Here is a 40399-nt window from a genome sequence, read left to right as displayed (position 1 = left end):
GATTCGGCCTGAGGACGAGGCTTTGCACATGGCGTTTTTGCAGCAACTGGACCCGGAAGACGTTCGTATGCGGGTTTTTTACACCCGGCGCAACATCGAACGCTCCGAGCTCGCGCGTCTGGTGCAAATCGACTATGCGCGTGAAATGGCCTTTGTGGCGCAAGCCACCGGGCCGGATGGTCAGTTGCAGACCCTGGGCGTGGCGCGCGCCATGGCCGACCCCGACAACGTGGACGCCGAGTTTGGTGTGATCGTGCGTTCAGACCTCAAAGGCACGGGTCTGGGGCGCTTGCTGATGGAAAAGCTGGTTGCCTACCTGCGTGCCCAGGGCACCCAGCGGCTGGTGGCCACCGTGCTGGATTACAACGAGCGCATGCTGAAATTGGCCAGGGACATGGGTTTCCAGGAAGACCCGACGAGCAAAAATGGCGAAGGCACGAAAGACATTTTTCTGTCGCTCACTTGATACCGATCGCCCACTGGATCAAGTACTTCGCCACAAAACCGGTCATGCCGAAGGCCAGACCCAGAAATATGACAAAAGTACCAAATTTGCCCGCTTTGGATTCCCAGGCCAGATGGCCGATGATGAACAACATGTAGAGCATGAAGCCGCCCACGCCAAAGCTCAAGCCGAAAGCAGCGATTTGTTCTTCCGAATAGCCGAACATCAACTGGCCTCCTGGTCCGGTACGTCGCGCGGCGGCAGGCCGGAGGCGTCCACCAGATCGCGGTAAGCGTGCCAACTCGCATGACCCAGCAGCGGCATCACCAGCACCAGCCCCATCAGAGCAGTCGCCATGCCCAGCAGGGTCAAAGCCATGATCAGCGCGGCCCAGAAAGCCATCGGCAAGGGATTAGCCAGCACGGCTCGCCAACTGGTCAGCACCGCCTGCAGCAGGCCAAGCCGCCGATCCAGCAGCAGGGGGATGGTAATGACTGTCGAGGCAAAAATAGGTCCTGCCAGCACGCCGCCCAGCACCAGCCACAACTCAAACAGAAAACCACTGTCGGCCAACATCACATGCTGGACAAAGTCGACCGGGTTATTGATGGGCAGCGGCGCCAACAAGGTGATGAGAGCCGCCGAGGTCAGCACCCAGCCGGTGCCCGCCAAGGCCAGCAGGGCGCCGAACTGCACCAGGCACCAGTAGTCGTTGCCCCATTTGTTGAAATGGTTGTTTTGCCAGTTCAGCCAGGTTTTTAACACCACGCGGGCATCGGCTATTTCGCCGCGCTCCAGCGCGCGGCTCAAGGCGTACAGGCTGGTCGCCAGCACCGGTGCCACCACCAGGAAACCCGAGATCGCCCCGGCCAGCAGCCAAAAACGGTTGTACGTGATGGCCACGATGACAGCCCCCGCCAAGGCCAGCGCCAGACCGTGGGCCAAGCTGATCCAGCCACAGCGGACCAGGTCGCGCCAGCCGAGCCGCAGCCAGTGCAGGGGCCGGGTCAGGGGTATGCTGCGCACGGCGGGCATTGCAAAGGCGGGGGCAGCCGCTGGTGAAGTTGATAGGTGCATGAGTTCTGGCGGTTTGTTGCGTGCGCGCGGTCGGTGCCGACGGTGGAGATGGGCCAAGCATAATGCCAGTTTTGCTGCTCCAGGAGATTGCCATGCCGCGCCCGATACTTGCCGAATCCAACATTCACCCCGCCATTCGGGACAAGATTGCCACGCACGAACAAGGCATTGTGCGTGAGGTGCAGGCGGCGGTGGCCAAGCACGCCGTTGTGGTGGTGGGCATGGGCCTGAACCCGTTTCCCAAAAAGGCGCGCAAGGCACTGGACGCCGCCGGTGTCGCGCATCACTACCTTGAATACGGCAATTATTTCAGCAACTGGCGCCAACGCAACGCGCTCAAGCTGTGGACGGGTTGGCCTACCCTGCCGATGGTGTTCGTCAAGGGGATGCTGGTCGGCGGCGCCAGTGATCTGCAAAAACTAATTGACAGTGGCGAGCTGAAAAAGCTGTTGGGCTGACGCAAAAAAAAGGGGCCGGCGTCCGCTGCACGCGAATATCGGCCCGGGCTTACTGCGCCAGGGTATTGGCGGCCTTATTGCTTGGGTGCAACCGCGCCCATTTGGCCCATGTGACCCCCCTTGCGACCGACCGCGCCAAAGTGTCGCATGGTGCTGGCGTCAAACACTTTTTGCTGCTCGGGCGTCAGCACAGCATAGAAGGCTTTGGTGGCGTCCCCACGCTGGGCCATGGCGGCAGTCATGTCGGCCATGCGCTGAGTGTGCAAGGCCGTCATTTTGTCGATGCGCTCAGGGGTAGGCAGCTTGACGAGTTCGGCGTGATCCGGGCGATTCGCCAGCATGGCAGCCGGTGGCTTCATGGCAGCGGTAAAGCTTGTCCACGCAGCCTCCTGCGCCGGAGTGAGCTTGAGTTGTGCCTTGAGGGCGGCACTGCGCTGGTCCATCCTGGCCTGCATTTTGGCGGGGTCAAATTTACCCATGCGCTCGTGGTGCATGCCGCCATACATGGCGCCTTGGCCCATCATGCAGTCCTGGCCGGCGCCCGGAACTTGTGAGAAAGCGGCAAATCCAGCCGTGGCCAACAGGCTGGCGATCAGAACAGGTTTGAAAAATGATTTCATGGTGTTTCCTTAAAGGTAAGTCTGACAGGCAGAACTTGCACATCAGCTTGGACCAAGTTTCTACCCCCGGTGTGTCGGCTGCATGAGGCCGGACAGAGGTTTTGTAAAGTTAAGTTACACAGTTGATACGTCATTTGATGGGATGATCAACGCCTTAGGAACTGAATTTTTTTGAAAGAGTGCAAGTGTTCAAGAACATCATCGTGTATCGAATTGGGGCCGGTTGGTCGGCAACCGTGGCGCAAATGGAGGAGGGTCTTGAAGCCGACCGTTTTGTCGAATGTGGCGCGTCCCAGGAAAAATCCGTCGGATGGATCGAGCCCCGCGGCGAGGCGCATGGTCCGCTGGTGGAGGCTGTGGGCGGTCAATTGATCCTCAAACTGATGGTGGAGACCCGCGCCCTGCCGGGCTCGGTGGTCGCGCGCAAGGTCAAGGAACGGGTGGCGCAGATCGAGGCCAGCACCGGGCGCAAACCGGGCAAGAAGGAAACCCGCGACCTCAAGGATGACGTCCGGCTGGAACTCTTGCCGATGGCATTTACCAAGCAGGGCACGGTTCTCATCTGGCTTGATCCGCAGGCGCGCTGGCTGGTGATTGACGCGTCCAGCCAGGCACGGGCCGATGAAGTGGTGACGCTACTGGTTAAGTCACTCACCGGGCTGGCGGTGACGCTGCTCAACACGCAGGTCTCGCCCACGGCCGCCATGTCCGAGTGGTTGGTCAGCCAGGAGCCGCCTGCGGGCTTCACGGTGGACCGCGAATGCGAGCTCAAGGCCGCGGATGAATCCAAATCGGTGGTGCGCTATGCGCGCCACCCGCTGGACAATGAAGAAGTCAAGCAGCACGTCGTGGGCGGCAAACTGCCGACCCGCTTGGCGCTGACCTGGGACAGCCGCGTGTCGTTTGTCTTGACCGAGGGCTTGCAGCTCAAGAAGCTGACGTTTCTGGAGGTTGTGTTTGAAGGCGCCGCGGCTGGCAAGGACGATGGCTTTGACGCCGACACGGCCATCGCCACCGGTGAACTGCGCAGACTCCTGCCCGATCTGCTGCAGGCGCTGGGCGGCGAGGTGGCGCTGGCCTGACCCGGCGCTGAGAAAGACCGCTCCCAGTGAACGCCGGTGAAAACCCGGCGTTCACTGGGGATGTTTGGGCTGAAACGGGCAGTACGCTAGACGACCGGTCTACTTGTGACATAATCACGCCATGCTTATTGATCAATCCGGCGCCAAACACCACATCCTCGATTGCGGCGAGCGCCTGATCGCGAGCAAAGGGTTTGTCGGCGTCGGGCTGGCCGAGATCCTGAGCGTCGCCGGTGTACCCAAGGGTTCTTTTTATCATTATTTCGGTTCGAAAGAGCGCTTTGGCGAAGAGTTGCTGGCTCGCTACCTGGACCAGTACCTGAGCCGCCTCGACGCCTTGCTCAAGGCAGATGGAACACCGGCGCGGGCACGTCTGATGCGTTATTGGTCTTACTGGAACGTCACGCAATGCGGTATCGCAGCGGACGGCTGCAGCGAGCCCCAAGCGGGCGCCAAGTGCCTGATCGTCAAGCTCAGCGCCGAGGTGGCCGACATCTCGGAGACCATGCGCCTGACCTTGCGCGACGGCACCGACCGGGTCGTGCAGCGCATTGCCCAGTGCCTGGAAGAAGCCCGCTTTGATGGCTCCGTGCCGCCCACCCTGGTGGCCGACGCGACCGCCCTGACGTTGTACGAGCTTTGGCTCGGTGCCAGCCTGCTGGCCAAGCTGCGCCGCGATGGCAGCCCGTTTGAGCACGCCCTGCGCAGCACCGAATTGCTGCTCGGTTCACCCCGCATTTGAGGACACAGTTAAACCGGATTTTTTTCTTTCAATTTACTAGCCGACCGGTCTACTTCAACTGCTTGTTGACCTCAAGCCCACAGCCCCACGACAAGGATTGCCATGCTGAATTTTGATTTCTATAACCCGACCCAGATTGTTTTCGGCAAAGACCGAATCGCCGATCTCGCCAAACTGGTGCCCGCCGAAGCCAGGGTCCTGATTCTGGTGGGAGGCGCCAGCGCCGAAAAAACAGGGACACTGGCCGAGGTGCGTCAGGCCCTGGGCACACGCCAGCACGAAACCTTCAGTGGCATTGAGCCCAATCCCGGCTTTGACACCTCGATGCAGGCCGTGCAAAAAGTGCGGGAGGGTGGCTTTGACTTTTTGCTGGCCGTGGGCGGCGGCTCGGTGATCGATGCCGCCAAATTCATCGCAGCGGCCGTGCCGTTTGAGGGCGATGCGTGGGACATCCTGCTTCAGGGCGGGCGCAACATCAAGACCGCCCTGCCGTTTGGCGCGGTGCTGACCCTGCCCGCCACCGGCTCGGAGATGAACAACGGGTCCGTGATCACCCGGCGTGACCTCAAAGCCAAGTTGCCGTTTCGCAGCCGCCACCTGTTCCCCCGGTTCTCGGTACTGGACCCGACCAAGACCTACACCCTGCCGCCACAGCAGCTGGCCAACGGCGTTGTTGATGCCTTTGTGCATACGGTGGAGCAATACCTGACTTACCCGGTGAATGCGCCGCTGCAAGACCGCTTTGCCGAGAGCCTGCTGCAAACGCTGGTTGACATTGGGCCCCGCCTGCTGGCGGCGCCCGAGCCCGACTACGACGACCGCGCCAGCCTGATGTGGGCGGCCACTCTCGCGCTGAACGGCTTGATTGGCGCCGGTGTGCCGCAGGACTGGGCCACCCACATGATGGGTCACGAGCTGACCGCGCTGCACAACATCGACCACGCCCGCACGTTGGCGATCGTTTTGCCGGCCATGCTGAACGAGCGCCGCGTGCAAAAACGCGCCAAGCTGTTGCAGTACGGCGAGCGGGTATGGGGCATTCGCAATGGCAGCGATGACGAGCGCATCACGGCCGCCATCGATCAAACCCGCGACTTCTTCGAGCGCATGGGCATTCCCACCCGTCTGAGCGCCTATGGACTCGGCGCTGAGGCCATTGACGTGGTGATGCGCCAACTCGAAGCACACGGCATGACCCAGCTCGGTGAACACCGTGACGTGACACCGGCGGTCAGCCGGCGCGTGCTGGAAGCCGCGCTCTGAAGCTCCCGCCACCTTCCATTTTTTTTGAAAGCCAATCACATGACACAAACCACCACTTTGAATCGCCAGGTCCAACTGGCCTCGCGCCCGGTCGGTACGCCCACCGCCGCCAACTTTCACCTGGCGACCACGGCCGTGCCCGTGGCCGGACCGGGCCAGTTGCTGCTGCGCACCGTGTATCTGTCGCTCGACCCCTATATGCGGGGCCGCATGAGCGACGCCGCCAGCTACGCCGCCTCGGTCGCCGTCGGCGCCACCATGGTCGGGGCGACGGTGTGCCGCGTACAAAGCAGTCAGCACGCCGGTTTTGCGGTCGGCGACTGGGTACTGGCCTACACCGGCTGGCAAGACTACGCGCTGTCCGATGGCACCGGCCTGACCAAGCTGGACTCAGGCCTGGCACGCCCCTCCTACGCCCTGGGTGTGCTGGGCATGCCCGGCTTCACCGCCTACATGGGGCTTCTAGACATTGGCGCGCCCAAGGCCGGTGAAACGGTGGTGGTGGCCGCGGCCACCGGCGCTGTCGGCTCCGTGGTCGGGCAGATCGCCAAGCTCAAGGGCTGCCGCGTGGTGGGTATTGCCGGGGGTGCTGACAAGTGCCGCTCAGCCGTGCAAGAACTGGGCTTTGACGCCTGTGTCGACCACCACAGCCCCGATCTGGCGGCCTTGCTGGCAGCGGCCTGCCCCAAGGGCATCGACGTGTATTTTGAAAACGTCGGTGGCAAGGTGTTCGACGCCGTGCTGCCACTGCTCAACACCGCGGCCCGTGTACCGGTGTGCGGCCTGATTGCGCAGTACAACGCCACCGCGCTGCCCGAAGGTCCGGACCGCAGCCCGCTGCTGATGCGTACCCTGCTGACCAAGCGCATCCGCATGCAGGGTTTCATCATCTTTGACGACTACGGTCATCGCTACCCCGAGTTCGCCAAAGACATGAGCCAGTGGCTCGCCAACGGGCAGATCAAGTTCCGCGAAGACATCACAGGCGGCCTGGAGAACGCGCCGCAGGCCTTCATCGGCTTGCTCGAAGGCAAGAACTTCGGCAAGCTGATCGTGCGCGTCGCCAACGACTGAGCGGCGCCCTCCTTGATTCAATAAACACCTCACCCCAACATTGAAGGAAGTGAAATGAAAAAAATTCTCATGGTCTTGACCTCGCACAGCCAACTCGGCAACACCGGTGCCAAAACCGGCTTCTGGCTGGAGGAGTTCGCCGCGCCTTATTACGTATTCAAGGACGCGGGCGCCGCCATCACACTGGCCTCTCCGCTGGGTGGCCAGCCGCCGCTTGACCCCAAGAGTGATGAAGCGGCCTCGCAGACTGAAGCCACGCGCCGCTTCAAGGCAGACCCCGCCGCCCAGGCGCTGCTGGCCAGCACGCATCCGCTGCGCGAGTTATCGGCGGCTGATTTCGACGCCGTGTTTTACCCCGGCGGTCATGGTCCGCTATGGGATCTGGCCGAAAACTACTACTCCATCGCGCTCATCGAAGCCACGCTGGCGGCCGGCAAACCGGTCGCCGCCGTCTGCCACGCGAGCGCCGTGTTGCGACACCCCAAAGCGGCTGACGGCCTGCCGGTGGTGCACGGCAAGTCCGTGACAGGCTTTACCAACACCGAGGAAGCGGCTGTCGGGCTGACCCAAGTGGTGCCGTTTCTGGTGGAAGACATGCTCAAGGCAAACGGGGGCAACTATTCGAAAGGGGCCGACTGGCAAGCCTTCGTGGTCACCGACGGCCTGCTGATCACTGGGCAAAACCCGGCGTCGTCCGAACCCGCTGCCAAGGCATTGCTGGAAAAGCTCAGTCAGGTTTCCAGTTAAGGGCACAAGCAACAGCCAGCGTGACGCTGCTACGATGGCTGTCGCCGCTCCCGGCGTGCTCCCGAGATACCCGATGAACCCCTCTGACAATCCAGTGTCTGCCTCGTTCAAAAACCAGGCGCTTTTGCCCTTGATGGTCGCCGTCTCCATCGCACTGGGGTGGATCTTGCTGCCGTTCTACGGCACCATCATGTGGGGCGCCATCATCGCGCTGCTGTTCACGCCGGTGTACCGGCGGCTGTTGGCGCGGCTCAAATGGCGGCGCACGCCAGCCGCGCTGCTGACGCTCCTGCTCGTGCTGCTGCTCCTTATTCTGCCGTTTGCGCTGCTGACCGCCGCGCTGGCGCGCGAAGCCGCCCTGGTCTATCAGCACCTGCAGTCGGGTGAGCTCAATCCATCGCTTTACTTCCAGGGTCTGTTCGACGCCCTGCCGGACTGGCTGACGGCGCTGTTGGACAGTTTCGGGCTGGTCAACTTCGCCGCCCTGCAACGTCGCCTGATCGCCGCGCTGGCGCAAGGCAGCCAGTTCCTCGCCACGCAAGCGATGGGCATCGGCCAGATCACGTTTGAATTCGTGACCAGCCTTTTCATCACCTTGTACCTGGCGTTCTTTCTGATCCGGGATGGCGACAGTGTGGCACGCGCCCTGCGCCACGCGGTCCCGCTGGCACCCGAGCATAAAAAGGAATTGATCAGCAAGTTCACCACCGTGATCCGGGCTACGGTCAAAGGCAATTTGCTGGTGGCCGTCATTCAGGGTGCACTCGGCGGCATCGCGTTCTGGTTTCTGGGCGTCGGCGGCGCCTTGTTATGGGCTGTGCTGATGGCGTTTCTGTCGCTGCTACCGGCAGTTGGCGCCGGACTGGTGTGGTTGCCCGTGGCAATTTACTTCTTCGTCACCGGTGCCATCTGGCAAGGCGTTGCGCTGTGCGCCTGGGGCGTGCTGGTGATCGGACTGATCGACAACCTGCTGCGGCCCATTCTGGTCGGCAAGGACACACGCATGCCGGACTACGTGGTGATGATCACCACGCTGGGCGGCATGGTGGTGTTTGGCATCAACGGTTTTGTCATCGGCCCGGCGATTGCGGCGATGTTTATCGCGGTCTGGGACATTTACGTGACGACACGGATCGATCCCGCGCCCTGATGGCTTCGGCACCGGGCATACCGTCCGGCCCGGCTCGGTGACCCCAACGTCAGCTTTTGCTGTTCATCGAGCAGGAATTGATGCCCAACATGGTGTACAGCGGACACCAGCCAATCAGACCGGTGGCCAGTGGCACCACGCCTATCCAGCCCCAGGCGCCAATGGTGCCGGTCAGTGTCAGGCCAATCAGCGCCAAACCCGCGACGATGCGCAAGATGCGGTCAATGCCGCCTTCGTTTGTTTTCATGAGGAACTCCTGTCAGGGTTTGAGAAGGCTGGATTAGGCACCTGGTCAGCGTCTGTGTCTGTGACAAAAGTCACGCAACCTGCCGGTAGACGACGTTCAGTTGCCCAGCGCACGCAGGGCGGCGCCATCCACGATCTGAATCTGCTCGCGCCCCAGCGTCACCCAGCCCTCGCGCTCAAAGCGACGCAGCAAGCGGGTCACGATCTCGCGCACGGTGCCCAGTTCATCGGCCAGCATCTGGTGCGTGACCTTGCGCTGCTGGCCGTGGCCCAGCAGCGCGGCGGCGAGGCGCCGGTCAAGCTTGTGAAACGCCACCGCGTCAATCAAACTGGTGAGGTCCGCCATGCGCTCGGCAAACAGGCCCAGCACTTCGTTGCGAAAAGCCGGGGTTTCGAGCCAGCGCCGAAAAATGTCGGGCGCAATCAGCATCAGGGTGCTGGCTTTGGTGGTGATGCCGTCGGCTGACAGGGGTTGTGAGCGAAACAGGCAGCTCGACGACACCAGGCACAACTCGCCCGGCACGACCCGGTACAGTTCCAGCGCGCGGCCGTCACCCGAACTGCGCGAGACCTTGATCTCGCCGCCCAGCACCAGCGGAAAGCCCCGGCAGGGCGTGTTTTCACTGAATAAAACGGTGCCGGCCGGCACGCTCACGGGCGCCACGCCCGGGCCCAACTCGGCCAGGGTCGGCTGCACTTGCGCCAGCGCGGGATAGAGTTCTATCGGTCGCAGGGCGGCGGCCATCATCGCGTTTGCGGCTGTGCTGGCTTGCGGCTGACAGAGCATATGTTCATGATAAAAAGTGGCCTTAGCCCCCCGTGAAATATGGACAATACGCTATAAAAATACTAGCAACAAGTGCCCGCCAGATCGTCCAGTATCGGGCAATCGGGTCGCTCATCACCCTGGCAGTGGTCCAGCAGGGCGGTCAGGGTTCGCTGCATCGCCTGCATGGCTTCGATGCGGTGCGCCAGCTCGTTCACATGCTTCTGGGCAATGCGCTTGACGCTGGCGCTGGCGCGTTGGCGGTTACGCCACAGGCCCACCAGTTCGGCAATTTCGGCCATCGAAAACCCCAAATCGCGCCCGCGCTTGATGAACTGCAGGGTGCGCACGTCGGCCGCGTTGTATTGCCGGTAACCGCTGTCAGTACGCGCCACCGGGGCCAGCAAGCCGAGCGATTCATAGTGCCGCACCATCTTGGCCGACACATTGGACAGGCGCGCCGCGACGCCAATGGCGACCGGCCAAAGCGTGCCCTCCAGCGTGGCGGCCTCGATCGGCGCCGGGAGGGTCATCTTCATGCGGCGACGGTGTAGCCTTCTTCGGCAATGGCTTGGGCCAGCAACTCGCGCGGCTGTTCTGACTGCACGTCGACCTTGTTGGCGGCGCGGTCGATGCTGACCTCGGCTTGCGGGTCAGCCTGTTTCACGGCACGGGTGACGGCTTTTTCGCAGTGGCCGCAGGTCATGCCGGTAACCGTAAATGTTTGCTTCATGGAAAGACTCCTTTAAATGGTAAAGAGCATATCCTGAACCTTGCCACCATGGGAAGGTCAAATGATGCATTTCAGGACTTGACCTTGCCATGATGGGAAGGATTACGCTTGGACTTATGAATACTGCTGCAGCCCCCGCGATCTCCCCTGGTTCATTGGACATAGGCATTGGCGGCATGACCTGCGCCTCCTGCGTAGGCCGGGTCGAGCGCGCCCTGAAAAAAGTGCCTGGCGTGCAAAGTGTGGCGGTCAATCTGGCCACCGAATCGGCGCGCATAGCCTACGCGCCGACCGAGCAAATGGAGGCGCGCCTGCGCCGGGCGGTGCGTGATGCGGGTTACGAGCCGCTGGCGGCGGACGCCACCATCGACGCGCCCGATGCCTCGCCCTGGGCGGGTTTCATGCCGGTGGCGATTGGCCTGGCGCTGTCAGCGCCGCTGGTGCTGCCGATGCTGAGTAACCTGGTGGGCTGGCACTGGATGCTGCCGACCTGGCTGCAGTTTGCGCTGGCCACACCGGTGCAATTCATTCTCGGTGCGCGTTTTTACAAGGCCGGCTGGCACGCGCTGAAAAATCTGGCTGGCAACATGGACTTGCTGGTGGCCCTGGGCACCACGGCGGGCTGGCTACTGTCGATGTGGCTGTGGCTGAACGCCGCGCCTGGGGTCATGGCGCACCTGTATTTTGAAGGCTCGGCCGTGGTGATCACCATGGTGCTGCTGGGCAAATGGTTAGAGGCCCGCGCCAAGCGGCAAACCACCTCGGCGATTCGGGCGCTGCATGGCCTGCGCCCGGCCACCGCGCATTTGATCGGCCTCGACGGCGAAGTGGATGTGCCGGTGGCCGAGGTGCTGGTGGGCGACCGGCTGGTGGTCAAACCCGGCGAGCGCCTGCCGGTGGACGGCCTGCTGCAAGAGGGTCAAACCCAGGTTGATGAATCGATGCTGACCGGCGAGCCGCTGCCCATCGTCAAAGACCCCGGCGCGGCGCTCACTGGCGGCTCCATCAACGGTGACGGCCGCATCGTGATGCAGGTCAAGGCGGTCGGCAGCGAGACGGTGTTGGCCCACATCATCCGCCTGGTCGAAGACGCGCAGGCCGCCAAAGCGCCGATTCAGCGCCTGGTCGACCAGGTCAGTGCGGTGTTTGTGCCGGTGGTGCTGGGTATTGCCCTGATCACCCTGCTGGGCTGGTGGCTGAGCGGCCACCCGTTTGAAGTGGCCGTGATCAACGCCGTGACGGTGCTGGTGATTGCCTGCCCCTGCGCGCTCGGGCTGGCCACGCCGGCCGCGATCATGGCGGGCACCGGTGTCGCGGCCAAGTACGGCATTTTGATCAAGGACGCGCAGGCGCTGGAACTGGCACACAAGGTGGACGTGGTGGTGTTTGACAAGACCGGCACCCTGACCGTGGGCCAGCCGCGTTTGACGGCATTTCAAGCCGTGGCGGGTGGTGATGAAGTCACACTGCTGACCGCTGCGGCCAGCCTGCAAAGCGGCAGCGAACACCCGCTGGCGCGCGCCGTGGTGGTGGCGGCCAGCGAGCGCGGCCTGGCCATCCATCCGCCCGTGAATGTGCGGGCCGTGCCGGGGCGCGGCACCGAGGGCGAGCTGCGCGCAACAGATGGCAACGAGGCAGCGCAACCGAGCTACCTGATCGGCAGCCTGCGCTGGATGGACGAACTGGGGGTGGACTGGGGCGCACTGGCAGCGCCCGCCGCTACGCTGCAGGGCAGCGGTGCCACCGTGTCGCTACTGGCGCGGCGCCGAGCTGTTGCCGACGCGGAAAGTACCGAACGTATTGATGTGCTGGCGCTGCTGGCGTTTGCCGATGAACCCAAACCCGGCGCCCAGGCCGCCGTGGCCGCTTTGCGCGCGCGCTCGATCAAGACCGTGATGATCTCCGGCGACAACCAGGGCGCCGCTGAGGCGATGGCGCGGCGTCTGGGCTTTCGCCCTGAGAGTGGCGAAGTGCGCGCCGAGGTGCTGCCCGGCGACAAAGCCGCGCAGGTGCTGGCGCTCAAGAACGGGGGCCATACCGTGGCCATGGTCGGTGACGGCATCAACGACGCGCCCGCCTTGACCGCCGCCGATGTCGGCATGGCGATGGCCAACGCGGGCGGCGGCGGCTCGGATGTGGCCATGCACGCCGCCGGCATCACGCTGATGCGCGGCGACCCAGGCCTGGTGGCGGCCGCGCTGGACATCTCCGACCGCACCGTGGCCAAAATCCGGCAAAACCTGTTCTGGGCCTTTGCCTACAACGTGGCCGGCATTCCGCTGGCGGCGCTGGGCTTTCTGAACCCCGTGGTGGCCGGGGCGGCGATGGCGATGAGCTCGGTCAGTGTGATGAGCAATGCGCTGTTGCTGAAGCGCTGGAAGCCGAAGGAATAGCGTTGTCAGGCCAACTGCTCGGACTCGGCCGCCAAGTCGCCCGCAATCAGCCGGAACTGCTCCAGCGCCGCTTCCAGATCGTCCACGATTTCCTGCGCAATCACGTCGGGTGGCGGCAGGTTGTCGCTCTCAAGCAGTGAATCGTCCTTGAGCCAGAAGATGTCCAGACTGGCCTTGTCGCGGGCGATCAGGTCGGCGTAGTCGTAGACGCGCCAGCGCCCATCCGGGCTCGTGCCTGCCGCGGCATTGACCTCGGCGCTCCACGTTGCCTTGCGATCATGCCGATTGGCCGGGTTGTACAGCTTGACGAACTCTTCCAGATGCTCGCGCCGGAGCGGATTGGTCTTGAGTGTGAAGTGCTGGTTGGTACGCAGGTCGTAAATCCACAGCTTCTTGGTCCATGGCGTCTCAGACGCGGGCTTGCGTTCAAAAAACACCACATTGGCTTTGACGCCCTGGGCGTAGAACAGGCCGGTGGGCAGGCGTAAGAGCGTGTGCACATCGCACTCGTGCAGCAGCTTCTTGCGGATGGTCTCGCCCGCGCCGCCTTCAAACAGCACATTGTCTGGCAGCACCACCGCCGCGCGGCCATGCTGCTTAAGCAGGGTTTTGATGTGCTGCACAAAGTTGAGCTGTTTGTTGGACGTGGTGGCCCAGAAATCGTCACGCTCAATGACATCTTTTTCGGTGCTCACTTTGCCTTCAGCCCCGGTGATCATGGTGCTGCTCTTCTTGCCAAAGGGCGGGTTGGCCAGCACCACGTCAAAGCGTTCGCCCGGGTCGGCCGCCAACGCGTCGGCCACCACGATGGGCACCGATTTGTCGGAACCAATGCCGTGCAGCATCATGTTCATGGCGGCCAGGCGCGCCGTGCTTTGCACCAGTTCCCAGCCGCGCAGGGCGGACTCTTTCAGGTGTTTTTTCTGCGCGCGCGTGAGATTCGGGTTGTGCTGCGCCACAAAGTCACGGAAACACCGTCAAACGTGTACTCCAAAAGCTGCAAGGGGCTAAGCTGCACAGGCCATCTCCTGATACATGTACTCGTGATTCGATGAATCCAGCTGCGCACCAATCAGCAAAACCTCCTGGGCACCACTGAACTGGCTTGCCATCGGCTTCATGGTTTTGCGGCTCATCCACTGAGCGAGGTCCGGTTCATCACGCATTTCAAGCGTCAGCGTTGCTTGTGCCTCCCAGGGCTGCGCGGGTGCCGATGCTGCCGACTCGCGAAACACCGTGTCAAAGGTGTAGCCCAACGCCCGTGTGATTGCCGCAATGGTTTGCACCGTCAGGTTCTCGCGCCCAGACAACACCTGCGTCACACGCGCACGGCTCCAGCCCAAGGCACGCGCAAGCTCCGCGCGCGACTTGCCTGCATGGTGCAGCAGAAGCACCAAGTCAGCCGCGACATCAACAGATTTCAGCTCTTCAGCCAACCCGTCATGCGCGGCAATCAAGTCACCAAAAAGAGGTTTGTGTTCCATAGTCATCTCACTTCATTTAACCCACTGAATACCGGCTTCAGATCGGGATGCTTCCAAAAAGTCAATCACCGCTTGCTTGGCAATATTTTTCTCTTTTGCAGAGAGCTTGTCCGTGCGTTTGGGCAATGTATGCGCCAGCAGCACCACCTTGTCTACAGCGTAATAAAACAAAATCCGAATATCGCCATGCCGGTACCGCCACACCGTCTCATCGCGTTTGGTCAGTTCACAATAAAACGGTTCAAACGCTTCATGCACCGTCTTCTTGTCCAGCAGTTGGCCAAACGGCTTGCCCATTTGCGCCAGCTTGAGCAGATATTTGAGCCCTGCCAATGCCTGGCGCTGATCACTTTTATCCATGCCCTGAACTACTTCGAACACCGCCGCCGAACTTCTTTGCTTTGGGTCACTGCACGGCGATGCCACCTTGAACCTGCCCTGCGCTGGCAACACCCCTTGCTCGAAGTCATCTACCGTGATTTCGGTCAAATAGTGTATTTGTTTAGTTATAGCTTAACATTTTTAGATGAATTGGACCTGAGGGTTGCCCCTAATGGCCCCATCATCCACGCCGACGCTGTCGGGCGCGCGGCATCTGGCACGCCCTTCCACACCAAGCGGGCGGGCTTTTCGGCCACGCCCAAAACAATGGTGCCGCCCTGGGTGTTGGCCACACCACCGCGCGCCGATTGGAATTCGGTATCGACGCGCTCGGTGCTGGATTGCAGGGCGGAGAAAAGATCATTTGGCTTTGCCTTTAACAACTTAACTTGTTGATTTTCAACGTATTTTTCAGCAACGGGCCGACAAATCCGGTTTGCGTTTAAGCACTCTTGCAAACCCCATTAGGCCCAAAATGGCAAATACCGCGCATAGCGGGTCGAGGTAGTCTCCGATTCATCGGCTTTGATTAGACCGGCCTCTTTTGCCGCGCCAATCACCTGGGACGTGACCACCGTTTTGTCCTCACCCAGCCCAAACCGCAGCCGCAGGGATTGGTTGGACATGCGCTGATTGGTCACGTACATCAGGCAGCAATGCTGATAACAGGCGCGAACACGGTCACCCTTGCTCATGTCCGCAAAATCCTGATGCGCAAACAGCAGTGCCGTAGTGCGCATCTCACCCACCCGGAAGTCAGGCGCCGGGAGCTGGTACACCTCGGCGGCATGAATCACTTTATCCACCCCGCTGCCCTTTTCCTCACAAATGCCAAGTCTGCGCATGAGGTCAGCCAGTCGCTCGTTGCGCGAGCGATATTCATCAATAAAACGCTCCACTTTGATGGGCGGCGTGCCGGGGTTGGAAATTTCCACACGATCCGAGTACAACTCAATCATCACAGACGCACCGGATGCCAAAAAGTCCTGATGCACCAAGGCATTGGCAATCAACTCACGCAGCGCCTGCTTGGGGAACATCTTTACTTCCTCTCGCACCGCCTGCTCGACAAAGCGATTTTGCGGTGCCGCCGAGTGCACAAAGTCCACCAAGCTGCCAAACCCGACCGCGTAACCACGCAACCCGGGCTTGTCGTCTTTGGTGTTGAGCTTGTTGGTGCCCTCGTAGATGATCACTCGCGCCGCCTTGCGCGCCAACGCGGGCGAAAACGCGTCCAGCCGTTTGGCCAACAAAATGGCCGCCATGTTGGAGATGGCCCACCCAGACTCACTGGGCACAATCAGCGCCTCTGCCTGCAAGCGTGCCAGCACCGCATCACGCGTCGTGGGATACGGCAACTTCAACAACTCAAAATAAGTTTGCGTGTCCAGCAACGCTATGACGTCGTCCGCGCTGGCATCCACCTTGGCAGACTGCACAAACCAGTCAGGCTGCCCCTCGGAAAAAATGCGTCGTAAGTAGTCAGGGGTCATTGGCACCAAGTCTTCCCCAGCACGCATCAGGTACGCGCCTTCAAAATCCAGCGGCTGACCCACGGGACGTGTTGGCACTTCAAACACTAAAACGCGTCCATCGGGATGCATCAGCTCTGTCGCATCCACCCGAATGCGCAACTTCTCAACGATGTAGGCCTTGATTTTGTTGAGGTCCGTCAGCGCAGCAAAGGCTTGCGTACCGACCACGCGACGCGGTGGCTTGTCGGACACACCCAACACGATATGCCCACCGCCCTCATTGGCCAACGCCACACAGTAGCGTAAAAGCTTGGTGGTGTCGTACTGCTGCTTGGCCTCCTTGAATTCGAGATGCTCATGCTCGGCGGGAGCGACAAGCCAGCGGGCGAGGGTTGCAAGGTCAGTCATGGCTCTTCAGTCGTATAAGGAACATAGAAAACAATGGTGCCGCCCTGGGTGTTGGCCACACCACCGCGCGCCGATTTGAATTCGGTGTCGATGTCCTCGGTGCTGGACTGGAGGGCGGGGAAAAGGTCAAGTTGGCGCATGGGGTCTGTTGGTTGGTTGATTGATTGGCATCCAGCGATGCGTTTCCTACGCTTGTGTCAGTTGCCCCAAAAGCCAGCCAAGCTGCGTTCGTGCCGCACTAACCAAAGCCTCGTAACCAAACACTTTCATTCTTGGCGAATCGTTATGAGGTTGGGTCGTTGCATCACGGGCTTTACCAAGCAGAAGAATTTCAACCGATCCAAATCGCGGCTCAAGATCGTCACGATATTCGGCAGCTTGACGCTGATCATCACGGCAAATTTCCTTAGAAGGACGCTTGAACTCAATGAGCAAATACTCACCATTCAACCGCTGACCAAGAAAAAGATCCGGGCGCCGTGATGCACGTTCCCCAACAAATTTACTGTCTGTGTATTCCTGAATCGTCCTCGCAGTGGTTTTATTTGAGGCAATCAGCGTGTATTCAGCGCCGAGAATCCATAGGTTTTTTTCGATCGTTTGGTGAATCGACTTTTCCAATGTCACGGGACTGCGAATCAGACTTTCAAGATGATCAAGCAGTTGTAGCCTACTGCGAGTCTGGTTTGCCATTTGCGCCATGTCTACCAACCCGAATTCCGCCAGCGCCCCCGCGAGTGCTTCAATGTCCCCGCTTGGGCTTTCGTCGATATGCTGAAGGATTGACCAGTATTCATCCTTTTCCAACGCGTCCAGGACAACGGAAGCGACTGTTTCAATTCGCTCTTCGCTTTCCCCATAGAAACGCTTCATTACCTTCTCAAGCGCCAATCGGGCATAGCGCTGACGATACTCAGGAAGTCTTGACAAACGGGCGTTCAGTTGCTGTTGAAGCCTTGCCCTCTGGAGGTTCATTTCTTTCGTAAAAACCTCACCAAGGGCGGTCTTGATGTGCGCCTGAATCACAGGCTTGATTGCCTGATAGGCCTTGTCGTTCTCAATGATGTCACCCCAGTCCGCAGTAACGCCATCCAATAGACTGTCCGCTTCAACCTCCCCATAAAGCTTCCGCAGGAGCTTGGCTGGAACTTCAGGATCATCCTCAAGACCCCAATAGCTTGGTCGCCCAACAATTTTTCCAGCCACGCGAAGAACAATACCAGCTTGCTTTATTGCCTGATTGCTGTCGGCCACCTTGTAGGACAACCGGATGCTGCCAGCATGCGCTACGGCCTGACTGTGCGAGTAGCTGCTTCCCTGAAGATCATCAAGACCCAGGCCGACGCCGTTTACCTTGACATCAAAGTCGGCCTCGCGCCCATATTCAACGACCAATAGATTCTTCAATTTTTCCGGAAGCGGAAAGGAGAAGCGCTGATTGAGTTCGCGTAAAGTCACCGTCGTTCCGTGCGCGTCCTTAGCTGCATCACTTACCGTGATTGGCAAGTCGAATCGTTCTAGATCACGCGTAGCGTTCATGAGGTTCTCCTTTGAAACAACGACGCGCGTCGTACGCCCCCGTGCGGTGGTTTCAATTTCCATGATCCCTGCAACCATCAGACCCGCAAATTTGCCAATCCCCTTGCGGCCCTTGACCCGCCGTTTCAAGGTGGCGGTCAGATCACCTTTCCGCGAGCGGCGGTCATTCGCAACGACCAGATATTCGTTCAGCAACTCCTGTTCTGTCATGCCGCTTCCGTTGTCCGACACAACAATCGGTGCATCAGTCATGGCATCGGGCAATGCAACCGTCAATTTCGTCGCATCCGCATCCCACGCGTTGTCGATCAACTCTTTGAGCGCATGCTCTGTAGATCGGTAGCCCTCTCCAAGCAAGCTTGCGAGCTTCGGATCAACTTTGAAATTTGCCTTATTTGCCATCAATTCCCCTGATTCAGCTGACTTCGAACATCTTCTGCAGAGTGGCCTGCCTCAGTGACCACGAGCGCTTGAGGTTGGCGTCAACCTCTCGCTCGACACCGCGAACGAGCGACAAGCGACGATCAACTTCCGTAACGATCCGCGATTGCTCTGCCAAAGGTGGCAGTGGAATGGTTATTGAAGCAAGCTCCGGTTGCGCCATCTTGTAGATACCTGCCGTTGTTTTGACTCGTTTTTCGATTTGCCGACGGACCAATCGTGTTGACCACAACGCGTGAAACCAAGGTCCAACACTAGCCACTTCGGTAAACCGAATCCGCATCATCGTGTCGGGGAAGATGATCGCCTGCTTGGGCTTTTGAGCGGGACTTCCGCGCCCAACGAGCTCAAGACTGCCGTTTCCGCGAGAAACGAAGAAGTCGGACTCACAAATAACAATGTCTTCAACCTTCGCCGGATCGATGGGCAAACAACGGAAGTCATCAAAATCCAGTCCCTGGTCACTCATCGCGCTCAACCGCAAGGCCCTGACTTCAGTCGGGATTTGGCTTTCTTTGATTGACAGGCCATTGACGATACGTTCACGCATTGCCTGGGACACTGTGACCCAAGTCCACCCCTTCGGAATCTCAACATCGACAGGACACACGGGCGGTGTTGGCGAATCGTATTTGCCTTTCCATATGCTCCGCCGGGCCTCAAGAATCCGCTGCAAAAGCTGCTCGCCGGTTTCGAAGCTTCGACCTTCGCGGCGGGCTAGTTCGGCCTCAAGGGGGACGAGGCGGCCTTCTACGGCGTCTTTGAGGACAGAGGCCTTGTAGCGTTTGAGGTTGGCCTTGACGCGCTGGAGGTTGGCGACGGCTTCGTCGAGGCGGGAGAACTGCTTTTCGAGTTCGGCGACGATTTCCAATTGCTCGCCCATTCCGCCAATCGGAATTGCGAAATCAAGCAACCGACTCGTCTCAATTGACGCAACTGTCGTTCCGTTCTTTGCGCACTCTCTCAGGATGCGCTGGCTCGCGCCTCGAATCGCGTGAGCGACGTACTTAGGTGAAATCCCTTCTTTCGGTGTGAGCGCCTTTAGGTCCTGATTGATGGTGACAGGGAGTTTGGTAATCGCGACCGGAAATGTGTGCGACAAGATACCGCTCCGCGTGACAAACAGGATCGAGCCTTCGGGCACCATCGACACGCGTCCGTCAGCGAGAGCAAGTTCCGTGATTCGATCTTCGGACGAAATGATCTCGTGAATTTTCATATCCTTCGGCGATACCCAGGGCACCGTGCCATCAGTCCAATAGGCTGGATTTGCTTTTGACGGAGTGTTACCGCCCGCCCAGTTGCCAAGATCGCGAAGGCGAACCATCACTGGTGCACTCACGCCGCCAACTCCCGATTCATCGCTTCAAGCACCGTGGGCAGTTCCGCGCCAAACAGTTGGTACACGCGGCCCATGCCGCCTTGCTGGGCGAAGGGGGAGTATTCAAAGTCGTCGGGCACTATCGTCAAGTTGCCTGCTATGTGTTCGCGGATCATGTCTAGCCAGTGGAGTTGTTCTTTGGTGAAAGGCCCTTCGACAGGCTCAGGGCGAGCGGATGAGGAGTCAGCGCGAACGGATGAGGCGTTGGGACGAACGGGATTTTTTGCATCCCATGCAGTCTGCTGCTGCGCCAGCCAGGCTCTGAAGTTGGCATTGACGCGCTCGGGGAAAGGCACCAGCTCGTTGTCCTGGTGCATGGCAAAGCGCACCAGGCTGACCAGGTCGGTCAGGATGCGGCGGCGGTTTTCGCCTTTGACCTTGCTCTTGTCCAGCGCTGCGTAGGCTTGCCACAGCTGGCCCTCGGTCCACAAATTCGGCGGGGCTTGCAGTGCATCAGCCAAGGTCCTGAGCGCGTCAAATGTGAGTGTTTCGGCCTGTAGCCCCCGTAAACGCTGGGGTTGTTGATACAAAATTTGTAGCGCTGTGATTTCGTCCTTGTGCTCGGCGATGAACTTCTCGAAACTTTCCACGGTGCCTTTGGCGCGGTCACTGGCGGCCTCGGAGAAGTCGGCTTCCAGCAGAGTGTCTTGCGTCACCGTGTCGATGATTTGCTCGGCTTGTCTTTTCAGGTCGATGAGCAGGTTGCGCAGGGCGGGGTCGCACAGGGGTCTGACGGCGGCTTGCATGAGCCCTTCGACAAGCTCAGGGCGAACGGCTCCCGTGGAGTCTGCTTGCCAGTTGTCGGGGTCGAGCGCGTCCACAATGCCGCGCGCCAGATCTTTGAGGGAATGGCCGCCAGAGGCTTGCACTATCTTGAGTTTGTCGGGCTCGGTCAGCTCGCGGTCCAGCCGGGCCAACCTAGCGGCGACGCTGGACAGCACTTCGGGTTCCACATTGCCCAGCGCCACGGCTTGCAGCAGTTTGTCGAAGGGCACGGACTTTTTCTGGTCCATGGGGGCGGAGTCGGTTTTGTCTTGCTCGCACACGCCCACGCAATCGACGATAACGAAGTGGTCTTTGGCTTTGGCGTCGGGGGTGACGGCCTGCAGGTCGGTCGGCGGGATGATGCGCACGCCGCGGCCTTTCATCTGCTCAAAGAAGTTGCGGCTTTTGACCGAGCGCATGAACATGACAATTTCCACCGGCTTGATGTCGGTGCCGGTGGCGATCATGTCCACGGTAACGGCGATGCGCGGGAAGTAGCTGTTTCTGAAGGCGCTGATCAGGTTCTCGGGCTTTTCGCCGGTGGTGCGGTAGGTGATCTTCTGGGCAAAGTCATTGCCCTTGCCAAACTCTTCGCGCAGTATTTCGACAATCTTTTCGGCGTGGTTGTCGTCTTTGGCAAACACGATGGTCTTGGGCACCTCGGTGCGGCCGGGAAATATCTCCGTGAACAGCTTGTCGCGGAAGGTGCGGGCTATGGTGCGGATCTGGTCGGGCGTTTGCACGGCGCGGTCCAGCGCGTCGGCGTCGTAAGCCATGTCTTCATCCAGCTCTTGCCAGCGGGTTTTGCGGGTGAGGCGATCGCGATAACCCACGGAGTAGCCCGCCTCCACCTGCGCACCCTGTTCACTGACCTGGGTGCGGATGCGGTACACGTCGTAGTTGACGTTGACACCATCGGCCACGGCCTGCTGGTGGCCGTATTCCATGACCAGGTTCTGGTTGAAGAAGCCAAAGGTTTGCTTGGAGGGCGTGGCAGTCAGGCCAATCAGATACGCGTCAAAGTACTCCAGCACCTGGCGCCACAGGTTGTAGATGGAGCGGTGGGCTTCGTCGGTGACGATGATGTCAAAGGTCTCTATGGGGAAGGCGGGGTTGTAGCCGATGGGGTCGGGCTTGGCGAACAGGTTACCGAGGCCATCGACGCTTTGCTCATCGTCTTCGGCGCTTAGCTCCCGGCCCTTGAGCATTGAAAAAAGGCGCTGGATGGTGCAGATGGTGACGCGGGCCGTGGTGTCGAGCTGGTTGCTTTGCAGGTGCTGGACGATGTATTCCTCTCCAAACTTGTAGTTGTTATAGGGCGAGGTGTATTGGTCAAACTCTTTTTTGGTCTGGCGGCCGAGGTTGCCCCGGTCCACCAGAAACAGCACGCGTTTGGCCCCGGCGAACTTGATGAGGCGGTAGATGAAGCTGATGCTGGTAAAGGTCTTGCCGCTGCCGGTGGCCATCTGGATCAGGGCGCGGGGTTTGTTGGCTTTGAGCGACGCCTCCAGGTTGCGGATGGCGATGATTTGGGCGGGCCACAAGCCGTTTTCTATCAAGGGCGGCATGTTTTGCAGGCGGGCCAGGAAGGTGGCGGCAGTTCCATATGCCGGTCTTGGTTCTTCCGCCGTTCGGGCTGAGCTTGTCGAAGCTGGCCCTTCGACAGGCTCAGGGCGAACGGCAATTTGGTCCGGGCGAACGGATTGGGAGTTCTTCAGAAAGGCCGCCAGTGTCTCGGGCCGATGAAAGGCAAACACGGCTCGGGCGCGCGGCTGCGGGTCCAGGCCCTGAGTGAAGTGGGTCTCTATGCCGGTGGACTCGTAGCTGAACGGCAAAGGGCGCACCCAGGCGGGCAGCCTGGCGGGCAGGCCCTGGGCGTAACGAGCGGACTGCACCTCGACGCCGGTCAGCGTGCTGCCCTCTTTCTTGGCCTCGATCACGCCAGCAGCTTTGCCGTCGATGTAGAGCAGATAGTCGGCAAAGCCGTAGCCGGGGTTGAGCGGGAATTCACGCAGGGCCACACCACGGGCGGCGTGGATGTTGGCGTCCGCCATGTGGCAGACGTGCCAGCCTGCTTGCTGCAGCAGCGTGTCAATGCTGACCCTGGCTTTTTGCTCTGGCGACATGCCGTCTCCCTTTGGCAGCCATTCTAGGGCCTGTGCCAAATCACCAGTAATTTATGAAAAATCGGGCTGTAGACCCCGTGTTCATTACGAAAGGCGCTATTAAAACAATAGCATGTTGGTGGCTTGACGGTTGACTGGGTCATCGCTCAATCTAAGCCACTCAAGAAACAGAGGGCGCCTCTGCGCCCTCTGTTCAACTTCTTATTCCAATGCCGTCAGATTATTTGTACAGCAACTGCGGCAGCCACAAGCCGATCGCCGGAAACTGGTAGAGCAAGATAATCGCAAACACCTGGATGGCCATGAAGGGCAACATACCGGCAAAGATCTGATTCAGCGTCACATGCGGCGGGCTCACGCCCTTCAGGTAAAACGCAGCCATCGCCACCGGGGGGCTGAGAAAGGCCGTTTGCAGGTTCAGTGCCACCAGCAGACCGAAGAACAGCGGATCGATGCCGAAGTGCGGCAGCAGCGGGATGAAAATTGGCATGAAGATCACGATGATCTCGGTCCACTCCAGCGGCCAGCCCAGCAGAAAGATCACGACCTGGGCCAGGATCATGAACTGCACCGGCGTCATGTCCATGGACAGTACCCAAGTGTTAATGATCTCCTGGCCACCCAGCAGGGCGAATGCGGCCGAGAAAATGCTGGAGCCAACGAACAGCCAGCACACCATGGCGCTGGTCTTCGCGGTGAGGTAGACCGATTCCTTCAACACCCCGAGGTTGAGTCGCCGGTAGGCCGCCGCCAGGACCAAGCCGCCCATCGATCCCATCGCCGCCGCCTCCGTCGGTGTCGCCAGTCCGAACACGATGGTGCCCAACACCGCCAGGATCATGATCGCCAGCGGAAAGAACGATCCCAGCAGCATCTTGAAGATCTCCAGCCGGGCGAAACTGAAGATGGCATAGAACAGCGCCAGCGCAACCGCGCAGCTGACCAGCCCGATCCAGAAACTCGCTGGCGCAGGCACGCGCTCAGACGCGGCAACCGGTTCGGCCACGATCAGCGCACCCGGCTTCACTGCCTCTGTCTCCGCGGCTACGCTGGCTGCGGGTGCTTGCGTTGCCTCGTCACTGGGGGGCTCCTGCAAGCCGCTCTCAGGTTCAGGCTCCTGCAAGCCCCCGGCGTCGGCTGTCTCTTCCCCGACCGTGCCCAGGGCCGCGCTACCCATCGCGACCACGCCCTCGGGCACTTCCGGCTCGACCGGCGCCGTCACCTTCAGAAACACGGTACCCATGATCAACACGACCGCCAGCGCCGGCAGCAGGGCGATGAACAGGTGGTTGAGCAGCGTGCGCATCGGCACCGCCGCATTGCGCTTGCCCTTGATCGCACCCATCAGCCCCGGCAACACCCTTTTGCTGATGGTGCTGGAGACAATTTCCGCGAAGGCGGGCAAGGGCACGTGCCGCTCTTGGGCCGACATGGGTGGCGCAAGACTGGGCTTGAGCTTGGCCAGCACAATCACGTAGACGATGTACAGACCCGCCAGCATGAGGCCGGGGAAAAAAGCGCCCGCGTAGAGTTTGACCACCGACACGCCAGCGGTGGCCCCGTACACAATCAGCATGACCGACGGCGGGATCAGAATACCCAGACAGCCGCCCGCCGTGATGGCACCGGCCGAGAGCTGCACGCTGTAGCCGGCGCGCAGCATGGCGGGCAAGGCCAGCAGACCCATCAGCGTGACCACGGCGCCCACAATGCCGGTCGCGGTGGCGAAGATCGCGCAGGTGATGATGGTCGCCACCGCCAGCGAACCCGGCACGCGCGCAGTGGCGAGGTGCATGCTCTTGAACAGCTTCTCGATCAGGTTGGCGCGCTCTATCAGGTAGCCCATGAACACGAACAGGGGAATGGAAATCAGCACGTCATTGGACATCACCGAATAGGTGCGCTGCACCATCAAGTCCAGCGTCTGCTGCACCGCCAAGCCGGGATTCTGACTTCGGTAAGCGATCCAGGCGAACACCATGCCCATGCCCATCAGGGTGAACGCAGTGGGAAAGCCAAGCATGATGGCGACCACGACCAGCGCCAGCATGAGCAGACCCAGATGGCCGTTACTCATCATCGAGGGCGACGGCAACAGGATAAATGCCGCAAGCACGACGGCGGCCATGATCGTGAGCCCGAACCAGACTTCTTTTCTCATTTCTGGCTCTCCTGCGGATGGACGACGAAGGCATCGAGTTTGGCGATGTCTTCGTCCTTCACGTGCACCATTTCCTTCAGTTTTTCAACGTCCACTTCCTCGACATCTTCTCCGCGTGAGGGCCACTTACCCTGCTGCAGACAGACGATGCAACGCACGATTTCGACCAGACCTTGCGCCAGCAGAAAGGCTCCGGCAAGGGGGATGATGGTCTTGAACGGGTAAACCGGTGGGCCGTTGGCGGTGATATTCGAATGTTCGTTGATGGCCCAGGAGTCAGCGGCATAGTTGTAGCCGGCCCAGGCCATCGCAAACACCCCCGGAATGAAAAACAGAATGTACAGCGCCAGGTCCAGACCGGCCTGCAAGCGCGGCGGGAAAAAGCCATAGAGCACGTCACCGCGTACATGGCCATTCTTGGACAAGGTGTAGGCGCCCGCCATCATGAACAGGCTGCCGTACATCATGCTCATGACGTCGAAGGCCCAGGGGTGCGGATTGTCCAGCGCATAGCGCGAGAACACTTCCCAGGAGATCATGAACGTGAGGGCGACGATGAGCCAGGAAAACGACTGCCCGACAAAGGTGCTGATCCTGTCCATCGCAAGAAGCAATTTCTGCATAGTCTGGTCTGCTCAAATAAAATCAGCCATCCGGACAAGATCCGAATGGCCGATGGATGCTGCAAAAAAACGCTCAGGCCTTCTTGGCTGGGAAGAAATGGCTCACGGCCATACGGCGACTGACGTAGGTGTCCTGATCCCACTTCACGGCGCGCTCGGCAAATGCCTTCTGCGATGCGACGACTTCCTTGAACAAGGGGTTTTCAGCCGACTTCTTTTCAATAATGGCATCCCATAGTTTGAGTTGAGCCTGCAGAATCGAATCCGGGGTCTTGTAGAACTTGACCTTGTCCTTGGTCTGCAGCTCGATGTAGTCCTTGGAGTAGCGATCAATCGCTTTCCAGGACATCTCGGCCGACGCGGCCTCCGTTGCGCCCGCGATGATCGCCTTCATTTTCGGGGGCAAGGCATCGTATTTGGTCTTGTTGAACATGATCTCGAACGTTTCGGCGCTCTGGTGGTAGCTTTGCAGCATGCAGACCTTGGACACATCGGGAAAGCCCAGCAGACGGTCCGAGGAGGAATTGTTGAACTCAGCCCCATCGAGCAGACCGCGGTCCATGGCAGGCACGATCTCGCCACCGGGAAGCGCATTCACTGCGGCACCCATGGCAGTGAACAAATCGATCGCCAGGCCATTGGTACGGAACTTGAGGCCCTTGAAATCGTCCGGCTTTGTGATGGGCTTCTTGAACCAGCCCAGTGGCTGCGTGGCCATCGGGCCGTACAGGAAGGACTGCACATTGCCGCCGATGGAGGCGTAGAGTTTCGCCAGCAGCTCGGCCCCGCCACCGTACTTGTGCCAGGCCAGCATCATGTTGGCATCCATGCCGAACGCCGGACCGGAATTCCACAGCGCCAAGGCATTCTGCTTGCCGTAGTGGTAGCCCAACACGCCGTGCCCACCGTCGAGCGTGCCCTTGGACACCGCCTCCAGCAGCCCGAACGCAGGCACCACCGCACCGGCAGGCAGAACCTCGATTTTGAGATCGCCGCCGGTCATGTCGTTCACCTTCTTGGCGTAGTCCAGGGCGTACTCATGAAAGATGTCTTTAGCCGGCCAGGTACTCTGCCAGCGCATGGAGATCGGACCGGTTTGCGCTTTGGCGATCATGGGGGCAGACATGGCACCAGCGGCCAAGGCGACGCCTTTAAGCAAACTGCGGCGGCGGGGGGTTTTGCTATCAATCAAGTGAGTCTCCTGTTGTAGAAAATGACGGCACCATTTTGAACACACATGTCCATGATCCAGATCAGGGTTTCTACTCAAAAGATCAGGTTTCTTGAAAAAAAGCATTTTTGCTTCTTTACCCGGTATTTCTTGCCTTTCAACCAAAATAACTGTCTCGGAGGTGACATTTCATGACGACCAATGACGATGCGTCCTTCGGCAGGGCCGTTCCAGGGTCTGTGCCCAATCAGCGGAAATGTATGACAAATCAGGCTGTAGCCGCCGTGTAATAAGCACAGACAGCTATTAAATCGGCGCAGGCGGAACTGCGTCAGGAGGTAGCGCAGTTGAGCGGCGGCCGCGTCGATTGAACTGGCTAACGCGAGTCGGGCAGCTCGATTTTGACTTCGAGCACCTCCAGGTCGTCCTGGCGCTCCACATTGACCTTGATGTCTTCCAGATTGATCTTGACGTACTTGCTGATGACCGCCATCAACTCGCGTTGCAAAGCGGGCAGGTAGTCGGGCTCGGCGGCGTTGCGGCCGCTGCGCTCATGCGCCAGGATGATCTGCAGCCGCTCCTTGGCGACGCTGGCGGATTTTTTCTTCTCGCCAACAAAAAATGAGAAAAAAGACATGATGCTATTTCCCCCCGAAGAGCCGCTTCAGAAACCCTTGTTTGGGTGCGTCGGTAAAGCGCATGGGTCTTTCTTCACCCAAGAAGCGGTCAATCACGTCCTTGTAGGCTTCCGACACATCGCTGCCCTTCATGTGCACCGCCGGCACACCCTGGTTGGACGCCTGCAGCACGGCTTCACTCTCGGGAATGACACCAATCAGTTTGATACGCAAAATATCCTGGATGTCTTCCAGCGACAGCATCTGGCCCTGGTCGACGCGGGCCGGGTTGTAGCGGGTGATGAGCAAATGCTCCTTGACGGGCTCCAGACCCTCCATGCCGCGCCGGGTCTTGCTCGACAGCATGCCCAGAATGCGGTCCGAGTCGCGCACCGAAGACACTTCGGGGTTGGTCACCACCAGCGCTTCGTCGGCAAAGTGCATCGCCATCAGGGCGCCGGTTTCAATGCCCGCAGGTGAATCGCAGACGATGAATTCAAAGTCCATGGCGGTCAGATCGCTCAGCACCTTTTCGACGCCGTCTTGCGTCAGGGCGTCTTTGTCGCGGGTTTGCGAGGCGGCCAGCACATACAGGTGGTCGCACTGTTTGTCTTTGATCAGCGCCTGGTTCAGGTTGGCTTCACCGTGGATGACGTTGATCAGGTCATACACCACGCGGCGCTCACAACCCATGATCAAGTCCAGGTTGCGCAGGCCGACGTCGAAGTCGATCACAGCCGTCTTGTGCCCGCGCAAGGCCAGACCGGTTGCAAAGCTGGCGCTGGTGGTGGTCTTGCCCACGCCGCCCTTGCCGGAGGTCACTACGATTATTTTTGCCATGGGGAAGCTGTCTTTCACGAAAATTCAAATTAAAACATTGTCAGCGCTGCTTGCGTGATGGCACGCGCGTGACGCTCAGGTGTTTAGTGCTTCAAACAGTAACTTGTCCTGCCCATCATTGCTCAAACGCACTTGCGCTGGCTTGCCATGGATGTCAGGTGCCAGCGGATTCTCACTGGTGCGGTAGACCCCGGCAATCGAGATCAGCTCGGGCTCCAGGCACAAAGAAAATATGCGGGCCTGGGTGTTGCCACTGGCGCCCGCCATGGCTTTGCCACGCAAGGGCGCATAAACATGGATATTACCGTCGGCCACCACCTCGGCCCCTTGGTTGACCATGGCCAGCACCACCAGGTCACCCCCACGGGCATAAATTTTTTGGCCGGAGCGCAGCGGCTTGTCAATCACCAGTGTGGCCGGGCCAGGGACTTTACGCGCCGCCTCGCGTACCGGCTCCACAACGGCCGCCGGCTTCACCGGCTCGGCACGCACCGGGCGCACACGCGGCAAATCAAGCGGCGCCTCCACCAAGCCCAGCGCCAGCGCTGCTTGCATCCACACGGCGCCGGCGCCACGCGCCGCCACTGCCAGCAGGCGACAAGCCCGCAAGGTCTGCAGCAGGGGTTTGAGGTCTTGCACGGGGCTGTCTGGCGGCAGAGACGAGAAATCAAGCACCAGGGGGTCGTTATCAAAAAAATCGGGACTTTCGCCCTGTGGACCAAATTGCTTCAACAAATCAGAAGCCAGCAAGTCCCAGTCAGGGGTCTTGAGCAGCAGTGCTACCAGCGGTAATTGGGCGCTTTTGATTTCAAAAGACGCCGGTACGGAGCTGGGTGGATTGGCTGCGGAAGAAACAGACATGAAAGGCAATGGCTAAGGAAAACTTTTTAATCAGTTGAGAACGATTCGAAGAGCGGCAAGGCCGACACGATCCGAGATTGAGAAACAGCGTGTGGCGAGCCTGAATTTTACTTGATTGACTGGTTCGGCCCGTGCGTCACGCCAAGCCGGGTGAAAGTGGGGCCGCTTGCGTCCGGGTTGGATCAGAGGGCACGAAATAATTTCTCCACTCTTATCTTCTATCTTTCTACTGTTTATAAATAGTAGTAGTAGATAAGGATTGGTCCGACATGGGGATAAGCGAATTTTATGTAAGCAAATCAAACACTTGGATGTGGTCGACCCATGTGGGTGACTATGCTTTTGTTTTGTACCCGGGATCTGGATAACTTCTGGATGTGAATATTAATGTGGATAAGTCGCTAATTGTGCCAACACTATGCACAGCTTTATCCTTTGACAGAACTTGATAAATCACGGTGAATCAGCGTGGTCGGCTTATCGGCGCCGGGCATGCTGCGCTGGCGCCAGAGCTTAGTGAGGGAACAGGGTGGCTGAAGCGCGACCATGGAGGTGGTGCGGCAGCGGTGCGCGAGTCACGAGCCCCTGTGACGGGTGGCTGCGCAAAAAAAGTGTCGGGGGATGCCGATGGAAAGGGGTCAAACGCTTTGACGTCCTACATCGGCCTGGTGACCGGCAAAGACCCGTGCGATCCAGTGTGTGGATGAGGGTCTGGCCGTAGGGTGAGGCGCCCGCCTCCTGCATTCTGAAGGTAAAGAGCGCCGAAAATTTATAGAAAACTGGCCGCTAGCCCCCGTATTTATTGGGTAAGCAGCTATCCAATTTATAGCAATTAAGGTTTGGCCAGCAAGCCCAATCCGCCTTTGACTCGTGCGTCGGCGATTTCAGCCTGTACCTGTTTCGCGTCACTTGAACCGGGCGGCAGTACGGTTAACACTTTTTCCCAGTGGGCCACGGCTTGGGCATAGTCAGCACGCCGGTAAGCGGCGGTACCGGCCATCATCAAAGCCGTCGGGTGCTTGGGGTTCAAGGCCAGTGCCTTGTTCACCAGGGCCAGCGGACGGCCTTCAATCTTGTCAGCACGCGTGGCCAGTACATCGGCATACTGGGTCAACAAGTCGGGATCACTGTCCACCAGTTTGCCGGCCTTGGCATAGGCTTGTTCTGCATCTGCCAGGCGGCCCTGCACCTTGTAGGCATGCGCGAGCCGGACCCAACCCGGCAGGTCATCCGGATTGGCTTTCTGACGCGCAGCCAGGCGATCCACCATTTGATTGATCATTTCCGGGGTCATGGCCGCCGCCGCTGCGGGATCGACCGGCGGCAGCTTGCCCGCTTCAGCGGCGGGCCCAGCCGCAGGGGTAGCCGTTGGTGCAGTTACTTTTTGTGCCGCTGGCAGGCCGGCTTTGGCGCGCGCATCGGCAATGTCGGTTTCCACTTGCTGAGCATCGGGTGACCCGGGCTCAAGCAGCGTCAGCAATGTTTCCCACCGATTCACGGCGCCCTTGAAGTCGGCGCGGCGATAGGCCGCCACGCCGGCCATCATCAGACCCATGGGATGCTGCGGGTCTATGCTCAAAGCCTTGTTTACCAGTTCCAGCGACCTGCCTTCGATGTTGTTGTTGGCACGTACAGCCAACAGGTCGGCGTAGTCCACCATCAGGTCCGGATTGGTATTGACCAAGTCACCGGCCTTCTTGAAGGCTTGTTCGGCCTCGTCAAAGCGGCCCATCACCTTGTAGGAACGCGCCAACATGGCCCAACCCTGGGGGTTGTCGGGGTTGGCCTGCAAGCGAGCGGCCAGGCTGTTGACCATTTTCATGGCCTGATCTTCGTTGGCTTTTTGTGCCGCAGCCGGATCTATGGCCGCAGGCGTGCCCAGCAGCCAGTACATGCCTGCAGCCCCGAGCGGCATCAGCACGACAATCAGCGCGGCGGTCAATCGCCCGGTCCAGATGCTGGTGCCGCTGGTGTGCCGAATCGGCGCCGGTTCCTCGGTGTCGTCGAGCAGACGCAGCTGCAATTCGTCCCGGGTGGCTTCACAGTCCGCTGGACTGATGACGCCGCGCGCCAGATCGCGCTCCAGCGTATCGAGTTGATCGCGATAGATGGAAGCGTTCAGGCGCTCGCTGGAGACGCCCGCCGCCGGCGCCGGGCGCAGCAAAGGACGCACTATCCAAGCCATTACCAACAGTGTCAAAAGCACTGCGATTGCAATAAAGACGGTCATGAGGGAGTTTCCGAATCTTTGAGAAGAGACTGTGCTTTTTTGCGCTGGGCGGCGTCGAGCACCGGCGATTCAGCGCTGCGCTGATTGCGGCGCACCATGCGCACCAGCATCACGATGGCACCGATCAGGAGCAGGAAGGGACCAAACCACAGTAGCCAGGTAATCGGTTTGACGGCCGGGCGGTAGCGCACGAAGTCGCCGTAGCGGCTGACCATGTATTCCATGATTTCGGCATCGGTCTTGTTGGCCTTGATTAATTCGCGCAACTCGCGGCGCAAGTCCAGCGCCAGATCGGCCCGCGAGCCCGCCAGCGACTCGTTCTGGCAGACCAGGCAGCGCAGTTCTTCGGAAATAGCGATCATGCGCTGCTCCACCACCGGGTCTTCCGCCAATAACGGGGCTTCACCGGCATAGGATGAAAGTGCGCATTGCAGCGCCAGTACAAGTGCCAGCCAGTATTTCATTTTTGCAACTCCCGGATCAAGGGCACGATCTTGTCGCGCAAGGCTTCTTCAGTCACGGGGCCGATCTGCTTGTAGCGAATCACACCGGCTTTGTCGATCAGAAAGCTCTCGGGTACGCCGTAGACGCCAAAGTCAATGCCAATGCGTCCGTCTTTGTCGGTGATGGCGTGGTCGTAAGGGTCGCCAAAGCGCGCCAGCCATTTCAGGCCATCCGAGTCTTTGTCCTTGTAGTCCAGTCCAATGATGGGCAGTGTCTTGGTCTTGGCAAATTCCATCAGGATCGGGTGCTCCTGCCGGCAGGCAACGCACCAGGAGGCCCAGGTATTGAGCAGCCAGACCTGGCCCAGCATGTCCTTGGCCGAAAATTGCTGGCTGGGCTCATGCAGGTTTGGCGCGGTGAACATCGGCGCCGCCTTGCCGATCAGCGGTGATGGAATCTCGTGCGGGTCCCGTGTCAGACCGATGGCCAGAAAGATCACCAGGACAATAAAAAGCCCGAGCGGAATCAGCTTCTTCTTCATGCTGCAACGCCCTTGATTTTTGCATTGACCGCTGCTGCGCTGGCGGTGACCTTGCGGCGATAGCGACGGTCGAGCGCAGCCATGCCGCCGCCCAAGGCCATCATCAGGCTGCCGAGCCAGATCCAGACGATAAAGGGCTTGTGGTAGACCCGCATCGCCCAGGCCGGTTTGTCGCCGCCTTCGAGACGCTCGCCGAGCGACACATAGACATCGCGCAGCAGATTGCTGTCAATCGCGGTTTCCGTCATCGGCATGGTGGAGGAGAAATACGTGCGTTTCTCGGGATGCAGGGTCTTGAGCACCTTGCCGTCACGGATCAATTCCACATCGCCGCGGTCGGCGTTGTAATTGGGCCCCGGCACCTCACGGATACCGGTCAGGCGGAAGGTGTAATCAGCCACTTCGACCGTGTCGCCCACCACCATGCGCACGTCTTTTTCGGTTTCATACCCCTTGACCATGGTGACACCGACCACAAACACCGCAATGCCGATGTGTGCCATGTGCATGCCCCAGAACGAGATCGGGGTGGATTTCCAGTTCACGGTGTCCTTCATCTGACGGTAGATTTGCTGCGCGGAGCCCAACACAATCCAGAACACCAGCGTCAAACTGAGCGCCACCAAAGGCGACCATTCGCCGGCAAGAAACGGGGCGCTGCAGCCCAGCAGCACCGAAAGAATGGCCACCGGGCGCAGCTTTTTCGTGAGTTCCGCAACGCTGTCATTTTTCCAGCGCGCATACGAACCCAGCACCATGAAAAACAACACCGGCAGCATGATGGGTGCAAACACCGAGTTGAAGTACGGTGGCCCGACCGACAGCTTGCCCAGGTTGAGCGCATCCACAATCAGCGGATACAAGGTTCCCAGCAAAACCGCTGCCGCAGCGGTGGTGAGCAAGACGTTGTTAACCAGCAGAAAAGTTTCGCGCGACATCAGCGCAAAAGCGCCGCCGGCGCGGACCTTGCTGGCGCGCATGGCAAACAAGGTGAGTGAACCACCCACCACAACGGACAAGAAGAGCAGGATGAACACGCCGCGTTTCGGGTCGGTGGCAAAGGCGTGAACCGAGGTCAGCACACCGGAGCGGACCAGGAACGTTCCCAACAGGCTGAGGGAAAACGCAGTGATGGCCAGGATGATGGTCCAGTTGCGAAAAAGTCCACGTTTTTCTGTCACGGCCAAGGAATGGATCAGCGCGGTGCCGACCAGCCAGGGCAGGAAGGAGGCGTTTTCGACCGGGTCCCAAAACCACCAGCCGCCCCAGCCCAGCTCGTAATACGCCCACCAGGAACCCATCGCAATGCCGATCGTCAGGCAAATCCAGGCCGCGGTGGCCCAGGGCCGCGACCAGCGCGCCCAGGCGGCGTCAAGCCGGCCATTGAGCAGGGCGGCGATGGCAAAAGCAAACGGCACCGACATGCCGACGTAACCCATGTACAGCATGGGCGGGTGAAACACCAGGCCGGGGTCTTGCAGCAGCGGATTCAAATCGCGCCCATCGGCCGGAATGTCGCTCAGGCGCAGAAACGGATTAGAGGTGATCAGCATGAACAGCAGGAAACCGACCGCCACCAGAGCCAAAACACCCAGCACCCTCGATACCATCACCTCAGGCAACTGACGGGAAAAAAGCGACACCGCCATCATCCAGGTGCACAACATCATCAGCCACAGCAGCAGCGAGCCTTCGTGCCCACCCCAAACGCCGGCAATGCGGTAGATATCGGGCAGCTTCGAGTTGGAATGCTGCGCCACATAAGCGACGGAGAAGTCATTGGTAAAAAAAGCATAGGTCAGACAGCCAAAGGAGAGGGCCGTCAGCAACCACAACGCTTGCGCGCCGGGGCGTGCCATCGCCATCCAGTCGGCGCGCCCCTGCTGGCCGCCGACCACGCTCAGAACACCCAACGCCAGCGCCACAAAGAGCGCCAGGATCAAAGAAAAATGACCAATTTCAGGAATCATGGTGAGCCTCTTATTTCAGCGTTTTTGCAGCTTTTTGGATCTCTGCCTGGTCCATGGCGTGCTGGGCCTCGGGTGGCATGTAGTTTTCATCGTGCTTGGCCAGCACCTCGGTGGCAGTAAAGTGGCCGTTCTCGTCCAGCTTGCCTTGTGCCACCACGCCTTTGCCCTCCTTGAACAGGTCCGGCAGGATGCCGGTGTAGGAGACCGGCACCTCCCTGGCGGTATCGGTCACCACAAAGGCCACCGTCAGGTTGTCACGCTTGACCGTACCCTCCTTGACCAGGCCACCAATGCGAAACGCTCTGTTTTTTGGCGCCTCGCCGGCAAAAACCTGTGTTGGAGAGAAGAAAAAAACCAGGTTGCTTTGAAAGGCATTAAGGACCAGATAGGCCGCGATGCCCAGAGCGGCCAAGCCGCCCGCAATGATGGCCGCGCGTTTGTGACGAGGTTTCATGAAGATGCTCCTTCGGAAAGTAATTCGTTGCGAAGATTGCGCAGAAGTTCCTGACGCTGGCGGCGAATGACCAGCGTCTCAATGCCCATCACCGCAGCGGTTACCCCAAAGCTGCCCCAGACATAGAAGGCGTAGCCGCCCATGGCAAAAAATTCGGAAACACTATTCCACTGCATTTTTGACCCACTCCGTATGACGTTCACGATCGAGAATGATGTTGCGCACGCGTGCCAGCGTCGTCGCTATGGTGTACATCCAGAACGCGACGACCATGATCAACATGCCGGCCAACATGGTGCTGGCCATGGTCGGGGAACGGGTTAAGGACACCGACGCTCCCTGGTGCAGGGTGTTCCACCACTTGACTGAAAAATAGATGATGGGCACGTTCACCACGCCCACCAGCGCCAGCACGGCACACGCCTTGTCGGCGCGGCGCGGGTCGTCGATGCTTGACTGCAGCGCCAGAAAGCCCAGGTACAAAAACAACAGGATCAGCTCGGACGTGAGGCGTGCATCCCAGACCCACCAGGCGCCCCACATCGGCTTGCCCCACAAGGAGCCGGTGATCAGCGAGAGGAACGCAAACAGGGCGCCCGTGGGCGCCAGCGCCGAGGCCATCATGCCCGAGAGCCGGGTATTAAAAGCCAGGCCAAAGCCGGCCCAGGCGGCCATCACCAGATAAATGAACATCGACATTTGCGACGCCGGCACATGCACAAAGATAATGCGGTAGCCCTCGCCTTGCTGTGCGTCGGTCGGGGCGACAAAGAACGAAATCCACAAGCCGACGGCCATCAGCACGATTGCCAGGGCGGTAAACCAGGGCTGCATGCGCCCGGCCAGCACATAAAAGTTTTGCGGCGAGGCAAATTTGAACCAGTGAATCACGCGGGTATTCATTCCAGAGAAATCCTCAAGGCGGTGGTGGTGGCCAAAGGCGCAAAAAATATCGACAGCACCAGCAATGCCGCCAGCAGTGACAGGTGGCCGCCCATGCCGAGGCCGGCGGCGTCGGCCTCTACCGCGCCAGCGCCGAAGATCAGCACCGGAATATAGAGCGGCAAGATTAACAGCGACAACAATACCCCTGCACCACGCACGCCCAAGGTCAGCGCCGCGCCGATGCTGCCAATCAGGCTCAAGGTGGGGGTACCCAGTAGCAGGGTCAGCATCAAGATGCCCAGCGCCCGACCATCCAGGCCGAACTGCAAGCCGAGCACGGGTGCCATCAGCACCAGGGGCAGGCCCGACAGCAAAAAATGGGACAGCGCCTTGGCCAGCACCAGCAGACCGAGGGGTGTGCTGGACAGCGCCATCTGCTCCAGCGAACCATCGGCGTAATCGGTGGCAAACAGGCGTTGCAGCGACAGCATGGCTGCGAGCAAGGCACTGACCCACAGCACCCCGGGTGCCATGCGCAGCAAGAGCGCTGATTCTGGCCCCACGCCAAGCGGAAACAGGCTGGCAATGACGACAAAAAATACCAGCGGCGTCAATACCTCGCCTTTTTGCCGCAATGCCAGGGAGACCTCGCGCCGCAGCACGGCCAGCAGGACCGAGCCCAATCCCAGCTTCTTCATGCGCGCAACTCCAGCAGCTGGGCCGGTATGGCGCCGATGTCCACCTGTTGGTGGCTGGTCAGCACGGCCAAGCCGCCTTGGGTCAAATGCGCTGCGATCAGGTCGGCCAACATGCGCACCCCGGCCTCGTCCATGGCGACAAAAGGCTCATCAAGCACCCACAAACGGGCCTGGCTCAAAGCAAGTCGGGACAGGGCGACGCGACGCTTTTGACCTTGCGACAGATGGCGCACCAACTGGCGGTCGCGACCGGCGACGCCAAAATGCGCCAGAACCGACTGTGTTTGCGCCGCGTCAGGGGCCATGCCGCCCAGCGCCGCAGTGAACGCCAGGTTCTCGTGCACGGTCATGGATTCCTGCAGGGCATTGAGGTGACCCAGGTAGCACAGGTCTTGCCGGTAGGCATCGGCCTGGGCATGAATGGGGGTGCCATTCCAGAAAATTTCACCGGATTCGATCGGTGCCAGACCGCACACCATGCGCAGCAGGCTGGTTTTGCCGACACCGTTGGCCCCGGCCACATAAAGCCAGTGCCCGGATTCCAAAACGCAGTCAATATTCTGAAAGAGTTGCCGACCGCCCCGGCTGCAACCGAGCTTGGAAAAGGAGAGGGTCGGAACAGTTTTCAATTCGTGGTGCCATGAAATCGATTGCGGGAATTTTACGGTATGGTCACGGGCCCGCGGGCGAGCCGCGGATTGGCAACAGCCCCTGTGGATGGCCGACTCTGTCAGAGACAAAACGCCCATAAACTGGCGTTTCTCATGAACATTCTTAACAATTCTTTACGCGGCGTCTTAAGGTGGCAAGCGTAAAGTCTCTGCAAAGTTGGCAGGTCATTTGAGCCGAATAGAATTCGGCAGCGAGTTCCAATTTTTATATTCAACCACCTCGTCAAACTAAAAGGAAGCACAGCATGAAATTTAAAGTTCTGGGAATTCTGGCTTGCGCCACGATGGCCTTACCCGCACTCGCCGCGGACGTTACCTACCGCGCTGACGTCCAGCCCATTCTCAAAGCCCAGTGTGATGAGTGTCACGGGGCCGAAGCGCCGACGCTCAAAGAATTCGATTTGGCCAAGGAAAAATACACCAAGGAAAAGTCCGGCCCGCGTCTGAGCACGTATGAAACACTGCTGCAACTGATTGCCTATCCGGATTCTGGGGCCTTCATGCGCCGCCTCGACGATGGCAGCGGCAATGCCGACAAGAAGCCGGGCAATATGTACAAACATTTGGGTGAAACCGATGAACAACGCGCCGCCAATCTGAAGGTTCTCAAGGCTTGGGTGGGCGAAGGCGGCTGGAACCCCAATCGCTGGATGGCACGGGGCGATGTTCCTGCCATCACCAAAGAGCAACTCGACAAGCTTAAATTGAAGTATTGAGTTAGCCCATGGTTGCCCGGGCAGACCGGACACTGCAAAAAAGCCGCTGCAAGCCAGCGGCTTTTTTTACGCCCGCCCAGGCGCGACCGAGGTGTTGGCGCCAGCTATTTGAGCAAGCCTTCGGCGCGCAGGGCGGCCTGCACGGCGGGGCGTTCACCCACGCGGCTCATGAAGGCGCTCAGGTGAGCCAGGGCTGAGATATCGATGCCGACATGTTGGGTCCAGCCCGCGACCACGAACAGATAGCCGTCGGCGACCGTGAACGTGTCACCCATCAAATAGGGCGCCTTGGCCAGCTCGCCGTCGACCCATTGCAGGCGCGAGTTCAGACGGGTTTTGGCGATGGTTTTGGCTTCTTCGGGCATGCCGGGGGTGAACAGCGGCGAAAAGCTTTTGTGCAGTTCGGTGCCAATGAAGTTGAGCCATTCCTGCAGTTTGTAGCGCGCAAACGTGCCGTTGGCTGGTGCCAGTTGTTTGGCCGGAACCTGGTCGGCGATGTACTGCACGATGGCGGGGCCTTCACGCAGCTGGGTGCCGTCGTCGAGTACCAGCAGCGGCACGTAACCGAGTGGGTTGATGGTGTAGTAGTCGGTGCCGTCCGCCAGCTGGTGGGTTTTGGTCGGCGCGCGAATGGCTTCAAAAGCCAGGCCGGCCTCCTGCAGTGCAATGTGGGGCGATAGCGAGCAGGCGCCAGGGGAGTAGTAGAGCTTCATGCCAAGTCTTGGTGGATGTTCGGGTGAACGGTTTGAAAAAATGGGTGCAGCGCCGATGCTGGCCGCCGTCGTGTGGGCCGGAGTGTATGAGACTTCGGGCTGGAAGGCGCGGCGGACGCCGTTTTCGATCGTTATTCGGTCAATGCGCTACAAAAAACATAGCGATATATCATTACTGTACAAGGGCTTGCGGCCTAAAAGGCTATATGCAAGGGCAGATGCTGGGGCTCATCTTGCAGGGACTGCAGGGGTGGGGTTCGGTGTCGGAGCGTGTGCGCAGAAATTGCCGCTTTGGGCCCGTCGCGGTATAAGGCTAGCGGGTCAGGAAGTCCAGGTAGCGGGTGGCGAATTTGCCATAGGGCGGCCACAGGAACTTGATGGCGCTGAACGGCGCCTGGTAGAACACCGGGCGCATTTTGGAGAAGGTGACGAAACCGTCGTGACCGTGGTAGTGGCCCATGCCGCTGTCGCCCACGCCGCCAAAAGGGAGATCGTGCTGGCCGACATGGAATAGCCCATCGTTCACGCTGACACCACCCGACATGACGTGGCGCAACAGGTGGTGCACCAGGGGTTTGTCATTGCTGAAAGGGTACAGCGCCAGCGGACGGGGTCCGGCGTTGATGGCTTCAATGGGCTCTTCAATCGACGTGTAGGCAATGATCGGCAGCACCGGACCAAAGATTTCCCGGGTGCGCAATGCGCAGTCCGGGGGTGCGTTGAGCACGATATGAGGGGCAATCTTGCGGCTGGCACTGTCCCACTGTTTGCCCGGGATGAGTTGCACCAGGGTGGCGCCGCGTTCTTGCGCTTCTTCGAGGGCGGCAACCACGCGGTTGAACGAGCGTTCATCAATCATGGAAGTGTAGTCAGGGGTGTCCAGTGTGGGGTAGCGCGTGCTCACAATGTCTTTGGCCATGGCCGCAAATTCGTTCACCTTGGCAGTGGGGAGGTACGCGTGGTCGACGGTGGTGCAAATTTGTCCCGCGTTGAAGCATTTCACAAACAGCAGACGCTCAGCCGCCTTGCGCAAGGGGTAGTCGTCGCAGATGATGGCGGGAGATTTGCCACCCATTTCCAGGGTCACCGGGCACAGATTGGGGGCTGCTGCTGCCATGACGGCGCGGCCCGTCAGCCCGGAGCCGGTAAACAGCAGGTGGTCGAACTTGAGCTTGGAAAACTCGATGCCGACGCCGCCGGTTTCGTCGAAGAAGGCGAGCTTTTCCCGGGGGAAATAGGCCGGGCATTTTTCAATCAGCAGTTTCGCCAAGTGGCGGGAATTCTCCGACATTTTCACCATGGAGCGGTTGCCTGCGGCGAAGGTGGCAATCAGGCCGCTGAAGCTGAGATTGATCGGGAAATTCCAGGGCACGATGGCACCCACAATGCCCAGGGGCTGTGGTATGACGCGGTTGCTGGCGCCAAAGAAATTCTTCCAGTCGACGCCCCGGCGCTGCGGTTTCATCCACTGTTTCAGGTGTTTGAGGGTGTGATCCACCCCGTCCATGACACTGAAAATCTCGGCGAAAAGGGTCTCATGGCGCGAGCGGTTGCCATAGTCCGCGCTGATGGCCGCCACGATGGCGTCGCGGTTGTCACGGATGAGGGCTTTTATTTTGAGCAGGTCAGCCTTGCGCTCTGAAAAGCTGGGGTAGGGATGCGCAAAGTAGGCAGCACGCTGGAGCTTGAGCGTGGCTTCAAGTCCGTTGTCGAGTTGGTCGAGATCGGCGGGCGGCGCGGCGCGGTACAAGGGATTGGTGTTCATCTGCTGACTTCCTCAGTGGTGCCAACTGTCATTATCAAGCGGATTCATCAGCGGCCACTAGGGAGCTTGTTCCAACATGAGCGGCCGGGCCTTATTCAGGGCCTGCTGCCAGACCATTGGCTGCCCGGTAAAATTGCAGGCTGCAGTTCATCGGGCGCCAAGGCGTGCGCCTTCTCATTTCGCCCCCATTTTCGAGTCATAGCTATGCTTTATCCCCAACATTTCGACGTGATCGTAGTCGGC

At 59.7% G+C, this 40399-nt stretch carries 43 protein-coding genes; 10 read left to right on the top strand and 33 right to left on the bottom strand.

The window, feature by feature from the left end; all coding sequences use genetic code 11:
• Positions 1-466, top strand: a 466-nt coding sequence (locus WA157_RS07170) for a GNAT family N-acetyltransferase (protein ID WP_422620296.1), incomplete at its 5' end; no start/stop codon positions are given.
• Here WA157_RS07170 and WA157_RS07165 read toward each other — a convergent pair.
• Both WA157_RS07165 and WA157_RS07160 read right to left on the bottom strand, forming a co-directional pair.
• Positions 459-671 carry a DUF2788 domain-containing protein gene (locus WA157_RS07165; protein ID WP_011462343.1) on the bottom strand — a complete coding sequence of 71 codons (213 nt, stop codon included), beginning with the start codon at positions 669-671 and terminating at the stop codon, positions 459-461. The two genes, WA157_RS07170 and WA157_RS07165, sit on opposite strands and share 8 nt — an antisense overlap.
• Positions 671-1522, bottom strand: coding sequence for a DUF2189 domain-containing protein (locus WA157_RS07160; protein ID WP_422620295.1), 852 nt, complete (start codon positions 1520-1522; stop codon positions 671-673). The genes WA157_RS07165 and WA157_RS07160 overlap by 1 nt, the downstream gene beginning before the upstream one ends.
• Positions 1523-1614: 92 nt before the next feature.
• Between WA157_RS07160 and WA157_RS07155 the strand changes: the two genes are divergently transcribed.
• Positions 1615-1980, top strand: a complete 366-nt coding sequence (locus WA157_RS07155; protein WP_422620294.1) for a glutaredoxin domain-containing protein — start codon at positions 1615-1617, stop codon at positions 1978-1980.
• A 74-nt stretch (positions 1981-2054) separates the two neighbouring features.
• Here WA157_RS07155 and WA157_RS07150 read toward each other — a convergent pair whose 3' ends face one another.
• A complete protein-coding gene (locus tag WA157_RS07150; protein ID WP_422620293.1) occupies positions 2055-2600 on the bottom strand; it encodes a Spy/CpxP family protein refolding chaperone in 546 nt (181 codons plus the stop codon).
• Between the two features lie 185 nt (positions 2601-2785).
• Between WA157_RS07150 and WA157_RS07145 the strand changes: the two genes are divergently transcribed.
• From WA157_RS07145 to WA157_RS07120, 6 genes are all read left to right on the top strand, one after another.
• Positions 2786-3682 (top strand): recombination-associated protein RdgC, encoded by an 897-nt coding sequence (locus WA157_RS07145; protein ID WP_422620292.1) that lies wholly within the window; start codon positions 2786-2788, stop codon positions 3680-3682.
• Positions 3683-3803: 121 nt separating this feature from the next.
• Positions 3804-4424, top strand: a complete 621-nt coding sequence (locus WA157_RS07140) for a TetR/AcrR family transcriptional regulator (protein WP_422620291.1) — start codon at positions 3804-3806, stop codon at positions 4422-4424.
• Positions 4425-4526: 102 nt separating this feature from the next.
• Positions 4527-5687: an iron-containing alcohol dehydrogenase gene (locus WA157_RS07135; RefSeq protein WP_422620290.1), complete on the top strand. Its 1161-nt coding sequence runs from the start codon at positions 4527-4529 to the stop codon at positions 5685-5687.
• Between the two features lie 39 nt (positions 5688-5726).
• Positions 5727-6761, top strand: coding sequence for an NADP-dependent oxidoreductase (locus tag WA157_RS07130; protein WP_422620289.1), 1035 nt, complete (start codon positions 5727-5729; stop codon positions 6759-6761).
• A gap of 54 nt (positions 6762-6815) precedes the next feature.
• On the top strand, positions 6816-7508 hold the full coding sequence (locus WA157_RS07125; protein WP_422620288.1) for a type 1 glutamine amidotransferase domain-containing protein: 693 nt from the start codon (positions 6816-6818) through the stop codon (positions 7506-7508).
• Between the two features lie 73 nt (positions 7509-7581).
• Positions 7582-8658 (top strand): AI-2E family transporter, encoded by a 1077-nt coding sequence (locus WA157_RS07120; protein ID WP_422620287.1) that lies wholly within the window; start codon positions 7582-7584, stop codon positions 8656-8658.
• 49 nt (positions 8659-8707) lie between these two features.
• Here the strand turns inward: WA157_RS07120 and WA157_RS07115 are convergent, their stop codons facing one another.
• From WA157_RS07115 to WA157_RS07100, 4 genes are all read right to left on the bottom strand, one after another.
• Positions 8708-8905 carry a YgaP family membrane protein gene (locus WA157_RS07115; protein ID WP_422620286.1) on the bottom strand — a complete coding sequence of 66 codons (198 nt, stop codon included), beginning with the start codon at positions 8903-8905 and terminating at the stop codon, positions 8708-8710.
• Positions 8906-9001: 96 nt separating this feature from the next.
• Positions 9002-9649, bottom strand: a complete 648-nt coding sequence (locus tag WA157_RS07110; RefSeq protein ID WP_422620285.1) for a Crp/Fnr family transcriptional regulator — start codon at positions 9647-9649, stop codon at positions 9002-9004.
• A gap of 104 nt (positions 9650-9753) precedes the next feature.
• On the bottom strand, positions 9754-10209 hold the full coding sequence (cueR, locus tag WA157_RS07105; protein WP_422620284.1) for a Cu(I)-responsive transcriptional regulator: 456 nt from the start codon (positions 10207-10209) through the stop codon (positions 9754-9756).
• Complete coding sequence (locus tag WA157_RS07100; protein ID WP_041789950.1) at positions 10206-10403, bottom strand: heavy-metal-associated domain-containing protein; 198 nt, start codon at positions 10401-10403, stop codon at positions 10206-10208. Before WA157_RS07100 ends, cueR begins: the two co-directional genes overlap by 4 nt.
• Positions 10404-10519: 116 nt before the next feature.
• Between WA157_RS07100 and WA157_RS07095 the strand changes: the two genes are divergently transcribed.
• Complete coding sequence (locus tag WA157_RS07095) at positions 10520-12796, top strand: heavy metal translocating P-type ATPase (RefSeq protein WP_422620283.1); 2277 nt, start codon at positions 10520-10522, stop codon at positions 12794-12796.
• A 5-nt stretch (positions 12797-12801) separates the two neighbouring features.
• Here the strand turns inward: WA157_RS07095 and WA157_RS07090 are convergent, their stop codons facing one another.
• From WA157_RS07090 to ccmA, 24 genes are all read right to left on the bottom strand, one after another.
• Positions 12802-13755 carry an HsdM family class I SAM-dependent methyltransferase gene (locus WA157_RS07090; protein ID WP_422620282.1) on the bottom strand — a complete coding sequence of 318 codons (954 nt, stop codon included), beginning with the start codon at positions 13753-13755 and terminating at the stop codon, positions 12802-12804.
• 48 nt (positions 13756-13803) lie between these two features.
• A complete protein-coding gene (locus WA157_RS07085; RefSeq protein WP_422620281.1) occupies positions 13804-14280 on the bottom strand; it encodes a helix-turn-helix domain-containing protein in 477 nt (158 codons plus the stop codon).
• A 12-nt stretch (positions 14281-14292) separates the two neighbouring features.
• Positions 14293-14769: a hypothetical protein gene (locus tag WA157_RS07080; RefSeq protein WP_422620280.1), complete on the bottom strand. Its 477-nt coding sequence runs from the start codon at positions 14767-14769 to the stop codon at positions 14293-14295.
• Positions 14770-14786: 17 nt separating this feature from the next.
• Positions 14787-15119 carry a hypothetical protein gene (locus WA157_RS07075; protein WP_422620279.1) on the bottom strand — a complete coding sequence of 111 codons (333 nt, stop codon included), beginning with the start codon at positions 15117-15119 and terminating at the stop codon, positions 14787-14789.
• Between the two features lie 6 nt (positions 15120-15125).
• Positions 15126-16544 carry an ATP-binding protein gene (locus WA157_RS07070; protein WP_422620278.1) on the bottom strand — a complete coding sequence of 473 codons (1419 nt, stop codon included), beginning with the start codon at positions 16542-16544 and terminating at the stop codon, positions 15126-15128.
• Complete coding sequence (locus tag WA157_RS07065; RefSeq protein WP_422620277.1) at positions 16541-16684, bottom strand: hypothetical protein; 144 nt, start codon at positions 16682-16684, stop codon at positions 16541-16543. The genes WA157_RS07070 and WA157_RS07065 overlap by 4 nt, the downstream gene beginning before the upstream one ends.
• Positions 16685-16730: 46 nt before the next feature.
• Positions 16731-18485, bottom strand: a complete 1755-nt coding sequence (locus WA157_RS07060) for a Shedu anti-phage system protein SduA domain-containing protein (RefSeq protein WP_422620276.1) — start codon at positions 18483-18485, stop codon at positions 16731-16733.
• A 13-nt stretch (positions 18486-18498) separates the two neighbouring features.
• Positions 18499-19866 carry a restriction endonuclease subunit S gene (locus WA157_RS07055; RefSeq protein ID WP_422620275.1) on the bottom strand — a complete coding sequence of 456 codons (1368 nt, stop codon included), beginning with the start codon at positions 19864-19866 and terminating at the stop codon, positions 18499-18501.
• Complete coding sequence (locus WA157_RS07050) at positions 19863-22796, bottom strand: type I restriction-modification enzyme R subunit C-terminal domain-containing protein (protein WP_422620274.1); 2934 nt, start codon at positions 22794-22796, stop codon at positions 19863-19865. The genes WA157_RS07055 and WA157_RS07050 overlap by 4 nt, the downstream gene beginning before the upstream one ends.
• 220 nt (positions 22797-23016) lie before the next feature.
• The gene (locus tag WA157_RS07045; RefSeq protein WP_422620273.1) at positions 23017-24957 is read right to left on the bottom strand and encodes a TRAP transporter large permease; all 1941 of its coding nucleotides are present in this window, start codon (positions 24955-24957) and stop codon (positions 23017-23019) included.
• The gene (locus WA157_RS07040) at positions 24954-25580 is read right to left on the bottom strand and encodes a TRAP transporter small permease subunit (RefSeq protein ID WP_422620272.1); all 627 of its coding nucleotides are present in this window, start codon (positions 25578-25580) and stop codon (positions 24954-24956) included. Before WA157_RS07040 ends, WA157_RS07045 begins: the two co-directional genes overlap by 4 nt.
• Before the next feature lie 73 nt (positions 25581-25653).
• Positions 25654-26706, bottom strand: a complete 1053-nt coding sequence (locus WA157_RS07035) for a TRAP transporter substrate-binding protein (RefSeq protein WP_422620297.1) — start codon at positions 26704-26706, stop codon at positions 25654-25656.
• A 421-nt stretch (positions 26707-27127) separates the two neighbouring features.
• On the bottom strand, positions 27128-27388 hold the full coding sequence (gene minE / locus WA157_RS07030) for a cell division topological specificity factor MinE (RefSeq protein ID WP_011462369.1): 261 nt from the start codon (positions 27386-27388) through the stop codon (positions 27128-27130).
• Positions 27389-27392: 4 nt separating this feature from the next.
• Entirely contained in the window at positions 27393-28208 is an 816-nt protein-coding gene (gene minD, locus WA157_RS07025; RefSeq protein WP_011462370.1) for a septum site-determining protein MinD, read from the bottom strand.
• Between the two features lie 75 nt (positions 28209-28283).
• Positions 28284-29069: a septum site-determining protein MinC gene (gene minC, locus WA157_RS07020; protein ID WP_422620271.1), complete on the bottom strand. Its 786-nt coding sequence runs from the start codon at positions 29067-29069 to the stop codon at positions 28284-28286.
• An 832-nt stretch (positions 29070-29901) separates the two neighbouring features.
• Positions 29902-31299, bottom strand: coding sequence for a c-type cytochrome biogenesis protein CcmI (gene ccmI, locus WA157_RS07015; protein WP_422620270.1), 1398 nt, complete (start codon positions 31297-31299; stop codon positions 29902-29904).
• Positions 31296-31763 (bottom strand): cytochrome c-type biogenesis protein, encoded by a 468-nt coding sequence (locus tag WA157_RS07010; RefSeq protein ID WP_422620269.1) that lies wholly within the window; start codon positions 31761-31763, stop codon positions 31296-31298. The genes ccmI and WA157_RS07010 overlap by 4 nt, the downstream gene beginning before the upstream one ends.
• On the bottom strand, positions 31760-32284 hold the full coding sequence (locus WA157_RS07005) for a DsbE family thiol:disulfide interchange protein (RefSeq protein WP_422620268.1): 525 nt from the start codon (positions 32282-32284) through the stop codon (positions 31760-31762). Before WA157_RS07005 ends, WA157_RS07010 begins: the two co-directional genes overlap by 4 nt.
• Entirely contained in the window at positions 32281-34254 is a 1974-nt protein-coding gene (locus WA157_RS07000; protein ID WP_422620267.1) for a heme lyase CcmF/NrfE family subunit, read from the bottom strand. Before WA157_RS07000 ends, WA157_RS07005 begins: the two co-directional genes overlap by 4 nt.
• A gap of 10 nt (positions 34255-34264) precedes the next feature.
• Complete coding sequence (gene ccmE, locus WA157_RS06995; RefSeq protein ID WP_422620266.1) at positions 34265-34708, bottom strand: cytochrome c maturation protein CcmE; 444 nt, start codon at positions 34706-34708, stop codon at positions 34265-34267.
• Entirely contained in the window at positions 34705-34884 is a 180-nt protein-coding gene (gene ccmD, locus WA157_RS06990; RefSeq protein ID WP_011462377.1) for a heme exporter protein CcmD, read from the bottom strand. Before ccmD ends, ccmE begins: the two co-directional genes overlap by 4 nt.
• On the bottom strand, positions 34871-35611 hold the full coding sequence (locus WA157_RS06985) for a heme ABC transporter permease (RefSeq protein WP_011462378.1): 741 nt from the start codon (positions 35609-35611) through the stop codon (positions 34871-34873). The genes ccmD and WA157_RS06985 overlap by 14 nt, the downstream gene beginning before the upstream one ends.
• The gene (gene ccmB / locus WA157_RS06980) at positions 35608-36291 is read right to left on the bottom strand and encodes a heme exporter protein CcmB (protein WP_011462379.1); all 684 of its coding nucleotides are present in this window, start codon (positions 36289-36291) and stop codon (positions 35608-35610) included. The genes WA157_RS06985 and ccmB overlap by 4 nt, the downstream gene beginning before the upstream one ends.
• Positions 36288-36920: a cytochrome c biogenesis heme-transporting ATPase CcmA gene (ccmA, locus tag WA157_RS06975; protein ID WP_422620265.1), complete on the bottom strand. Its 633-nt coding sequence runs from the start codon at positions 36918-36920 to the stop codon at positions 36288-36290. Before ccmA ends, ccmB begins: the two co-directional genes overlap by 4 nt.
• 287 nt (positions 36921-37207) lie before the next feature.
• Between ccmA and WA157_RS06970 the strand changes: the two genes are divergently transcribed.
• On the top strand, positions 37208-37678 hold the full coding sequence (locus tag WA157_RS06970; RefSeq protein WP_422620264.1) for a cytochrome C: 471 nt from the start codon (positions 37208-37210) through the stop codon (positions 37676-37678).
• Between the two features lie 104 nt (positions 37679-37782).
• Here WA157_RS06970 and gstA read toward each other — a convergent pair whose 3' ends face one another.
• Together gstA and WA157_RS06960 are read right to left on the bottom strand one after the other, a co-directional pair.
• A complete protein-coding gene (gene gstA, locus WA157_RS06965) occupies positions 37783-38391 on the bottom strand; it encodes a glutathione transferase GstA (protein WP_422620263.1) in 609 nt (202 codons plus the stop codon).
• Positions 38392-38704: 313 nt separating this feature from the next.
• Positions 38705-40156, bottom strand: coding sequence for a coniferyl aldehyde dehydrogenase (locus WA157_RS06960; RefSeq protein ID WP_422620262.1), 1452 nt, complete (start codon positions 40154-40156; stop codon positions 38705-38707).
• Positions 40157-40399 lie beyond the last annotated feature (243 nt).

Origin of the sequence: Rhodoferax ferrireducens (genome assembly GCF_049302455.1) — a bacterium.
In the GTDB taxonomy this organism is placed as follows: domain Bacteria; phylum Pseudomonadota; class Gammaproteobacteria; order Burkholderiales; family Burkholderiaceae_C; genus Rhodoferax; species Rhodoferax ferrireducens_B.
The sequence above is the reverse complement of the archived record's forward strand: the minus strand, read 5'-3'. Positions and strand labels throughout refer to the sequence as shown.

What these genes read in the sequence shown, in the direction of transcription:
- WA157_RS07070 (WP_422620278.1), bottom strand. Translation starts at nt 16,544, where the DNA reads ATGACTGACCTTGCAACCCTCGCCCGCTGGCTTGTCGCTCCCGCCGAG.
- WA157_RS07160 (WP_422620295.1), bottom strand. Translation starts at nt 1,522, where the DNA reads ATGCACCTATCAACTTCACCAGCGGCTGCCCCCGCCTTTGCAATGCCC.
- WA157_RS07100 (WP_041789950.1), bottom strand. Translation starts at nt 10,403, where the DNA reads ATGAAGCAAACATTTACGGTTACCGGCATGACCTGCGGCCACTGCGAA.
- WA157_RS07060 (WP_422620276.1), bottom strand. Translation starts at nt 18,485, where the DNA reads ATGGCAAATAAGGCAAATTTCAAAGTTGATCCGAAGCTCGCAAGCTTG.
- ccmI (WP_422620270.1), bottom strand. Translation starts at nt 31,299, where the DNA reads ATGACCGTCTTTATTGCAATCGCAGTGCTTTTGACACTGTTGGTAATG.
- WA157_RS07000 (WP_422620267.1), bottom strand. Translation starts at nt 34,254, where the DNA reads ATGATTCCTGAAATTGGTCATTTTTCTTTGATCCTGGCGCTCTTTGTG.
- ccmE (WP_422620266.1), bottom strand. Translation starts at nt 34,708, where the DNA reads ATGAAACCTCGTCACAAACGCGCGGCCATCATTGCGGGCGGCTTGGCC.
- WA157_RS07035 (WP_422620297.1), bottom strand. Translation starts at nt 26,706, where the DNA reads ATGTCTGCCCCCATGATCGCCAAAGCGCAAACCGGTCCGATCTCCATG.
- WA157_RS07120 (WP_422620287.1), top strand. Translation starts at nt 7,582, where the DNA reads ATGAACCCCTCTGACAATCCAGTGTCTGCCTCGTTCAAAAACCAGGCG.
- WA157_RS06960 (WP_422620262.1), bottom strand. Translation starts at nt 40,156, where the DNA reads ATGAACACCAATCCCTTGTACCGCGCCGCGCCGCCCGCCGATCTCGAC.
- WA157_RS07040 (WP_422620272.1), bottom strand. Translation starts at nt 25,580, where the DNA reads ATGCAGAAATTGCTTCTTGCGATGGACAGGATCAGCACCTTTGTCGGG.
- WA157_RS06985 (WP_011462378.1), bottom strand. Translation starts at nt 35,611, where the DNA reads ATGAATACCCGCGTGATTCACTGGTTCAAATTTGCCTCGCCGCAAAAC.
- WA157_RS07125 (WP_422620288.1), top strand. Translation starts at nt 6,816, where the DNA reads ATGAAAAAAATTCTCATGGTCTTGACCTCGCACAGCCAACTCGGCAAC.
- WA157_RS07135 (WP_422620290.1), top strand. Translation starts at nt 4,527, where the DNA reads ATGCTGAATTTTGATTTCTATAACCCGACCCAGATTGTTTTCGGCAAA.
- ccmD (WP_011462377.1), bottom strand. Translation starts at nt 34,884, where the DNA reads ATGCAGTGGAATAGTGTTTCCGAATTTTTTGCCATGGGCGGCTACGCC.
- WA157_RS07150 (WP_422620293.1), bottom strand. Translation starts at nt 2,600, where the DNA reads ATGAAATCATTTTTCAAACCTGTTCTGATCGCCAGCCTGTTGGCCACG.
- WA157_RS07130 (WP_422620289.1), top strand. Translation starts at nt 5,727, where the DNA reads ATGACACAAACCACCACTTTGAATCGCCAGGTCCAACTGGCCTCGCGC.
- WA157_RS07045 (WP_422620273.1), bottom strand. Translation starts at nt 24,957, where the DNA reads ATGAGAAAAGAAGTCTGGTTCGGGCTCACGATCATGGCCGCCGTCGTG.
- minD (WP_011462370.1), bottom strand. Translation starts at nt 28,208, where the DNA reads ATGGCAAAAATAATCGTAGTGACCTCCGGCAAGGGCGGCGTGGGCAAG.
- cueR (WP_422620284.1), bottom strand. Translation starts at nt 10,209, where the DNA reads ATGAAGATGACCCTCCCGGCGCCGATCGAGGCCGCCACGCTGGAGGGC.
- WA157_RS07115 (WP_422620286.1), bottom strand. Translation starts at nt 8,905, where the DNA reads ATGAAAACAAACGAAGGCGGCATTGACCGCATCTTGCGCATCGTCGCG.
- WA157_RS07095 (WP_422620283.1), top strand. Translation starts at nt 10,520, where the DNA reads ATGAATACTGCTGCAGCCCCCGCGATCTCCCCTGGTTCATTGGACATA.
- WA157_RS07010 (WP_422620269.1), bottom strand. Translation starts at nt 31,763, where the DNA reads ATGAAATACTGGCTGGCACTTGTACTGGCGCTGCAATGCGCACTTTCA.
- WA157_RS07165 (WP_011462343.1), bottom strand. Translation starts at nt 671, where the DNA reads ATGTTCGGCTATTCGGAAGAACAAATCGCTGCTTTCGGCTTGAGCTTT.
- WA157_RS07110 (WP_422620285.1), bottom strand. Translation starts at nt 9,649, where the DNA reads ATGGCCGCCGCCCTGCGACCGATAGAACTCTATCCCGCGCTGGCGCAA.
- WA157_RS07050 (WP_422620274.1), bottom strand. Translation starts at nt 22,796, where the DNA reads ATGTCGCCAGAGCAAAAAGCCAGGGTCAGCATTGACACGCTGCTGCAG.
- minE (WP_011462369.1), bottom strand. Translation starts at nt 27,388, where the DNA reads ATGTCTTTTTTCTCATTTTTTGTTGGCGAGAAGAAAAAATCCGCCAGC.
- WA157_RS07005 (WP_422620268.1), bottom strand. Translation starts at nt 32,284, where the DNA reads ATGAAGAAGAAGCTGATTCCGCTCGGGCTTTTTATTGTCCTGGTGATC.
- gstA (WP_422620263.1), bottom strand. Translation starts at nt 38,391, where the DNA reads ATGAAGCTCTACTACTCCCCTGGCGCCTGCTCGCTATCGCCCCACATT.
- WA157_RS07155 (WP_422620294.1), top strand. Translation starts at nt 1,615, where the DNA reads ATGCCGCGCCCGATACTTGCCGAATCCAACATTCACCCCGCCATTCGG.
- WA157_RS07065 (WP_422620277.1), bottom strand. Translation starts at nt 16,684, where the DNA reads ATGCGCCAACTTGACCTTTTCCCCGCCCTCCAGTCCAGCACCGAGGAC.
- WA157_RS07140 (WP_422620291.1), top strand. Translation starts at nt 3,804, where the DNA reads ATGCTTATTGATCAATCCGGCGCCAAACACCACATCCTCGATTGCGGC.
- ccmB (WP_011462379.1), bottom strand. Translation starts at nt 36,291, where the DNA reads ATGAAGAAGCTGGGATTGGGCTCGGTCCTGCTGGCCGTGCTGCGGCGC.
- WA157_RS07085 (WP_422620281.1), bottom strand. Translation starts at nt 14,280, where the DNA reads ATGGAACACAAACCTCTTTTTGGTGACTTGATTGCCGCGCATGACGGG.
- WA157_RS06970 (WP_422620264.1), top strand. Translation starts at nt 37,208, where the DNA reads ATGAAATTTAAAGTTCTGGGAATTCTGGCTTGCGCCACGATGGCCTTA.
- minC (WP_422620271.1), bottom strand. Translation starts at nt 29,069, where the DNA reads ATGTCTGTTTCTTCCGCAGCCAATCCACCCAGCTCCGTACCGGCGTCT.